Origin of the sequence: Methylobacterium sp. J-048, from assembly GCF_022829515.1 — a bacterium.
Lineage (GTDB): Bacteria > Pseudomonadota > Alphaproteobacteria > Rhizobiales > Beijerinckiaceae > Methylobacterium.
Genome location: NZ_JAKSYL010000093.1, coordinates 1 through 42,561 on the forward strand (window position 1 = coordinate 1; position 42,561 = coordinate 42,561).

Genomic DNA, 42,561 nt, shown 5'->3' on the forward strand with positions numbered 1-42,561 from the left:
GTCGAGGGATCGCCCAGGTCCTTCGGCCAGAACGGCTCCATGCCCTTCATCGGCTTCATCGGTTCCATGGGCTTCATGGGTTCCATCGGCTTCATCGGTTCCACGGCGCGCCTCCTGTCCGGGTGAGTGACAGGAGGACGCGGCAGGGCGGAAACGGTTGCATCACCCCGTCAGAGACGGGCGCCCGGGACCGGCCGCTCGCGGACTTGGCCGTCGAAGCCGACATGCAGCTGGTGCTCGCGCCCGTCGCGGTCCTTGGCGGCGACCTCGAGGTGGCGCGGGCCGCGGCCGATCACACGCACGTCGCCGTAGCCGGCGGCCTGGACGGCGGCGGTCAGCGCCGGCACGTCCGGGGTGGGACCGAGGCCGAGCTTGTCCTTGGCCCAGTCGAGGCTGCCGGTCGGCGGCCCACCGGCCGGGCCGATCACCACCTTGCGGCCGTCGCCGTGGGTCAGGACGCTGGCATGCAGGAACCCGGTCTCGAAGCGGCCCTGCACGGTCACGGCCTCGCCCTTGGCCACCAATGTGCCGCCTTCGCCGGCGGGACCGGTCTCGACCAGCGCCCGGCCGGTCGGGTCCTGGACCACGAACTTGTTGCCGTAGATCTCGGCGACGTCGCCCTTGATGGCGGTGGCGCTCGACGGGGCGAGCGCCTGGATCGCCACCGGGTCGACCGGCGTCGGCTGGAACGCATTGCCCTGCGCCAGAGACAGGCCGGCGGCGCCCAGCGCCAGGGGCGCGGCGATCGCGGCCACGACCCAGGTCCGCTGCGGGACAACCCGGTTTTTCGGCGCGGCGGCCCCGGGCTCGCGAACTTCTTGTGCCGTCCCGTCGATGGTTTTGTCGTCACTCATGATGTCGCGTCCTTATGAAAGGCAACCGGATCCGTTCGATCCGATGTCCCTTCGTAAAGGACCGCCGGCAATCCGGACTGAACCGCCCGGTTCAGCCTCGGTTAAAGCGGCCCCATAAAGGGATCCGACGCGCAGGCGGAGACGAAGCGCATGTGGCATCAGGAGTTTGGCCGCGAAAGCTGCCGTGCGACGTGCACTGGACCGCATCCGAGCCGGCGGACAACTTGAGCCGCCGGCTCTAAATCCTCGCACCACCGATCTCAGCGATAAGAAATTAAATCGACATGGATTTTTTGCGTCCGACGGGTATTCCTTTGTCGTGAGAGCCATGGAAGTAGGACCTGAGATCGACGATAATCTTGTCGTGCGTTCTAGGACGAGATCGTAAGGGCAATCTGTTGCTATCTGATCCCCTAGTATCAATCAGTTGCCCAAGATCTGCATCATCCGGTAGAAGCGCCTAATATATAGGAGATGTTTACCTAGCGCCGTCCCTACGCACGAATATCGCATTATTATGTATCAGTCCATCATACCGATACCCCATCTTCTCAATATCTCTAATTAGTCTCCAAACATCATTATGATCATATTCTATACACAGAACACGCGGCAATATTGGCGAATCTTTCATACCATCGATCACTGCGCTTTCTGCACCCTCGACATCGAGAATGAGGAGATCGACAGATGACAACGGGTGCTGCTTCAACAGAGATCGATAGGTCAGTGTGGCAACATTAAAACTTTCAAAGTGACAACCCTGGGCCAACAGATCGTCGAGATGCTTTTTCGTATGACTTATTGAACCATTATTAAAATTACGACCGTGATATGGGTGAACTGCCTGTCGAAATTCTGACCAACCATCGCGGTCGGACAAAGCCGCATGCACGTTATTTGCTCTCGGACGATTGTTACACAGCGCTTTGAAAGCATCGGGAAACGGCTCAACGTTTATGCCCGTCCAGCCCAGCGTCTGTTCAAAGAACAGGCCAGACGATTCGGTAACACCATCGAAGGCGCCACACTCGATGAAATGCCCGGGGCGCCCCTGCATATCGCTAAAATAACGCCGGAAAAGCAATTCATCCTGAGGTGGATTCCATTGCCCGTAAAATCGGGCGGTCGCGGGCAGATTGGGAGCGGGACGCCGAATATCGGCGAGGCGTCGCTCGAAAAACGTTACGTAGCGGCGAGCCACTTCGCCCCAATTGGTGTCGGTCAGATGATGGCGGTTTGTCTGCGCCCTAGTTTTAAGATTATCGATTTGCCTGATTGCCATTTCAAGCTTTCGTGCGATATCATCGCAATCATGAGGATCAAACAAGACAGCATTCCCGCCGATGCGCGATAACTGTTCACGCAGAACGGGGATGTTTGAACAAGCAACGGGAATGCCCACCGTTAGCGCCTCCGCAACGGGGAACCCTCCTCCTTCGGCCAGCGTTGGGAAGACCATGAGATCGGCCCGCCGAAGCACTGCATTGAAGATGTTGTCCGGCAACATGCCGAGACCCAAAACGTCCTTGCCCCAGACGAGGCCGGCATGAGCAATAGCATTAAAGATATGCCGCCCATGATGTCCGGCAGGGAATTGTGGCAAGTAATTGGTGTAAGGCCCCGTTAATACTAAGGGTAACCGGTCGCGGCATCGGCCGAGCGCGGTGATGAGGGCAATGTGATTTTTATGCGGGAATATTGTCGCCGGGCACAGGATGTATCGGTCTGGAAGTCCGGGCAACGAAATAGTACTATCTGTTTGTAATGTTTTGTGAGCCCCCGGAAGCGGAATTACAGTACTGTGTCCGGCCCGTTCAAAGAGACGTATAAGATCGTTCTGAACCTCGTGGGAAAGCAGCGCCATAGGCACATGCCAGTCCAATAGCCTCGACGTAACTACGGTTTCAGCCTCCACGATCCTGGCAACGTAGTTTCGAGTATTATCATCCAGCTGAGGCATTATGTGAGGCAAGTTTCGGAGCAAAATAAAGTCCAGAATGGTTGCAACCGTTTTCTTTGCCAGCGCCTCTGAAATCAGATGACGATGAGCCCATGGAAGCCAGATTAGATCTGCGCCCGTTGCGACCTCTTCCGGCACTGGAAACGGAGAACCGTCGGCGCCTTTGAGCGCTGTTGCCTCGTCCTGAAATGCTCTGATAGAAATTTCTGCCTTACTAAATTCTTCGACATACCGTGTCAGTGCCTGACCGCCGCTTACTAAATCGAAACTATACCCTGGCATGATCGAAAGTTCGCGCATCAGCTCCGTAACATAGCGCAGTCCCCCCCCTTCATTTGCAACATAGTCAACGATTCGAATGTGTGGCATTGGAAAAACTCATATCCGCGTGATTTTCAGTTAGTCGTCAAAATGACAGGCGATCGATTCTCTGAATTTTTTTGATTTTGATGACACGAACCCATCGATCACAGTGGAATTTGATCGTGGAGCGACGTTAGTACCTGCAGACCATCGATTCTGATAGGTACATCAGGCGAATGTGGACGTGATGTGACAAAAAAGCTGAAATTTTTTATAATACACTTTTGAAGTTTGAAAGAAAAGGATAGATTTATTCGGGATTTTGGCGGAGCTGTTGCATTCTCAAGAGTTCGTTTCAGAATTATACGCTCGGTTTGCGGGCACGAAAATTCACGCGAAGGTCGACGAGGCATCAATGATCGTCCTTGATCTGTCCTGGCGACGATCGAGACGTTTGTTGGCAAGAAGCCAAGCGTTGACGTGTTCGACGATGACGGCGCCGAGGCCGGAACCGTGGGGCGAGCCGATCTTGCAAATGTTGGGTTGAATACCTTGGTGCGGGCAGAGGGCGCGGTTCAGCCGGGCCGCAGAGGACGGATTGGTGAAAATCCTGCTGGTGGAGGATGACGCGGCCCTGGCCACCGAACTGGCCAAGGTCCTGCGCGCGGAAAACTTCGTCCTCGACCGGGCCGCCACCGGCGAGGACGCGCAGCATCTCGGCGAGACCGAGGGCTACGACGCGGTGGTGCTCGATCTCGGCCTGCCCAAGGGCGACGGCGTCTCGGTGCTGCGGGCCTGGCGGGCGGCCGGGCGGACGCTGCCGGTGCTGGTGCTCACTGCCCGCGACGGCTGGAGCGACAAGGTCGCGGCGTTCAAGGCGGGGGCGGACGATTACCTGGTCAAGCCGGTCCGGGTGGAGGAGCTGGTGATCCGCCTGCGCGCCCTGGTGCGCCGGTCGCAGGGCGGCGGGGCGAGCCGGATCGCCTGCGGCCCCCTGAGCTTCGACACCGGCCTGGGCGCCTTCGAGCACGAGGGCCTGCCGCTCAAGCTCACCGGCCTCGAATGGCGGGTCCTGTCCTGCCTGATGCTCAACCGCGACGCGGTGGTGCCGCGCCCGCACCTGATCGAGCGGGTCTACGAGGGTGACGCGGATGTCGATTCGAACTCAGTGGAGGTGATCATCACCCGCCTGCGCCGAAAAATCGCCCCGGCCCGGATCGAGAGCGTGCGCGGCCACGGCTACCGCCTGCACGCGGATCCGGCCTGATGCCGCCGCCGAAGAAGGGCCCCCCACCGCCGCACCGCTCCCTCCGGACCCGCCTGCTGGCGGCCGCCCTGGCGCTGGTGCTGGCCGCGCTGGTGGTGGCCGGGCTCGCCATCGGGGTGATCCTGCACCGGTTCGTCCGGGGGCAGATCGAGGGGCATCTCGACGCCCAGATCGTCGCCCTCCGGGCAGGGCTGGAGGCGAGGCGGCTCTCCCAGAATCGCGACGCGCCGCCCTTCGACCGGGACGGGCCCGGCTGGGCCTGGGAGGTGCGCCGTGGACCTGAGACCTTCGGCTCGGGCTCCCTGCGGGGCGGCCACATCACCGTCACCGAGCCGGGTCCCGACGACGAGCCCGACCGCCCGCACCCGGCGGACGGCACCGGGCCGCGGGGGGAGCGGCTGATCCTGCGCATCCTCGGCGTGCCGGGGACGCCGCCGGCCACGATCGTCGCGGCGGCGCCGCGGGCGGCCCTGTACGGGCCCCTGCGCGAGGCTCTGACCAGCCTAGCCCTGGCGCTTGGGGTGCTCGGCCTCTGCCTGATCGCCGGGCTGGCCCTGCAGGTGCGCCTCGGGCTGGCGCCTTTGCGGCGGCTGCGGGCCGACCTCGCGGCCGTGCGCGCCGGGCGCCGGGAGCGGGTGCCGGAGGAACAGCCCGCCGAGATCAAGCCGCTGGTGGCGGAGCTCAACGCGCTGCTCGACCAGAACGCCCAGAACCTGGAGCGCGCCCGCGGCCACGTCGCCAACCTCGCCCACGCCCTTAAGACCCCGCTGGCGACCCTGTCCATGGCCCTGGCCGACCCGGCCCGCGATCCCGGCGGGGCGCTGCGCCTGCAGGTGGACGACATGGACCGGCGGGTCCGCCACCATCTGCGCCGGGCTCGCACCGCGGCGCTCGCCGGCTCGGCCCGGGGACGCACGCCCCTGGCGCCGCGCGTCTCGGACCTGCGCGACGCGCTGGTGCGCCTCTACGCCGAGAAGGGCGTGGCGATCGCGCTGGCCGTGCCGGACGACCTGTCGGTGCCCTGCGAGGGGCAGGATCTCGACGAGATGCTCGGCAACCTCGTGGACAATGCCTGCCGCTGGTGCCGCGGCCGGGTGCGGGTCGCGGCCTTCAGCCAGGCGGGCGGGGTCGTGGTGCGGGTCGAGGATGACGGGCCGGGCCTCGACGGCGCGGCCGCCGAAGCGGTCATGGCCCGCGGGCGCCGCCTCGACGAGGGGGTGCCGGGCCACGGCTTCGGGCTGCCGATCACCCTCGAACTCGCCGAACTCTACGGCGGCGGGCTCACCCTCGGGCGCTCGGAGCTGGGCGGGCTGGAGGCGGAGCTGACCCTGCCGGCGTAAGAATCACGCCAACGCCGCCTGCAAGATCGGCCGGATGCGCGGGTCGATGCAGTGGGCGACGTTGAAGCGCATATAGCCGTTCCAGTCGTCCGACAGGCTGAAGGCCGTGCCGGGCGCCAGGACCATGCCCTGCGCCAGGGCCCGGCGCGCCACCTCGGCGCCGTCGCGTCCGTCCGGCAGGCGCATCCACAGGAAGAAGCCGCCCCGGGGCTGCGCCCACGGCTCCAGGCCGCAGGCGCGCAACTCGGCCGAGGCCTGGACCATGGCGCCGGCGAGCCGCCGCTTGGTCTCGGCGAGGTGCCGGCGATAGCAGCCCTCGGTGATCAGGCTGTGCACCAGCGCCGCCGTGACGTGGCCGTTGCCGAGGCTGAGCGCGAGCTTGAGATCGACCAGGGGCTCGACCCAGTCGGCCCGGAGCGCGATCCAGCCGCAGCGCGCCGCCGCCGACAGAGTTTTTGAGAAGCTGCCGATCTGGATCACCCGCTCCAGCCCGTCGAACCCGGCGAGCCTCGGCGCCGGCTCCGGTTCGAGGTCGCCAAAGATCTCGTCCTCGACGATCAGGGTATCGTGCGCCTCGCACAGCTTCAGCAGCCTATGGGCGATGGCCGGGGCGAGGCTCGCGCCGGTCGGGTTCTGGAGCGCCGCGTTGGTCAGGTAGAAGCGCGGCCGGTGCCGCTCGAGCAGGGTGCCGAGCGCCCGCAGGTCCGGCCCCTCCGGGGTCAGCGGCACGCCGACCACCGAAACCCGGTGCGCCCGCAGCAGCGCCAGGAAGTTGAAGTAGCAGGGATCGTCCACCAGCACGATGTCGCCCGGCTGGAGCAGGAACCGGCAGACCAGATCCAGCGCCTGCGTGGCCGATTCGACCAGCACGATCTGGTCCGGCTCGGCGCCCACGCCCTTCTCGGCGATCTTGCGGGCGATCTGGATCCGCAGGGGCTCGTAGCCGAGCGGCCGGTCGTAATTGGTCATCTCGGCGAGATCCGCCCGCGCCACCCGGCGCAGGCCCCGCCGGATCGCCTCGTGCGGCATCCAGGAATCCGGCAGCCAGCCGGCCCCGGGCTTGAGCTGGTCCGCACCGGCCTGCTGGGCCTGGCGGGTGATCCAGAGCGGATCGACGATCCGGTCGAGCCGCGGTCCCATCGCCTGGAGCGAGAGCGGCCGGGTCTTGCCGGCGACGTAGAAGCCGGAGCCCGGCCGCGCCACCAGGGTGCCCTCGGCGGCCAGGCGGTCATAGGCCTCCACCACGGTCGATTTCGACACGCCCATGGATTCCGCGAACGCCCGCACCGACGGGATCCGGACCCCGGGCACGAGATGCCGCGCCGCGATCCGCTCGCGGATCTCCCCGGCCACGGTCTCGACGCGCGTCCCGGCGGGCTTGGTCGCGACTTGCATCCGTACTGCCTTTCCGACCGGACAATTCTTCGAAATCGTACCGAACTGTTCCTGTCGCCGCCAGCCCCATGCGGTCAAGATCGCCGGAATCCTGACAGACGGAGGATCGAATCATGGACCAGTGCCTCACCGAGACCGCCCAGGCCGCAGGCCGGCCGTCCTGGCTCGCCCGGGCCGTCCAGGCGATCGCCGAGGCCGCCGCGGAGGTGCGGGCGGAACTGTCGCGCGCGGCGATGAACCGGCGCGTCCTGCACCGGCTCTCGGCCCTGTCCGCGCGGGAATTGCGGGATATCGGGCTGACCCCGCAGGACGTCGCCGACGCGGGCGTGCCGGGACGACACGACGCCATCGCGCTGCTGGTGGGACGGCGGGACGCGCGCCGCCGGACGCGGGGGGCGGGTGCCCGCTGGTCTTCGGTTTGAGGCTTCGGTCGGCCGTGCGGTGACCATCGACTTGCGCACGCTCATCGCAGGCGCCAATCTCAGGACATGTCGGTCGACTTCTCGTACCTGCTGCGAAAGGAGGATCCCGGGGCCACGCTTCGGGATCTCGACGACGTGGTCGTGCTGGCACCGGTCGTGACCGATGACGGCGATCCGATCCCGGCCGGCGCCGAAGGGACCATCGTCGGCGTCTGGAAGGACGGCGAAGCCTTTTTCGTCGAATTCCCGGAGCCGGCGGGTGCCCTCGCGACGGTGCTACCAGCCAATCTGAGACGCACTGGTCGCCACACGCCGTGAGTCGCGCGGGCCTTCCGGCACTCCTGGGGTTGCGCATCCAGGGCGAGAAAATCGTCGATTACTTGCTGAATCCCACGCACCGGAAGGGCGGCGCGAAGGCAAAGTTTCTGCTTCGCTTCGGATTTTCAGCGGATCAACCGAACATTCTGGCAGACGCTTTGGTGGACCATTATGTGTCCGCACCGGACGCGCGAATGATTTTCGACGCGGTTGGGTCCAGGCGCATCGTCTGTGAAGGCCCAATCAAGGGTGTCGATGGCCGGGAGTTCTGGATTCGCTCCGTCTGGCTCATCGAAGAGGACCTTTACGGCCGCCTCCTTACTGTCATCCCGCTGCCTGCACGGCGCACCGCATCATCGTAGTTTCCCGTGTCAGGCCTCACCGCCATAACATCGCGAACTCGATGGAGCGCCCCCGACGTGGCCGGAGGGCAAACCTAAATTCTGATTTTAAGAGACTGATGGAAGTGGCGCGGGCGACGGGACTCGAACCCGCGACCTCCGGCGTGACAGGCCGGCACTCTAACCAACTGAGCTACGCCCGCACGGCGTGGTCGCCTCGAAGGGGCGTTTCGCCCGGCGACGGGGCGGGGTGTATGGTCCGCGTCGGGGCCTGTCAAGCGTGTCCGTGACGGTTTTGCGCCGAGGCCGGCCGGAGGGCCTGCGCGCTTGCGTCGTGTTGCAGCCGCGCCGCGCGGTCCCACATCCCTACACAAGACAGGGCGTGCAGTTTGTGCGACGCGGCAAGCCATTGTCACAGGTCGGCGGCTCGACTAAGCCTCCGGCCGCGCGCATCCTGGCATAAGAACAATTCCACGGGCGAATCCGGTTCGGCGGCGCACCGCGGTTTCCCACGTCGATACGAGACGCTCTCGCGAGGCCCTGGCATGACCGGATTGTTGGCGGACTATCTTCCGCTCATCGTGTTCATCGGCGTTGCTCTGTTCATCGCCACCGCGCTGCTGGTCGTGCCCTTCCTGGTTGCCTTTAAGAGCCCGGATCCGGAGAAGCTCTCGGCCTACGAGTGCGGCTTCAATGCCTTCGACGATGCCCGCATGAAGTTCGACGTGCGGTTCTACCTCGTGGCGATCCTGTTCATCATCTTCGATCTCGAGGTCGCGTTCCTGTTCCCGTGGGCGATCACCTTCGGAGACCTTGGCTGGTTCGGCTTCTGGTCGATGATCGTCTTCCTGGGCGTGCTGACGGTCGGTTTCGTCTACGAGTGGCGCAAGGGCGCCCTCGAGTGGGATTGATTCGCAACAGCAGCCTGCCCGCACCGCATTCCGAGTCGCCGATGGCCCTGATCACCGACACGACCCACAGCCTGTCCCGCGCCCCCGCGGTCGCGCCCCAGCCGAAGGGGATCATCGATCCCAACACCGGCCGGCCGATCGGCGCCGACGATCCGACCTTCCTGTCGATCAGCGACGAGCTGGCCGACCGGGGCTTCCTGCTCACAACCACGGACGAGCTGATCAACTGGGCCCGCACCGGCTCGCTGATGTGGATGACCTTTGGGCTCGCTTGCTGCGCCGTCGAGATGATGCAGATGTCGATGCCGCGCTACGATTGCGAGCGCTTCGGCTTCGCGCCCCGCGGCTCGCCGCGCCAGTCCGACGTGATGATCGTCGCCGGCACCCTGACCAACAAGATGGCCCCGGCCCTGCGCAAGGTCTACGACCAGATGCCGGAGCCGCGCTACGTCATCTCGATGGGCTCCTGCGCCAACGGCGGCGGTTACTACCACTATTCCTACTCGGTGGTGCGCGGCTGCGACCGGGTCGTGCCGGTGGACATCTACGTGCCCGGCTGCCCGCCCACCGCCGAGGCTTTGCTCTACGGCGTGCTGCTTCTCCAGAAGAAGATCCGCCGCACCGGCACGATCGAGCGCTGAGGAGCGGCCATGACCAACGGCATCTCGATCCTGTCGCACACGCAGCCGGAGAGCGGCGCGACCGCCCTCACGGCGATGGCGGAGCGCGTCACCGGCGCGCTCGGCCCGGCGGTGGTGTCGCACGCCATCGCGTTCGGCGAGCTGACCCTGGTGGTCCAGGCCTCCGACATCGTCTACGCGCTGACCTACCTGCGCGACGACCCGGCCTGCGCGTTCCGCAGCTTCATCGACATCTGCGGCGCGGATTATCCGCAGCGCGAGAAGCGCTTCGACGTGGTCTACCACCTGCTCTCGCTGCGCCACAACGCGCGCATCCGGGTGAAGGTGCAGACCGACGAGGTGACGCCTGTCCCCTCGGCGATCGAGGTGTTCCCGGCCGCCAACTGGTACGAGCGCGAGGCCTACGACCTCTACGGCATCCTGTTCTCGGGGCATCCGGACCTGCGCCGGCTGCTCACCGATTACGGGTTCGAGGGGCATCCCCTGCGCAAGGATTTCCCGCTCACCGGCTTCGTCGAGGTCCGCTACGACCAGGACGAGGCGCGGGTGGTCTACGAGCCCGTCCAGCTCACCCAAGAATTCCGCAACTTCGACTTCCTGTCTCCGTGGGAAGGCACCGACTACGTGCTGCCCGGAGACGAGAAGGCGAAGTCGTAAGGGCGAATGGCGAATGGCGAATGGCGAATGGAAGGCGGCAAGCCGATCAGTTCGTATCGCGACCTCGACGTCTGGCAGGAAGTCATGACGATGGCCGAGGCGTGCTACATGCTGACCAAGCCGTTCCCGCGGGAAGAAGCCTTCGGAATGACATCGCAGATCAGGCGCTCGGCCGCCTCGGTCGCGGCCAACATCGCCGAAGGGCACGGACGTGAGAGCACGACATCTTTCATCAACTTCCTTCGGATCGGGCAAGGGTCACTCAAGGAACTCGAAACCCACCTGATCTTGGCAAGCCGCGTCGGGCTCGCCGCTCAGGAAACGGTGGCTCCGATACTTGCGCGCTGCGAGGCCGTGGGCCGCCAGCTTCGCGGCTTGATTCGGTCTCTGCAGCGTCGCGCAGCCTACGAGAAGGACGCACGCTGATGCTGGTCGTCCATTCGCCATTCGCCATTCGCCATTCGCCCAGCGGCGAGGCCGGAGGCCGCCCGTGACAGAACACAACATCCGCAACTTCGCGATCAATTTCGGCCCCCAGCACCCGGCGGCGCACGGCGTGCTGCGCCTCGTGCTGGAGCTGGACGGCGAGGTGGTCGAGCGGGTCGATCCGCATATCGGGCTGCTGCACCGCGGCACCGAGAAGCTGATCGAGCACAAGACCTACCTGCAGGCGACGCCTTATTTCGACCGGCTCGACTACGTGTCGCCGATGAACCAGGAGCACGCCTTCTGCCTGGCGATCGAGAAGCTCGCGGGCATCGAGGTGCCCCGGCGCGCCCAGCTGATCCGTGTGCTGTTCTGCGAGATCGGCCGGCTGCTGTCGCATCTGCTCAACGTCACCACGCAGGCGATGGATGTCGGCGCCCTTACGCCCCCGCTCTGGGGCTTCGAGGAGCGCGAGAAGCTGATGATCTTCTACGAGCGCGCCTCGGGTGCGCGCCTCCACGCCAACTACTTCCGGCCCGGCGGCGTCCATCAGGACCTGCCGCCCAAGCTGATCGACGATATCGAGGCGTTCTGCGACCCGTTCCTGCAGGTCGTCCAGGATCTCGACGACCTCGTGATGGCCAACCGCATCTTCAAGCAGCGCAACGTCGACATCGGCATCGTGTCGGTGGATGAGTGCATGGAGTGGGGCTTCTCCGGCGTCATGCTGCGCGGTTCGGGCATCCCGTGGGATCTGCGCAAGGCGCAGCCCTACGAGTGCTACGAGGAAATGGAATTCGACATCCCGGTCGGCCGAAACGGCGACACCTACGATCGGCAGGTGATCCGCATGGAGGAGATGCGGGAATCGGCCAAGATCATGAAGCAGTGCTGCGCCAAGCTGCGCGAGCCGGCCGGGCAGGGCCCGATCGCCGCCATCGACGGCAAGTTCGCGCCGCCGCCGCGCCGCGAGATGAAGCGCTCGATGGAAGCGCTCATCCACCACTTCAAGCTCTACACCGAGGGCTTCCACGTACCGGAGGGCGAGGTCTACGCCGCCGTGGAGGCGCCCAAGGGCGAGTTCGGCGTCTATCTCGTGTCCGACGGGACCAACAAGCCGTACCGCTGCAAGATCCGCGCGCCGGGCTTCGCGCATCTTCAGGCGATGGATTGGATGTGCCGGGGGCACCTTCTGGCCGACGTGTCGTGCGTGCTGGGCACCCTCGACATCGTGTTCGGCGAAGTGGATCGGTAAGGCGTTAGCAGGATGGCAAACCGCAGACTCGCGCCGGCCTCTGAGCAGCCCGAGAGCTTCGCGTTCTCCCCCGAGAACGCGGCCTGGGCCAAGACCCAGATCGCCAAGTACCCGGAGGGCCGCCAGGCCTCCGCGGTGATCTCGCTGCTCTGGAAGGCGCAGGAGCAGAACGGCGGCTGGCTGCCGCGGGCCGCCATCGAGGCGGTCGCGGCCGAGCTCGGCATGCCCAACATCCGCGTGCTGGAGGTGGCGACCTTCTACACGATGTTCGCGCTGGAGCCGGTCGGGCGGTTCTGGATCCAGGTCTGCGGCACGGTGCCGTGCGATTCCTGCGGCGCCCGGGGCCTGAAGGAGATGCTGGAGGCGCGCCTCGGCCCCTCCGGCCACGTCTCGGCCGACGGCACCTTCTCCTGGCTCGAGGTCGAGTGCCTCGGCGCCTGCTGCAACGCCCCGATGGTGCAGATCAACCAGGACTATTACGAGGACCTGACGCCCGAATCGCTCGGCACGCTGATGGACGACCTCGCTGCGGGACGGCCGGTCAAGGTCGGCTCGCAGACCGGGCGCCAGGCCTCCGAGCCGCAGGGCGGCCCGGATACGCTCACCGATCCGACCCTGTTCGACGGCTCGCGGGTCGGCGCGTGGCGCAAGCGCTTCGAGGACACCGCGAAGCCCGAGGATCAGGCCGCGAAGGCAGACGAGGCCAAGTCGAGCGAGCAGCGCGCCGCCGCCGATCCGAAGCCCGCCAAGCCCGATGCCGGCCGGCAGACGGAACGGCCGTCGTCCGACGCTCCCGCCCAGCGCGCCGCGCGGGGCGAGGAGCCGGTCAAGCCGGAGGATCGGGCCGCCGCGAACGGGCCCGGCACGAGCCCCGCCGCGACCGCCGGTGAGGCGTCGGGGGCCGAAGCCGGAGCGCAATCGAGCCTGACCCGGGATACGCCGCCGCCGCAGCCGGAGGCCTCCGGCGCCAGCGAAGGCGAGGTCGCGGCGGAAGCCGAGGAGGCTCGCGTCGCCGGCAAGCTCGCAAGCCTGCCGAAGGATGCGAGCCCGGAGCAGAAGGCGGACGCGGTCGGCACCCGGCCGCCGGGACTCGATGCCGCCCGCGCCGGTCAGCCGGACGACCTGACCCGGATCAAGGGCATCGGCCCGGGCAACAGCCAGCGCCTGAACGGGCTCGGCATCTATCATTTCGACCAGGTCGCCGCCTGGACCCGCGACGAGATAACCTGGGTCGGGACCTACCTCGCGTTCCCGGGTCGCATCGACCGGGAGAACTGGGTCGGGCAGGCTCAGACGCTGTCGGCCACCGGGAACTGACCGCGATGGCCGAGGTGACGAACGCGCTGATCTATGAAGTGCTGAAGGCGATGCAGGCACGCCTCGGCAATATCGAGGAGGGCGTGCGCGAGGTGCGTGGCGAGGTCGGGGCGCTTCGGACCACCGTTCACGGTGTCCAGGGCGACCTGCACAATCTCTACGAAGCGTACAGCGCGCTCGATATGCGCGTCGGCCGCATCGAGCGCCGCCTCGACATCGTCGACGCTCCGGTCAGCTGAGGAACGAAGCACATGCTGTCGGATCAGGATCGCATCTTCACCAACCTCTACGGCCTGCATTCGCCGGGTCTGGAGGCCGCCAAGCAGCGTGGCGCCTGGGACGGGACCAAGTTCCTCCTGGAGCAGGGCCGCGACTGGATCATCGAGGAGATGAAGGCGTCGGGCCTGCGCGGCCGCGGCGGCGCGGGCTTCCCCACCGGCCTGAAATGGTCGTTCATGCCCAAGAAGTCCGACGGGCGCCCGCACTACCTCGTCGTCAACGCCGACGAGTCGGAGCCTGGCACCTGCAAGGACCGGGAGATCATGCGGCACGACCCGCATCTCCTGATCGAGGGCTGCATGCTGGCCTGCTTCGCCATGGGCGCGCATGCCTGCTACATCTACATCCGCGGCGAGTACGTGGCCGAGAAGCACGCGCTCCAGAAGGCCGTTGACGAGGCCTACGAGGCGCGTCTCGTCGGCCAGTCGAACGTGCACGACTTCCCCTTCGACATCTACGTCCACCACGGCGCCGGCGCCTATATCTGCGGTGAAGAGACGGCGCTGATCGAGAGCCTCGAGGGTAAGAAGGGGATGCCGCGGCTCAAGCCGCCGTTCCCGGCCAATATGGGCCTCTACGGCTGCCCGACGACGGTCAACAACGTCGAGTCGATCGCGGTGGCGGGCACGATCCTGCGCCGGGGCGGTGCCTGGTTCGCGGGCCTGGGCGGCAAGAACAACACCGGCACCAAGCTGTTCTGCGTCTCGGGGCACGTCAACAAGCCGTGCAACGTCGAGGCGGAGCTGGGCATCACCTTCCGCGAGCTGGTCGACCGGCATTGCGGCGGCATGCGCGGCGGCTGGGACAACCTGCTGTGCTCGATCCCGGGCGGGTCCTCGGTGCCGCTGGTGCCGGCCGACCAGATCATCGACGCCAAGATGGATTTCGACACCCTGCGCGGCCTCGGCTCCGGCCTCGGCACGGCGGCGGTGATCGTGCTGGACAAGTCCACCGACATCGTCGCGGCGATCGCCCGCATCTCGTATTTCTACAAGCACGAGTCGTGCGGCCAGTGCACGCCCTGCCGGGAGGGCACCGGCTGGATGTGGCGCGTGATGCTGCGCATGGCCGAGGGCCGGGCGCAGAAGCGCGAGATCGACATGCTGTTCGAGGTCACCAAGCAGATCGAGGGTCATACGATCTGCGCGCTCGGCGACGCGGCGGCCTGGCCGATCCAGGGCCTGATCAAGCACTTCCGCCCCGAGATCGAGAGGCGGATCGACCGCTACACGGCCAACCCGCATTCCGACCCGATCCCGATGGCCGCGGAGTGAGGCCATGACGAGCCAGCCTGACAACCTGATGCTCGTGTACCTGCGTCGCATCGACGAGAAGGTCGATCGGCTCAGCGACGATGTCCGTGAGTTGAAGGGCCGAATGGCAGCGGTCGAAGAAAACCTGGCCGGCGTTCACCGGCGGATCGACCGGGTCGAGCTTCGCATCGAGCGCATCGAGCGGCGCCTCGATCTCGCCGACGCCCCGCACTGAGATGGCACCGATGACAAAAATCCTCGTCGACGGCACCGAGGTCGAGGTTCCGGCCGAATACACGCTGCTCCAGGCCTGCGAGGCTGCGGGGGCCGAGATCCCGCGCTTCTGCTTCCACGAACGCCTGTCGATCGCCGGCAATTGCCGGATGTGCCTGGTGGAGCTGAAGGGCGCGCCCAAGCCGGTGGCGAGCTGCGCGTACGCGGTGAAGGATTGCCGCCCCGGCCCGAACGGCGAGCCGCCGGAGGTGCTCACTCGCTCCGGCCTGACCAAGAAGGCCCGGGAAGGGGTGATGGAGTTCCTCCTCATCAACCACCCGCTCGACTGTCCGATCTGCGACCAGGGCGGCCATTGCGACCTGCAGGACCAAGCGATGGCCTACGGGGTCGATTCGACCCGCTACCAGGAGAACAAGCGCGCGGTCGAGGAGAAGCATATCGGCCCGCTGGTGCGGACCGCGATGAACCGCTGCATCCACTGCACCCGCTGCGTGCGCTTCCTGGCGGAGGTGGCGGGCGTGCCCGACCTCGGCGCCATCGGCCGCGGCGAGGACATGGAGATCACCAGCTACCTCGAACAGTCCATGGCTTCGGAACTCCAGGGCAACGTCGCCGACCTCTGCCCGGTGGGCGCCCTGGTTCACCGGCCGCAGAGCTACAACGTCCGGCCCTGGGAGCTGAACAAGACCGAATCGGTCGACGTGATGGACGCGGTCGGCTCGTCGATCCGCATCGACACCCGCGGCCGCGAGGTGATGCAGATCGAGCCGCGGGTCAGCGAAGAGATCAACGAGGAGTGGATCTCCGACAAGACCCGCTACCATGTCGACGGCTTGCGGATGCAGCGCCTCGACCGGCCGTACCTGCGCGAGAACGGACGGCTGCGGCCCGCCTCCTGGGGCGAGGCGTTCCAGGCCATCGCCGCCGAGGTGAAGGCCGCCGATCCGAAGCGCATCGGCGCGGTCGTCGGCGACCTCGCGGGCGTCGAGGAGATCTTTGCCCTGCGCGAGCTGATGCGTGCGCTCGGCACGCCGAACCTCGATTGCCGGCAGACCGAGACCGGGCTCGATCCGGCGCTCGGCCGCGCCTCCTACCTGTTCAACCCGACGATTCCCGGCATCGAGGCCGCGGACGCGATCCTGATCGTCGGCGCCAACCCGCGCACCGAGGCCTCGCTCCTCAACGTCCGGATCCGCAAGCGCTGGCGCCTGGCGCCGCTCGCGGTCGGGGTGATCGGCGAGCCGGTCGATCTGACCTATCCGAGCCACTACATCGGCGCCGGCCCCGACTCGCTCGCCGGCCTCGCCCGCGGCGAGCACAGTTTTCTTGAGACGCTCAAGGCCGCGAAGACGCCGCTGGTCATCGTCGGCGCCAATGTCGAGCCAGGCATCCTGGCGGCAGCGGCGGCCCTTGCCAAGGAGATCGGCGCGGTGACGCCGGAGTGGAACGGCTTCGGCGTGCTGCACACGGCCGCCGCTCGGGTCGGCGCCCTCGATCTCGGCTTCGTGCCGGGGGAGGGCGGCCTCGGCTTCCCGGCCATGCTGGCGGCGGGCGGCGTCGACGTGCTGTTCAACCTCGGTGCCGACGAGCGCGACGTGGCGCCCGGCGCCTTCGTGATCTACCAGGGCACCCACGGCGACCGCGGCGCCTCCCGGGCGGACGTGATCCTGCCGGGCGCGGCCTATACCGAGAAGTCCGCGACCTGGGTGAACACGGAAGGCCGGGTCCAGATGGGCAACCGCGCTGGCTTCCCGCCGGGGGATGCCCGCGAGGATTGGGCGATCCTGCGCGCCCTGTCGGACGTGCTGGGCCAACGCCTGCCGTTCGATTCGCTCACCGCGCTCCGCCGGGCGCTCTACGCCGCCCACCCGCATTTCGCGGCGGTCGGCACCGTGGAGACCGGCGACGTGGCGGCGGCCGTGGACCGGCTGGCCGGCCTCGGCGGCGCGACGGGCGGCCCCGCTTTCGCCTCGCCGGTGACCGACTTCTACCTCACCAACCCCATCGCCCGCGCCTCGCGTGTGCTCGCCGAGTGCTCGCGCCTCGCCCGCGAGCGCGCCGCCGAGGCGCGGCCGCTCGCAGCGGCAGAGTAGGGACCCCACGATGACGTCGCTCGAAATCCTCGGGACCGTGCTCCTGATCGTGCTGAAGAGCTTCGTGCTGCTCGCAGCGCTGCTGGTCTTCATCGCCTACGCGCTGCTCGCCGACCGCAAGATCTGGGCGGCGGTGCAGCTCCGGCGCGGCCCCAACGTGGTCGGGCCGTTCGGGCTGTTCCAGTCGTTCGCCGACCTGCTCAAGTTCGTGCTGAAGGAGCCGGTGATCCCGGCGGGTGCCAACAAGGCGATCTACCTGCTGGCGCCGTTGGTCTTCGCGATGCTGGCCCTGTCGAGCTGGGCGGTGATTCCCCTGGCCGACGGCTGGGCGATCGCCGACATCAATGTCGGCATCACCTACATCTTCGCGATCTCCAGCTTGGGCGTCTACGGCGTCATCATGGGCGGCTGGGCCTCGAACTCGAAATACGCCTTCCTGGGCGCGCTCCGCTCGGCCGCGCAGATGATCTCCTACGAGGTCTCGCTCGGCTTCGTGATCATCTGCGTGCTGCTCTGCGCCGGCTCGCTGAACCTCTCGCGCATCGTGATGGCGCAGGACACCAGCCTCGGCCTGTTCGGCTGGTACTGGCTGTGGCTGTTCCCGATGTTCGTGGTGTTCTTCATCTCGGCGCTCGCCGAGACCAACCGCCCGCCCTTCGATCTGCCGGAAGCCGAGTCGGAGCTGGTGGCCGGCTACATGGTGGAATACTCCTCGACGCCCTATCTGCTGTTCATGCTCGGCGAGTACGTCGCCATCATGAGCATGTGCGCGCTCGGCACCGTGCTGTTCCTGGGCGGCTGGCTGTCGCCGATCCCGTTCGCGCCGTTCACTTGGGTGCCGGGCGTGATCTGGTTCATCCTGAAGGCCAGCTTCCTGTTCTTCCTGTTCGCGATGGTGAAATCCATCGTGCCGCGCTACCGCTACGATCAGCTCATGCGCCTCGGCTGGAAAGTTTTTCTGCCGATCTCGCTGGTCTCGGTCGTCGTCGTCGCCTTCGTGCTCAAGCTGACCGGCCTCGCGCCGGGCGCCTGAGCCCACCCGCCGAATCGGAGATCCGGGCCATGAAGCTCGATCAGGTCGCAAAGAGCCTGCTACTGAAGGAATTCGTGTCGGGGATGATCCTCGGCATGCGCTACTTCTTCAAGCCGAAGGCGACGATCAACTATCCCTTCGAGATGGGCCATCGCGGCCCGCGCTTCCGCGGAGAGCATGCCCTGCGCCGCTATCCCAACGGCGAGGAGCGCTGCATCGCCTGCAAGCTCTGCGAGGCGATCTGCCCGGCCCAGGCGATCACCATCGAGGCGGGACCGCGCCGCAACGACGGCACCCGCCGCACCACCCGCTACGACATCGACATGGTGAAGTGCATCTATTGCGGCATGTGCCAGGAGGCCTGCCCGGTGGACGCCATCGTGGAGGGGCCGAACTTCGAATTCTCGGTCGAGACCCGCGAGGAGCTGCTCTACGACAAGCAGAAGCTCCTCTTGAACGGCGACCGCTGGGAGCGCGAGATCGCGCGCAACATCGCGATGGATGCGCCGTATCGCTAGGGCATCGTCCCGAAAGGTGGTTGCCGGCTTTCGGAAAAAGACGATGCCAAGCAAGGGGATAGCGCATCATCCCGGTTCCGTTGCCCGGGGTGATGCGCTAGAGGGATGCCGGGGGCGCTGTTGTGCCCCCGCCGACCGGGTTCTATAGACGGGCCGCCCGCTGCGGCCCGTTTCCACGCAAGGCAGAAGGGGCCGCTCCGGCGGCCGATCCCGACGAGCGCATGACCGCAGCAGCCGCCTTCTTCTACCTGTTCGCGAGCGTCACGGTCGCGTCGGGCTTCATGGTGATCGCCTCGCGCAATCCCGTCGCCTCGGTGCTGTTCCTGATTCTCGCCTTCGTGAACGCCGCCGGGCTGTTCGTCCTGATGGGCGCCGAGTTCCTGGCGATGATCCTGGTCGTCGTCTACGTCGGCGCGGTCGCGGTCCTGTTCCTGTTCGTGGTGATGATGCTCGACGTGGACTTCGCCGAGCTGCGCCAGGGCTTCCAGCAATACCTGCCGGTCGGCGGCCTGATCGGGGCGATCTTCCTGGTGGAGCTGCTCCTGGTGGTCGGCTCCTGGACCACCGATCCGAACCTGGTTCAGGCGCCGCTCAGCAACGTCGCGGCGGCGGAGAACCTCACCAACGCCCAGGCGCTCGGCCGGGTGCTCTACACGGATTACGTCTACTTCTTCCAGCTTGCCGGCCTGATCCTGCTGGTCGCGATGATCGGCGCCATCGTGCTGACCCTGCGCGACCGCCCCGGCGTCAAGCGCCAGAACATCTCGGTCCAGAACGCCCGCACCCAGAGCATGGCGGTGGAGACCCGCAAGGTGCCGTCCCGCCAGGGCGTCGAGGTCTGATGCGAGGTCTGATGCCCGCCGGAGGTTTCGAACGATGATCGGCCTGAGCCACTACCTCACCGTCGCGGCGATCCTGTTCACGCTCGGCGTGCTCGGGATCTTCATCAACCGCAAGAACGTCATCGTCATCCTGATGTCGATCGAGCTGATCCTGCTCGCGGTCAACATCAACCTGGTCGCCTTCTCGACGCAGCTGAACGACATCACCGGACAGGTCTTCGCCCTGTTCGTGCTGACCGTCGCGGCCGCCGAATCGGCGATCGGCCTCGCCATCCTCGTGGTCTTCTTCCGCAACCGCGGCACCATCGCGGTCGAGGACGTGAGCATGATGAAGGGCTAGGGCGCCCTTTATCGCCCGCCCCGAGTGACAATCCGGACGCTGCCGCCCCGCGGTCGGCCCGGAGGACGGACTGCAAGAGAGCGATGTATCACGCGATCGTCTTCTTCCCGCTGATCGGCTTCCTGATCGCCGGCCTGTTCGGCCGGTACATCGGGGCCCGGGCCTGCGAGTACATCACCACGGCGTTCCTGGCCTTCACGGCCCTGATCGCCTGGGGCGTGTTCCTCGACGGCGGTCACGCCGAGCGGGTGCAGGTCGCGTCCTGGTTCTCGGCCGGCGACCTCCAGGTCGACTGGGCCTTCAAGGTCGACGCGCTGACCCGGGTGATGCTCGTGGTCGTCACCACGGTCTCGACCCTCGTCCACCTCTACTCGGTCGGCTACATGCACGAGGATCCGCACCGGCCGCGGTTCTTCGCCTACCTGTCGCTGTTCACCTTCGCCATGCTGATGCTGGTGACGGCCGACAACCTCGTGCAGATGTTCTTCGGCTGGGAGGGCGTCGGCCTCGCCTCCTACCTGCTGATCGGCTTCTGGTACGAGAAGCCCTCGGCCAACGCCGCCGCCATGAAGGCGTTCATCGTCAACCGGGTCGGCGATTTCGGCTTCTCGCTGGGCATCTTCCTGGTCTTCGTGCTGACCGGCTCGGTGGCGTTCGACGCGATCTTCGCCAAGGTCGACACGATCAAGACCCTGAGCTTCCACCTGCTCGGCTACGACTGGAACGCCCTGACCCTGGCCTGCCTGCTGCTGTTCATGGGCGCCATGGGCAAGTCGGCGCAGTTCCTGCTGCACACCTGGCTTCCGGACGCGATGGAGGGCCCGACCCCGGTCTCGGCGCTGATCCACGCCGCCACCATGGTCACCGCCGGCGTGTTCATGGTCGCCCGGCTGTCGCCGCTGTTCGAGGAGGCGCCGAACGCGCTGATCGTCGTCACGGTGATCGGCGGCATCACAGCGTTCTTCGCCGCCACGATCGGGCTGGTGCAGAACGACATCAAGCGGGTGATCGCCTATTCGACCTGCTCGCAGCTCGGCTACATGTTCGTGGCGCTCGGCGTCGGCGCCTACTCGGCCGGCGTGTTCCACCTGTTCACCCACGCCTTCTTCAAGGCGCTGCTGTTCCTCGGGGCCGGCTCGGTCATCCACGCGATGCACCACGAGCAGGACATGCGGAACATGGGCGGCCTGCGCTCCCACATCCCGTTCACCTGCGCCATGATGGCGATCGGCTCCCTCGCGCTGATCGGCTTCCCGTACACGGCGGGCTACTACTCCAAGGACGCGATCATCGAGGCCGCCTACGCTTCGACCCGGCCCGGGCACACGCTAGCCTTCCTGTGCACCGTCGTGGCCGCGTTCTTCACCTCGTTCTACTCGTGGCGCCTGTTCTTCATGACCTTCGAGGGTCCGGCCCGCTGGGGTGTCCACGCGGCCCATGACCACCACGCCGCCCCGGCGGTGGCCCATGCCGGAACCGCCCACGCCGCCCTAGCCCACGAGGCCGACGGCGCACCCGGCCATACCGAGGGCGCGGCCCACGACGATCACGGCCACGACGCCGAGCCGGCCCACAAGAGCGACCTCGTCGCCGACGATCATCACGGGGACGATCACGGCCACCACGGCGACCACACGCCCCACGAGAGCCCGCTGGTGATGACGATCCCGCTGGCGATCCTCGCCTTCGGGGCGCTGTTCGCCGGGATCATCTTCCACGATCGCTTCATCGGGTCCGGCATGGACGCATTCTGGGGCCATGCCCTGGCGCACGGCCCCGAGAACCACATCATGCACGAGATCCACGAGGTCCCGGCGCTGGTGTCCTATTCGCCGCTGATCATGCTGATCCTCGGCTTCATCCTGGCGTTCTGGATGTATATCCGCCGGCCCGAACTGCCGGGGGCGCTCGCCGCGCAGCAGCCGTCGCTGTACCGGTTCCTGCTCAACAAGTGGTACTTCGACGAGCTCTACGACCGGATCTTCGTGCGTCCGGCCAAGGATTTCGGCCTGTTCCTCTGGAAGCAGGGCGACGGCAAGATCATCGACGGGCTCGGCCCCAACGGCATCGCGGCGCGCGTCGTCGACGTGACCCGCGGCGTGGTCCGCCTGCAGACCGGCTACGTCTACCACTACGCCTTCGTCATGCTCATCGGCGTGGCCGGCCTGATCAGCTGGTACCTGATGGCCGGCCTGCCCAAGGGTGCTCACTGACATGCTCGGCCTCGGCATCCTCTCCGGCCTGCTGATCGTCCCGCTCTGCGGCGCGGCCTTCATCCTCACCCTCAAGGGCGACGACGAGTCGGTCGCGCGCAACAGCCGCTGGGCCGCGCTCGCCACCACCATCGTCACCTTCGCGCTGTCCCTGGTGGCCTGGGGCCGCTACGACGCCGCGTCGGCGAGCTTCCAGCTGGTCGAGAGCCATCCGTGGCTCGCCGAGACGATCCGGTTCAAGCTCGGTGTCGACGGCTTCTCGATGCCGCTGATCCTGCTCACCACGTTCCTGATGCCGTTCTGCATCGGCGCGTCGTGGACCTCGATCCATGTCCGCGTGAAGGAATATTTCGTCGCGTTCCTGGTCCTCGAGACGACGATGATCGGGGTGTTCGAGTCGCTGGACCTGCTGCTGTTCTACCTGTTCTTCGAGGCCGGCCTGATCCCGATGTTCCTGATCATCGGGATCTGGGGCGGTGCGCGTCGGATCTACGCCAGCTTCAAGTTCTTCCTCTACACCCTGCTCGGCTCGGTGCTGATGCTGCTCGCCGTGATGGCGATGTACTGGCAGGCCGGCACCACCGACATCCCGACCCTGCTGCAGTACCGCTTCCCGGTGCACATGCAGACCTGGCTGTGGCTGGCCTTCTTCGCCTCCTTCGCGGTGAAGATGCCGATGTGGCCGGTCCATACCTGGCTGCCCGACGCCCACGTCGAGGCCCCCACCGCAGGCTCGGTGGTCCTGGCCGGCATCCTGCTGAAGATGGGCGGCTACGGCTTCATCCGGATCTCCCTGCCGATGCTGCCGGTGGCGAGCCAGGATTTCGCCCCCCTGGTCTTCGCCCTCTCGGTGATCGCGATCATCTTCACCTCGCTCACCGCGATGATGCAGACCGACATCAAGAAGCTGATCGCCTATTCGTCGGTGGCCCATATGGGCTTCGTGACGCTCGGCCTGTTCACCCTGAACGAGCAGGGCATCCAGGGCGCGCTGTTCCTGATGATCTCGCACGGCATCGTGGCCGGTGCGCTGTTCCTCTGCGTCGGCGTGGTCTACGACCGGATGCACACCCGCGAGATCGCCGCCTATGGCGGGCTGGTGAAGCGGATGCCGCTCTACGCGGTGGCCATGATGGTGTTCACCATGGCCAATGTCGGCCTGCCCGGCACCTCCGGCTTCGTCGGCGAGTTCCTGTCGATGCTCGGCGCCTTCAAGGCGAACCCGAACGTCGCGTTCTTCTCGACTTTCGGCATCATCCTGTCGGCGGCCTACGCCCTGTGGCTCTACGCAAGGGTGATCTACGGCAAGCTCGAGAAGCCCAACCTCCAGGGCATCCTCGACCTCGACACCCGCGAGAAGATCATCCTGGCGCCGCTGGTGGTGCTGACGATCTATTACGGCGTGCACCCGGCCCCGGTGCTCGACGTCTTCGCGCCCTCCACCGAGGCGCTGATGGCCGGCATGAAGGCCGCGCTGGCCAACACCCAGACCGCAGCCGCCGCGCTGCCGCTCCCACGCTGAGACGGAACAGATGCCCACCGTCCACTCCGTCCTGCCCTCGCTGGCCCCGCTCCTGCCCGAGCTGATCCTCGGCGTCGGGGTGATGCTGATGATCCTCTACGGCGCCTGGCGCGGCGACCGCTCCGCCGAGTCTGTCAGCATCGGCGCCCTGGTTCTGCTGCTGCTGGCCCTGTTCGTCGTCCTGTCGCAGCCGACCGCCGGCCGGGTGACCACCCTGTCGGGTGCCTTCGTGTCGGATGCTTTCTCCAAGGTGATGAAATCGCTGGTGCTGCTCGGCTCGGCCTCGACGATCCTGCTGGCGCACGACTTCTTCAAGCGCGAGCGGATCGACCGGTTCGAGTTCCCGGTGCTGATCGTGCTCTGCACCATCGGCATGATGGTGATGGTCTCGGCCAACGACCTGATCGCCCTCTATCTCGGCCTGGAGCTGCAATCGCTGGCCGCCTACGTGATCGCGGCGTTCCACCGGGACGACGCCAAGTCCACCGAGGCCGGCCTCAAGTACTTCGTGCTCGGTGCGCTGTCCTCCGGGATGCTGCTCTACGGCGCCTCGCTGGTCTACGGCTTCACCGGCACGGTCTCGTTCCCGGGCATCGTCTCGGCGCTCAACGAGAATGCCGGGCTGGGCATCGTCCTGGGGATCGTGTTCCTGTCCGCCGGCGTCTGCTTCAAGATGGCGGCGGTGCCGTTCCACATGTGGACGCCCGACGTCTACGAGGGCTCGCCGACCCCGGTGACCGCGTTCTTCGCCACCGCGCCCAAGATGGCCGCCGTCGCCATGACGGTGCGGGTGTTCATCGGCGCCATGCCGGACGTGACCGCGATCTGGCAGCAGATCTTCATCTTCGTCGCCGTGGCCTCGATGGCGCTCGGCTCGTTCGCGGCCATCGGCCAGCGCTCGATCAAGCGCCTGATGGCCTACTCGTCGATCGCCAATATCGGCTACGCGCTGATCGGCCTCGCCTGCGGCTCCGAGGAGGGGATCAGCGGGCTCGTCACCTACATGATCATCTACCTGGCGATGACGCTCGGCACCTTCGCGATCATCCTGTCGCTCCGGCGCCGGGAGGTGATGTTCGAGTCGATCGAGGACCTGTCGGGCCTGTCGCGCACCCATCCCTGGCTGGCCTTCTGCCTCGCCGCGATGATGTTCTCGCTGGCCGGCATCCCGCCGCTCGCCGGGTTCTTCGCCAAATTCTACGTGTTCGCCGCCGCCATCAAGGCGGGCCTCGTGACGCTCGCGGTGATCGGCGTGGTGACCAGCGTGGTCGGCGCCTACTACTACCTGCGCCTGGTCAAGATCATGTATTTCGACGAGCCGAAGGAGCCCTACGAGGCCATGGCCCCGGGCCTGCGCGTGGTGCTTGCCCTGTCGAGCGTCGTGGTGGTGCTGTTCTTCCTGCTCCCCGGACCGCTGGTCGGCGTCGCCGGCCGGGCGGCCCGGTCGCTGTTCTAGATCCGGCGCGGCGGTCTCCGGCACCCGTGACAGGCATGCGGCCCAACCAGAAACCAGCGTCTTGAGCTACCGTCTCGGGTCCGAGGCGCGCGCCCAGGGCCACCGCCTGCACGTTCACGACACGCTGGGCTCGACCAACACCGAGGCCATGGTCCAGGCACGGGCGGGGGAGACCGGCCCGCTCTGGGTGGTCACGCACCGGCAGGAGGCGGGCCGGGGCCGGCGGGGCAACACCTGGGCGTCGCTGCCGGGCAATCTGGCCGCGAGCGTCCTCTGGCCGGTGGCCGGCGTGGCACCGGATCACCTCGCCGAACTCGGCTTCGTCGCCGGGCTCGCCCTGATCGAGGCGCTGGAGGCGGCCTGCGGCACCCTGCCGGATACCCGAACCGGGGGTTGCGCCCGATCTCTGAAGCTGAAATGGCCCAACGACGTGCTGCTCGGCGACGGCAAGCTGGCCGGTCTGCTCCTCGAGGCTGAGACGCTGCCGGGCGGCCGCAGGGCCGCGGTGATCGGCTTCGGCGTCAACGTCGCGGCGGCCCCGGACGGCCTTGGCGCGACGAGCTTGGCCGCGACGGGTTACGTCGGCGGCGCCGAAGCGCTACTGGAACATCTCTCGGACCGGATGGCCGTGCGGGCACGCGCCTGGGACCGGGGACGGAATTTCGCTGACCTGCGCGAGGATTGGCTCGCGCGGGCCGCGGGTCTTGGGTCGGAGATCGCGGTGCGCAGCGGCGGACACATCCTGCGGGGCGTGTTCGAGACCATCGACGAGGGGGGGCGGCTCGTGATCCTCGCCCCCGACGGAAAACGGCATACCGTGACGGCGGGCGAGGTGCATTTCGGAACGGCCGCGACGGCGGCATGATGTTGGACGACGACAGATGGTGATGGGACAGGAGGAGCTGGTCTTCCTGCCGCTCGGCGGCGTGGGCGAGATCGGGATGAATGCGGCCCTCTACGGGTTCGGTCCGGAGAAGGGCCGCAAGTGGATCATGGTCGATTGCGGCATGGGCTTCGCCGGTGAGGAGCAGATGCCGGGGATCGACCTGATGTTCCCCGATCTCTCCTTCATCGAGGAGAAGCGGAAGGACCTGCTGGGGATCTTCATCACCCACGCGCACGAGGACCATATCGGGGCGATCTCGGAGCTGTGGCCGCGCCTCAAGGTGCCGGTCTACGCGACCCGCTTCGCCAAGAACCTGCTGGAGACCCGCCGCCTCTCCGAGCCCGGCGCCCCGAAGGTCGACCTGCGCGAGGTCAAGCCCGGCCGCCGGGTGACCGTCGGCCCGTTCGAGCTCGAATACGTGCCGGTCTCGCACTCGATCCCCGAGTCGAACGCCATCGCGATCCGCACCGCCGCGGGCCTCGTGGTCCATACCGGCGACTGGAAGATCGACCCGACCCCGGTGGCCGGCGAGGTGACCTCGCCCGAGGCGTTCACGGCGCTCGGCGACGAGGGCATCCTGGCGCTCGTCTGCGACTCGACCAACGTGGTGCGCGAGGGCTTCTCTCCGAGCGAGCGGGAGGTCGCCGCCACCCTCAAGACGCTGATCGCGGATTCGCCCCACCGGGTCGCGGTCACCACCTTCGCGTCGAACGTCGCCCGCATCCGCGCGGTGGCCGAGGCGGCCGTGGCCTGCGGCCGTGAGGTCGTTGCGGTCGGCCGGGCCATGGACCGGGTGATCGATGTCGCCCGCGAATGCGGCTACCTCGACGGCCTGCCCGAGTTCCGCCGCTCGGATTCCTGGAAGAACCTGCCGCGCGAGCGGGTCGTGGCCCTGCTCACCGGCTCGCAGGGCGAGCCGCGGGCGGCGCTGGCCCGGGTCTCCCGCCGGGACCATCCGGACATCAGCCTGGCCGCCGGCGACCGGGTGATCTTCTCCTCGCGGGCGATTCCCGGCAACGAGCGCGATGTCGGCTCGATCATCAACGACCTGATCGAGCAGGGCGTCGAGGTGATCACCGACCGGACCGAGCTGGTCCACGTCTCCGGCCACCCCCGTCGGGACGAGATGGTCGAGATGTACAGGTGGACCCGGCCGGGCACCTCCATCCCGGTCCACGGCGAGGCGCTGCACCTCGACGAGCATGCCCGTTTCGCCCGGGCCCAGGGCGTCCAGAACGTGGTCAAGGCCCGCAACGGCAGCCTCGTCCGCCTCAGCCCCGGCAAGCCCGAGGTGATCGACCACGTGAAGGCCGGCCGCCTGTTCAAGGACGGCAACGTCCTGATCGACGAGAAGGACCGGGCGATCCCCGAGCGCCGCAAGCTCATGCAGGCCGGCCTGGTCTCGGTGGCCATCGCCATCGACGAGGACGGCGTCGTGCTGGGTGATCCGGCCGTCGACATCATCGGCCTGCCCAACCGCGGCCGCTCCGGCGAGCCGCTGATCGAGACGGTGGTCGATGCGGTCTCGCGCACCCTGGCGGGGTTGTCGCGGGGCAAGCTCAAGGACTCGGAGGGCGTCGAGAAGGCGGTCGACCGGGCCGTGCGCACCGCCGCCAACGAGGTCTGGGGCAAGAAGCCCGCCTGCCATGTGCAGGTGGTGGAAGTCTGAAGTCTCATCCCGAAAGGCGGTTTTCGGCTTTCGGGAAACGATGACGCGCAACCAAAGACCGAGCGCATCGTCCGGGCTCTGATATCCAGACCGACGCGCTAGGATAGAACAACGAGACGACGGAGCACGGCAGGTCCCACCCAATTCCCTCATCCTGAGGTCGGCATGAGGGAGACGCGGGGCCTGCCGATCGGAGCGTCAACGGGAGGGACAGAAAATGATCGGGCGGCTCAATCACGTGGCCATCGCCGTGCAGGATCTCGACGCCGCCTGCGCGGTGTATCGCGACACGCTGGGCGCGACGATCTCCCCGCCGCTGCCGCAGCCCGAGCACGGCGTGACGGTGGTGTTCGTCGAATTGCCCAACAGCAAGATCGAGCTGATGGCGCCGCTCGGCGAGGGCTCGCCGATCGAGGCCTTCGTGGCCCGCAACCCCGGCGGGGGCGTCCACCACGTCTGCTACGAGGTCGACGACATCCTGGCCGCGCGCGACCGGCTGAAGGCGCAGGGCGCCCGGGTGCTCGGCACCGGCGAGCCGCGCATCGGCGCCCACGGCAAGCCGGTGCTGTTCCTGCACCCCAAGGACTTTCTCGGCACCCTGGTCGAGTTGGAGCAGGTGTGAGCCGGCTCCTGACCGCGCTGGCCCGTTCGACCCCGGCGACCCTGCTCGTTGTGGCGGTGCTGGTGGCGGCCTTCGTGACGGTGGCCGTCAGCCAGTTCAAGCTGACGATCGGCGGGGCGATCGCGCTCTACTTCGTCGTGTGGTGGACGCTGCTCTTCGCCGTCCTGCCCCTGCGCAACCAGCCCGAGACCCGGCCGAGCCACGTGGTGCCGGGCCAGGATCCCGGCGCCCCGGCCTCGCCGCGGCTGCGCGAGAAGGCGATCTGGACGACGCTGGTCGCCGGCGCCGCGTTTTTGATTGCGCTGGCCGTGTTCCCGCTGACCGGTCTGTAGGGCAGGGCCCCCTCCCGGAGACGGCCAGACGCTACAGCAGCGTCCCGGACGACGACCGCACCGTCAGCGACTTGCCGGCCCGGGATACCAGATGGGCGAAGGCGAGGGCGGCGGCAGAAGCCTGGGCGGCCGAGGGAAACGTCCGGTGCGACTCGGCGACCGTCTCGTCGGCCTCGTTGAGCAGGACCCAGGACCAGAGGTGCTCGGCCTGGCGGATCTGAAAGTGCATGGCGGGCTCACCCGGTAAGGTCCATGCCCCACCATGCGCCGCGAAAAGACGTTGCGGGTTAATCGCTTGCGCCGGCAAAGTCGAATAGTCGACAAAGCATCGACTTGTCCGCGCTTTCACCGCTCTCCACAGCATGCGGATTGCCGCAGGCAGGCAACCGGCTCTGATTGGGAAGGCCAGCGGCGCTGCCGATGGGCCTGAGGAGACCGTATTCAGCGCCCGGGGGGTCGGGCGAAGGATCGGGATCGCCGCGGCGAAGGATGCCGAACAACAAAAAAAGCAAGGCCTGAGGCCTTGCTTTTCAAGCTGCAGTGGCTCGACCTTTGATTGTCCTACGCATTGCCTGCGTGGCGGTCGGTTTTCCTCCCGAGACTCGGACCCTGCGTCACCTCTTGCGGGCGTCGCAAACATCACGACCCGCTTATAGGAACAACAATTCGTGTTGTCACCGGGTCTGCGAGAAAAATCTGCGCTTTCTTGCCGGCAAATGGGCAGATCGACTCCGATTGAGGCATGTCGCCTGGGCACCGGCCCCGCGCGCGGTCGGCGCCAGCGGCCCGGCGCGATTACGCCGCCCCGTGATCCGACAGTGCTTGTAATTTGCGCCCCCGGCGTGTTGTGTGCCCGCGCGCCATGGTTCCTCCCGGTCGGATCCAGGCCGAAACCCTAAAGACAAGCCTCCAAAACATGCGTCTCTCCCGCTACTTCATGCCGACCTTGCGCGAGACGCCCAAGGAAGCCGAGATCGTCTCGCACCGCCTGATGCTGCGCGCCGGCCTGGTGCGCCAGGAATCGGCCGGGATCTACGCCTGGCTGCCGCTGGGCCTGCGGGTGCTGGAGCGCGTCTGCGCGGTGATCCGGCGGGAGCAGGATCGCTCCGGCGCCATCGAGATCCTGATGCCGACCGTGCAATCGGCCGAGCTGTGGCGGGAATCCGGGCGCTACGACGCCTACGGCAAGGAGATGCTGCGCCTGAAGGACCGGCACGACCGCGAGATGCTCTACGGCCCGACCGCCGAGGAGATGGTCACCGAGATTTTTCGCGCGAGCGTGCGCTCCTACAAGGACCTGCCGAAGAACCTCTACCAGATCTCCTGGAAGTTCCGCGACGAGGTGCGGCCGCGCTTCGGCACGATGCGATCCCGCGAGTTCCTGATGAAGGACGCCTACTCGTTCGACTTCGACCAGGCCGGGGCGCGCCACGCCTATAACCGCATGTTCGTGGCGTACCTGCGCACCTTCGCGGGACTCGGCCTGCGGGCGATCCCGATGCGCGCCGATACCGGCCCGATCGGCGGCGACCTGTCCCACGAGTTCATCATCCTGGCCAAGACCGGCGAGAGCGAGGTGTTCTGCGACCGCGCTTATCTCGATTTCGAGACCCCGCCCGAGACCGTGGATTTCGACGACGTGGCGAGCCTTCAAGGCATCGTCGATTCCTGGACCTCGCACTACGCCGCTACCGACGAGATCCACGAGCCGGAGGCCTTCGCGGAGGTGCCGGAGGCGGACCGCCTGGCCGCCCGCGGCATCGAGGTCGGGCACATCTTCTATTTCGGCACCAAGTATTCCGAGCCGATGGGCGCCAAGGTCACCGGACCGGACGGGATCGAGCGTCCGGTCCATATGGGCTCCTACGGCATCGGCCCGAGCCGGCTGGTGGCGGCGATCATCGAGGCCAGCCACGACGAGGCCGGCATCATCTGGCCGGATTCGGTCGCGCCGTTCGACGTGGCTTTGATCAACCTCAAGGTCGGTGACGCCGGCACCGACGCCGCCTGCGCGCAGATCCAGTCCGATCTGGAGACCGCCGGCCTGTCGGTGCTCTACGACGACCGCGACGAGCGCCCGGGCGCGAAATTCGCTACCGCCGACCTGATCGGCCTGCCCTGGCAGGTGGTGGTCGGACCCAAGAGCCTGGCCGAGGGCAAGGTCGAGCTGAAGCGCCGCGCCGGAGGTGAGCGCGAGAGCCTCGCCATCGTCGATCTGCTGGCGCGCATCCGTCGCGTCTAGGCAGCGTCCGCCTTGGCAGGCCACGCGTCGCGGGCTCGGGGCGTCGAGGGAGCGCGGGTCTCGACGCACAACCGCGGGGCACGTCTGCGGAACCCGCCGAGGCTGCGCACCGCCGACGCGGATCGGCTCGACGCAGGATTGCACGAGGCAATTCTGCTTCAATCCTTGTTCATGCATCATTTTCGTCGCTGGAACGGCGACAACGCGGTGAATGGTGCTTAGGGCTAGTCCGATGACGGGAGCAGCGGCGATCGACCGGGTGAGGCGCTTCGCGGCCACCTTCCGCGAAGGAACGGCCCCGTTCGCGCCGTTCGAATGGATCATCGCCGGCCGCTACCTGCGGGCGCGCCGCCGGGGCGGCGGCGTATCGGTGGTCGCGTTCTTCTCGGTGCTCGGCATCGCGCTGGGCGTCGCCACCCTGATCATCGTGCTGTCGGTGATGAACGGGTTCCGGGCGGAGCTGCTGTCGAAGATCGTCGGCATCAACGGCCACCTGTTCGCCACGCCGATCGACCGGCCGTTCACCGATTGGGTCGATCTCTCGGAGCGCCTGTCGAAGGTGGCCGGCGTGCGCGCCGCGGTGCCGCTGGTGGAAGGCCAGGCCTTCGCCTCGTCGCAGTTCGGCGGCTCGGGCGTGATCGTGCGCGGCGTGCGCGCCGCCGATCTCGACGCGCTGGCCGCGGTCTCCAGCTCGATCCGGGGCGGCACCCTGGAAGGGTTCGACGACGGCACCGGCGTGCTGATCGGCCGGCGGCTCGCCGATACCCTCGGGTTGCAGGCCGGGGACAACATCACGCTGGTGACGCCCAAGGGCGCGTCCACGCCCTTCGGCACGGCGCCCCGGACCAAGAGCTACGCGGTCAAGGCGGTGTTCGAGGTCGGCATGACCGAGTTCGACCAGACCTTCGTGTTCATGCCGCTCACCGAGGCGCAGGCGTTCTTCAACCGGGAGAGCGACGTCAGCATGATCGAGATCTACGTCGACACGCCCGATCAGGTCGGCGAGATGCGCGAGCCCCTGGAGATGGCGGCCGAGCGCCCGGTGCTGCTCACCGACTGGCGCCAGCGCAACCGCACCTTCTTCGGGGCGCTCGAAGTCGAGCGCAACGTGATGTTCCTGATCCTCAGCCTGATCGTCGTGGTGGCGACGCTCAACATCGTCTCGGGCCTGATCCTGCTGGTCCGCGACAAGTCGAGCGACATCGCGATCCTGCGCACCATGGGGGCGACCCCCGGCACGATCATGCGGGTGTTCCTGATCAACGGCGCGCTGATCGGCCTGGTCGGGACCCTGAGCGGCCTCGGGCTCGGAATCCTGATCACCCTGAACATCAAGCCGATCCAGCACGTGCTGTTTCCCGGCGCCTGGGATCCGACCGTGCGCTTCCTGGCCGAGATCCCGGCCCAGATGAACCCGAAGGAGATCACCGCCGTCGTGATCACCGCGCTGCTGCTGTCGCTTGCGGCGACGCTCTATCCCTCCTGGCGCGCCGCCCGGCTCGATCCGGTGCAGGCCCTGCGCTACGGCTGATGGTCCGCACCTCATGAGCGATGCAAGCCGCGCCTCGAGCCGCGATTCAAGCCGCCCCGACGGCACCCCGCCGGTGCCGGCCCTGTTCTTCGCCCGCGTCGAGCGGCGTTATCGGCAGGCCGAAGGCGCCCTGGACATCCTGCGCGGGGCCGACCTCGCGATCTGGCCCGGAGAGCTGGTGGCGCTGGTCGCGCCGTCGGGCGCCGGCAAATCGACGCTGCTGCATCTCGCCGGCCTGCTGGAGCGGCCGGATGGCGGCGAGGTCTATATCGGCGGCCGGCCGACCGCCGCGATGGCGGATGCCGAGCGCACCCGCCTGCGCCGGGAGGAGATGGGCTTCATCTACCAGTTCCACCATCTGCTGCCGGAATTCTCCGCCCTGGAGAACGTGGTGATGCCGCAGCTCATCCGCGGCCTCGGCAGGGCCGAGGCGAAGGCCCGCGCCACCGAGCTGCTGAGCTTCCTCGGCCTCAAGGAGCGCCTGCCGCATCGCCCGGCCGAGCTGTCGGGCGGCGAGCAGCAGCGCGTCGCCATAGCCCGGGCGGTCGCCAACGGCCCGCGGCTGCTGCTGGCCGACGAGCCCACCGGCAATCTCGATCCGGGCACCGCCGGCCACGTCTTCTCGGTGCTGATGTCGCTGGTGCGGGCCTCGGGCCTCGCCGCCCTGGTCGCCACCCACAACCTGGAGCTCGCCGCCCGCATGGACCGCCGGGTGACGATCCGCGACGGGCTGATCACACCGCTCGATTGAGCGGAACGGCCTCGGGCCGCGCTCAATAGGGCGAGGAGAGCGGCAGGTTCACGGTGACGCGCAGGCCATCGGGATCATAGTCGATGTGAACCTCCGCATGGACCTGGGTGGACAGGACCCGCTTCAGCAGCCGGGATCCGAACCCTTCGCGGGTCGGAAGCGCGACCGGCGGCCCATCGTGCTCGTTCCAGATCCAGATCAGCCGCGGACCGGCCTCCGTCTCGGCCAAGGACCACGTGACCTCGACACGCCCGCCGAATTCCGCCAGCGCGCCGTGCTTGGCCGCGTTGGTGGTGAGCTCATGGACCGCCATGCCGACCGGGACGGCGAATTCCGAGGTCAGGACCACGTCCGGTCCCGCCAGGCGAATGCGGATCTGGCTCCCGTCGTCGTAGGGTTCGAGTTCGGCCCAGAGCAGGTCCCGGAACGGCACCGACTGGAACCGGTCTTCGGTCAGCAGCGTGTGCGTCTTGGCCAGGGATGCGATCCGTCCGCCGAACGCGCGCTGAAATTCCGGCATGGTCAGGCTCCCGCGCGCGGTCGAGCTCATGATGGCCTGGACCGTGGCGAGCGTGTTCTTCACGCGGTGATGCAGCTCGCGCACGAGGAGCTTCTGGTGTTCGAGCGCCTGCCTGCGCTCGGTCACCTCGCGCTGGGCCGAGACCCAATGTGCGATCGCCCCGTTCCCATCGAGAACGGGTGTGATCAGCCATTCGACCGCGTAGGTCGTCCCGTCCTTGCGGTAGTTCACGGCCTCGCCCTGGAACGGTTCCCCCGCCATGAGCGCCCGCTTCATGGCGGCGAGACTGGCCGGATCGGTCAGCGGCCCCTGCAGGAAGCGCGGCGAGCGCCCGATCACTTCGGCCTGCGAATACCCGGTCATGCGTGCGAAGGCCGGGTTGGCGTACTCGATGATCGGCCCAGGTTCGGACAGGTCGCTCGAGGTGACGAGGATGGCTTCGCCGGTGGCCTCGACCGCCGCCCTCAGGAAGGCCGCGTTGATGTCGGGGGCCGTGCCGATGTCGTCACCGGAATCTGGAGAGCCGTGCATGACAGTCTCCCGACGCTCGCCCGTCGGATCGGAGATGGCACACGAACTCGCGGCAAGCGTGTCAGACCGGAGCATGGGGCCGGGGGCAAGTCCACTGAGGGGGATAGCCGCGGGCCTCACCCCATCGTCCAAGGGGATACGCCGGGGCGCCGTCTCCCGATCGATCCCCGGCCCCTCAACGGCGGCCGGCTTCCGCGGCCCTCGGTCCGGATCCGCCCGCAGCGTCCGGGCGAGCCAGCGCCTCGATCCAGTCACACGCCTCCAGGAGCGCGTCGCCGCGTTCGGCGATACGCGCCTTGGCCTGCGCGCAGGCGCGCGAAACCGCCGGATCGGCCAGCAGCCGGGTGAGTATCCGGGCGGCCCGGGTCGGGCGGAAGGCGCGGCGGCTCACGGTGGTGCCCAGCGTCCGGTCCTTGAGGCGCTGCCCCTCGTCGAAATGGTCGAACGCCACCGGGACGACGAGCTGCGGGATGCCCGCCGCCAGGGCCTGTGCCACCGTGCCGACGCCGCCATGGTGGATCAGGGCGGCGCTGCGCGGCAGCAGCGCGCTCAAGGGGGCGTAGGGCAGATGGATGATCCCGGGCGGCAGCGGATTCGGAACCTGGCCGCCTTGCGGCGCGAGCAGGACGCCGCGCCGGCCCATCCGGCGGCAGACCGCCAAGGCCGTCTCGAAGAAGGCGGCGCCCTGCCGCATCGCCGAGCCGTAGGTGAAGACGAGCGGCGCCTCGCCGGCGGCCAGAAAAGCCTCCAGCTCCGGCGGCATCGCCGACACGTCGCCGAACCGGTCGACCAGCGGGAAGCCGAGCTGCACCGCCTGAGCCGGCCAGTCCGCCTGCGGCGCGGCGTACCAGTCCGGGAACATCAGCAGCATCCGGGTTGGGCTGTTCCACCAATGCCGCAGCCGGGCCACCGGATCGAGGCCCAGGCGCGCCCGCAGCGCGTTCAGGGGCGGCAGCGTGAACGTATCGACCGCCAGCTTGTCGGCCCCCCGGTTGACGGTGGCCCGTAGCGCTGCCGGCAGGAACCGCGGCATCGGCAGCCCGGGCAGCCGGGGCGGATCGGAGCGGCTCTCGATCAGGAACGGCATCACGTGCAGCGTGGCGGCCGGGATGTCGTAGAGTTCCTGCGCGAGGCGCACGCCCCAGGCCAGCGGCGAGGCGACCACGATCTGCGCGACCCCGCGCGCCCGGGTCGCCCCGAGCCACAGGCAGGTCGTCTCGGCGACCCGCAGGGCGAAATCGAACATCGGGCGGAAGCCCCAGCGCGGATGCCAGAGTTCGGGCTGGCCGATCACGGCCTCGTAATCGCCCACCGTGCCGAGGGGCTGGAAGGCGAGGCCGGCGCGGCGTGCCATCGGCTCGAACGGGGCCGGGGCAGCCAGCGTAACACCGTGACCGCGGGCCAGAAGCGCGTGGCCCAGGGCGATGAACGGCAACACGTCGCCGTGGGTCCCAATGGCTACGAGAGCGACCTCGATCCGCCCCCCAATGTCCTGCGCGGGAATAGCCTGCTCCTTTGACCCCAACGGTCAAATAATGAACGCCCCCCCGTAACGGGCGGGACATGCCAGCCCGCCTGATCTGTATCAAGCCACACTTTGTTTACCATGATTTGAAGCCGCAGGTCGCGTCGGGCTCAGGCCTCTTTCATCGGAACAAAACATGAACATAATAGGAGACGAACACGGGAGGCACGACGATGCTGAAGCGGTTGGTCCTGACCGGGATGGTCGAGTTCATGGCGTTCGGAATGCTGTTCGCGGCTGTCGGCGCCTGGGCGATAGCGTTGGCACCGGTTCGTTAGCCGGGCTTTGCGTTTCGGCGCCGGGTTCCCGCCTGAAACGGCTTATGCACAGGCGATCGGCGTCGCGGAGCCGATTGTCCACAACGGGCGGCCGAACTGGTGCGCCCGGAGCACGACCGGTGGATATCGTCGGGTTCGGCGCCGTCATACGTCGACTTGGCAAGGCCGAGCGGGGATGTTGGGCGACCCCGGATCAAGGTCGGCCATGCCACGCCAGCTCAAGGAGGTCGGATTCGTCCACCTCCACGTTCATTCGTCCTATTCCCTCCTGGAAGGCGCGCTGAAGGTCGGCTCCCTGGTCAAGGCCGCGGTCGCCGACCGGCAGCCGGCCCTGGCGCTCACCGACACCAACAACCTGTTCGGCGCGCTGGAGTTTTCCGAGAAGGCGGCCGGGGAGGGCGTCCAGCCGATCGCCGGCGTGCAGCTCTCGGTGGCGTTCGAGGCCGCCGACCCGCACCAGCGCAATGCCCCGACCAGCCATGGCGTCGTGCTGCTCGCCCAGGACGAGACCGGCTACGCCAACCTGCTGCGGCTGGCGAGCCGCGCCTATTTCGATACCGCGCTGGGCGAGGCGCCCCGGGTCGAGGCCGCCGCCCTGTCCGAGTGCGGAGCCGGACTGATCGGGCTCACCGGCGGCCTGTCCGGGCCCCTCGATGCCGCGTTCCGGGCCGGTCGGCCCGAGCTGGCCCTGAGCCGCCTGAAGCAGCTCAAGGCAGCCTTCGGCGAGGATCGGCTCTATATCGAGATCCAGCGCCACGGCTCGCCCGAGGAGGGGCGGGTCGAGACGGCGCTCCTCGACCTCGCCGGACGCCACGGCCTCGGCATCGCGGCGACCAACGAGCCGTTCTTCGCCAAGCCCGACGATTACGACGCCCATGACGCGCTACTCGCCATCGCGGACGGGCGGCTGGTCTCGGACGAGCGCCGGCGCCGGGTCACCCCGCGCCACGCATTCAAGACCCGGGCCGAGATGGCCGAGCTGTTCCACGACCTGCCAGACGCGCTCCAGGCCACGGTCGAGATCGCCATGCGCTGCGCCGTGCGGGCGCGGACCCGCAAGCCGATCCTGCCCAACTTCGGCTCGGTGGCGGCGGGCGAGACCCCGCCCATGGCGGAAGCGCTGGCGGAGGCGACCGACGCCCCCGTGCAGGCGGTGGCTGCCGACGAGCCGACCGAGCTGCGCCGGCAGGCCGAGGCCGGGCTGGAGCTGCGGCTGAAGCAGCACAGCACGGCGCCGGGTTTTTCGGAGGACGATTACCGCAAGCGCCTCGCCTTCGAGCTCGACGTGATCGTCTCGATGAAGTTCCCGGGCTACTTCCTGATCGTCTCGGACTTCATCAAGTGGGCCAAGGACCACGACATCCCGGTCGGCCCGGGCCGCGGCTCCGGCGCCGGCTCGCTGGTGGCGTGGTCGCTGCTGATTACCGATCTCGACCCGCTGCGCTTCGGCCTGCTGTTCGAGCGCTTCCTCAACCCCGAGCGCGTCTCGATGCCGGATTTCGACATCGACTTCTGCGTCGAGGGCCGTGAGCGGGTGATCCGCTACGTGCAGCAGCGCTACGGCGAGCGGCAAGTCGGGCAGATCATCACCTTCGGTACGCTGCTGGCCCGCGGCGTGCTGCGTGACGTCGGCCGCGTGCTGGAGATGCCCTACGGGCAGGTCGACAAGCTCACCAAGCTCGTGCCGCAGAACCCGGCCAACCCGGTGACGCTGGCTCAGGCGATCGAGGGCGAGCCCAAGCTCCAGCAGGCCATGGAGGAAGAGCCGATCGTCGCCCGGCTCATCGACATCGCCAAGAAGCTCGAAGGCCTGCACCGCCACGCCTCGACCCACGCCGCCGGCGTCGTGATCGGCGACCGGCCCCTCGAAGAGCTGGTGCCGCTCTACCGAGACCCGAAGACCGGGATGCGGGTCACCCAGTTCAACATGAAGTGGGTCGAGCAGGCCGGCCTGGTGAAGTTCGATTTCTTGGGACTCAAGACCCTGACGATGCTGCGGTGCTGCACCGACCTGCTGAAGCAGCGCGGCATCACGATCGACCTCGCATCTCTGCCTCTGGACGACCCGGAGACCTACAGGCCGATGGGCCGGGGCGAGACGGTCGGGGTGTTCCAGGTGGAATCCGCCGGCATGCGCAAGGCGCTCTGCGAGATGCAGGCCGACCGGTTCGAGGACATCATCGCGCTGGTCGCCCTCTACCGGCCGGGCCCGATGGCCAACATCCCGGTCTATTGCGAGCGCAAGCTCGGGCGCGACGCCGGCAACGAGGCGTCCTGGTACCCGGATCCGAAACTTGAGCCGATGCTGAAGGAGACCTTCGGGATCATCGTCTACCAGGAACAGGTGATGGAGATCGCCAAGGTCCTGGCCGGCTACTCGCTCGGCGAGGCCGACATGCTCCGGCGCGCGATGGGTAAAAAAATCCGCGCCGAGATGGACGCGCAGCGCGACAGGTTCCTCAAGGGCTGCGTCGAGCGCGGGCTGGCCAAGGCCAAGGCCAACGAGATCTTCGATCTGCTGGCCAAGTTCGCCGATTACGGCTTCAACAAGAGCCACGCAGCGGCCTACGCCCTGCTGACCTACCAGACCGGCTACCTGAAGGCGAACCACCCGGTCGAGTTCCTGGCGGCCGCCATGACGCTGGACATCGACAACACCGACAAGCTCGCCGAATTCCGCCAGGACGCGCAGCGCCTCAAGATCACGGTCGAGCCGCCCTCGATCAACACCTCCGGCGAGGTGTTCGAGGTGCGCGACGGCAAGATCTTCTACGCGCTGGCCGCCATCAAGGGCGTCGGCCGGGAGGCGGTGCGGGCGCTGGTCGAGGCAAGGGGCGACCGCCCGTTCAAGGACCTCGATTGCCTCGCCCGCCGGCTCAACCCGCGGATGATCAACAAGCGCACCCTGGAAAGCCTGGTCCAGGCCGGAGCGCTGGACTGCATCGAGCCCGACCGGGCCCGGGCCTTCGCGGCGGTCGAGCCGATGATGAAGCTCGCCGCCAGCGCCGCCGAGGCCGAATCCGCCGGCGTCACCGACATGTTCGGCGGCGTGGTCGCGGACGACGTGTCCCTGCGCATCCCGCCGCACGAGGTCTGGCCGATGGCCGACACCCTCAAGCGCGAATACGCGGCGATCGGGTTCTTCGTCTCGGGCCATCCGCTCGACGAGTACGGCGACCTCCTGGACAAGCTGCGGGTGCAGAGCTGGACCGATTTCTGCCGCTCGGTCCGGGCCGGGACCAGCAGCGTCGGCCGCGTCGCCGCCTCGGTGCTCGACCGGGCGGAGCGGCGCACCAAGACCGGCAACAAGATGGGCATCGTCACCCTCTCGGACCGGACCGCCCATTTCGAGGCGATCATCTTCTCCGAAGGGCTCGGCCAGTACCGCGACATCCTCGAACCGGGCCGGCCCCTCGTGCTCCAGCTCCAGGCAAACCTGGAGGGCGAGGACGTGCGCGCCCGGATCCTGACCGCGGAACCCCTCGACCACGCGGTCGCCCGCCACCAGAAGGGCATCCGCATCCATCTGAGCGACTCGCGCGGGGTCGCGCCGGTGCAGCAGCGGCTGTCGATGCGGGGGGAGAGCGAGGTTTCGCTGATCCTCAAGCTCGACGGCGGCGGCCGCGAGGTCGAGATCCGGCTGCCGGGCAAGTTCCAGGCCTCACCCCAGCTCGCCGGCCTGCTCCGGACCGTGCCGGGGGTGGTGCAGGTGGAGGTGAGCTGAAGACGGGGCAGGAGCCTGCTTGGCCGCCTGACCTCAATCGAACGCCCTTCGAAATCGACGGATATCCAATCGCTCCCCTCATCCTGAGGTGCGAGCGAAGTGAGCCTCGAAGGAGCCCTCCAGATCGCGCAGCTGGTCCTGGAGGGCTCCTTCGAGGCGTCCGCTGCGCGAACGCACCTCAGGATGAGGTCGAGAATGGGATAGCCAAGCTTAGCTCGCCGCCGACCCACCTGCCGCCAGCACCACCGCCCGAGTCCCCACCGGCACGCGGCCGTAGAGGTCGATGATGTCCTGGTTCAGGAAGCGCACGCAGCCCGAGGACACCATGGTGCCGATGGTCTGCGGCTCCGTGGTGCCGTGCAGCCGGTAGAGCGTGTCCCGGCCGTCCCGGTAGAGGTAGAGCGCCCGCGGCCCGAGCGGATTGCCGGCGCCGCCCGGTAGGCCGCCGGCGACCGGTCCGTAGCGCGCGGGCTCGCGCTTGATCATCGCGGGCGTCGGCGTCCAGCGCGGCCATTCGGCCTTGCGGGCGATGGTGGCGGGGCCCTGAAAGTTGAACGCCTCCTCCCGGCCGACGCCCACGCCGTAGCGGATCGCCCGCCCGTTCTCGCGCACGAGGTAGGCGAAGCGCGCACCCGGATCGACCACGATCGTGCCGGGCGGTTCGGCCGTGACGTAATCGACCTCCTGGCGCAGGAGCCGCGGATTGATTCCGGTGAGGTCCACCGCGGGCACGGGGAACGGCTCGCTGGGGAGGGCGGCGTACATCGCGACATAAGAGGGATCGACCGGCGGCCGCAGATCCGCCACCGGCGCCGTCTCGCGGGTGACGCAGCCGGCGAGCAGAAGGGGCGTGCCTGCGAGCAGGGTCCGGCGGGTCAGAGTCATGGGTGGGTGATCTCGCGAAAGGGTGCGGACCGAGAAAACCGCCACGCTGTCGCCCCGTCCAGCGGCTATGGGGTGATCGGCCCCATAACCGGATGGCATCCATGGACCTCGCCCTCGCCCTGCGCGCCTTCCTCCGCACCGTCGAGCGCAGCTCGTTGAGCGCGGCGGCACGGGATCTCGGCGTCTCGCAGCCGGCGGTGAGCAAGCACCTGCGCAACCTCGAGGCGCATGTCGGCGCCCGCCTGCTGGAGCGCTCCGCCCGGCTGGTGCGGCCGACGCCGCAGGGCCAGCGGCTCTACGCGGCGAGCCAGCCGGCACTCGCCGCCATCGACGCGGCGCTCGAAGATGCCCGGACCGAGGCCGGCTCCGTCGAGGGTCGCCTGCGCCTGCACGCGCCTTCCTGCATCGGCGTGAAGCACCTCCATCCGATCGTGACGGCGTTCCAGGCGGAGCACCCGCGGGTGACGGTCGATCTGGTGCTGGAAGACCGGGTGATCGACCTCGTGCACGAGGATTACGACCTCGCGCTCCGCTACGGCCGCCCGGAGGGGCAGGACCTCGTGGTCCGCCGGCTCGGATGGGTGCGGCGCATCCTGGTGGCCGCGCCCGCCTACCTGGCGCGGGCCGGTGGAATCGAGACCCCCGAGCAACTCGCCACCCGCGAACTCGTGGCGACCCGGGCGGCGGTCGATGCCCGCAGCGCCCTGGTCCTGCATCGGGGCCGCGAGACCGTGACCGTCCCGGTCCGGCCGGTGCTGCGCACCAACAACGCCGAGATCCTGGTCGCGACCCTGCTGGGGGGACGGGTGATGGGGCCGGTGCAGCACCTGCTGGTCGCCGACGACCTGACAGCGGGCCGGCTCGTGCGCGTGCTTCCGGATTACGAGGTGCGCTCGACGGAGGCCTATCTGGTCTACCCGTCGGTGCGCCACATGCGCCCGGCGGTCCGCGCCTTCACCGATTTCGCCGTGCCGCGGATCCGCGCCGTGGAGGGAATCCACGCGAACGCGTGACGTGAGCGCCGGTCGGGCTGGACCGGCCTGGGGATGCTTTGCCACGGAAGGGCTCGGCGCCCGCGAGATTTTTCTGTCTGACCCCGCTTCAGAACCAAAAAGTTCCCCGCCGGACCTCGGAAGAAGCACGGTCGCAGGCAGGAACATGTGGGTGCCTCACCCGTAGGTCCCATGCGCACCTCGCGCAAACGGAGCTACCCGCATGTTCATGAAGATCGACCGACTGCTGACGGAGCTGCCGGAGCCGAAAAAGCCCGAGCCCAACGCAGCCGCCGCCCTGCAGGAACTGCTCGGTGGCAAGTACGGTGAAATGTCGACCCTCGGGAACTACATGTTCCAGAGCTTCAATTTCCGCAACAAGACCAAGCTTCGGCCGTTCTACAGCCTCGTCTCGAGCATCTTCGCCGAAGAGATCGGCCACGTCGAGCTGGTCTCGACCGGCATCTCAATGCTGAACAACGGCCCGGGCAACCCGGCCAAGGACGTCGACATCTCCAAGGCGCCCTTCGCCGAGATGCAGGACGTGCGCCTCGCCGGCAGCTTCCTGTCGAATGGCGGCGGCGCGATGCCGATGAACTCCAACGCCGCGTCCTGGAACATGGACATGGTCACGACGACCGGCAATCTGATCATCGACCTGCTGCACAATTTCCACTTGGAGTGCGGCGCGCGCATCCACAAGCTGCGGGTCTACGAGACCATGATCGAGCCGACCGGGCGCGAAGTCTGCGCCTACCTGCTGGTGCGCGGCTCGCTGCACGCCCATGCCTACGCGCTGGCGCTCAAGAAGCTGACCGGCGTCGAGATCGAGAAGATGCTGCCGACCCCGAACATCGACCTGTCGCGGGTGCCGGAGTGT

At 67.6% G+C, this 42,561-nt stretch carries 39 protein-coding genes and 1 tRNA gene; 32 read left to right on the plus strand and 8 right to left on the minus strand.

Translation table 11 applies throughout. The features are described from left to right. Positions 1-170 precede the first annotated feature (170 nt). Positions 171-854 carry a DNA-binding protein gene (locus MKL09_RS06840; RefSeq protein ID WP_244019102.1) on the minus strand — a complete coding sequence of 228 codons (684 nt, stop codon included), beginning with the start codon at positions 852-854 and terminating at the stop codon, positions 171-173. Between the two features lie 478 nt (positions 855-1,332). Then, a complete protein-coding gene (locus MKL09_RS06845) occupies positions 1,333-3,117 on the minus strand; it encodes an FkbM family methyltransferase (RefSeq protein ID WP_244019103.1) in 1,785 nt (594 codons plus the stop codon). A 604-nt stretch (positions 3,118-3,721) separates the two neighbouring features. Here MKL09_RS06845 and MKL09_RS06850 point away from each other — a divergent pair. Together MKL09_RS06850 and MKL09_RS06855 are read left to right on the plus strand one after the other, a co-directional pair. Next, the gene (locus MKL09_RS06850) at positions 3,722-4,387 is read left to right on the plus strand and encodes a response regulator transcription factor (protein ID WP_007560763.1); all 666 of its coding nucleotides are present in this window, start codon (positions 3,722-3,724) and stop codon (positions 4,385-4,387) included. Beyond that, the gene (locus MKL09_RS06855) at positions 4,387-5,727 is read left to right on the plus strand and encodes a sensor histidine kinase (protein WP_244019104.1); all 1,341 of its coding nucleotides are present in this window, start codon (positions 4,387-4,389) and stop codon (positions 5,725-5,727) included. Before MKL09_RS06850 ends, MKL09_RS06855 begins: the two co-directional genes overlap by 1 nt. A gap of 3 nt (positions 5,728-5,730) precedes the next feature. On the opposite strand, the gene MKL09_RS06860 is transcribed toward MKL09_RS06855, so the two are convergent. Beyond that, on the minus strand, positions 5,731-7,122 hold the full coding sequence (locus tag MKL09_RS06860) for a PLP-dependent aminotransferase family protein (RefSeq protein ID WP_244019106.1): 1,392 nt from the start codon (positions 7,120-7,122) through the stop codon (positions 5,731-5,733). Positions 7,123-7,235: 113 nt separating this feature from the next. Between MKL09_RS06860 and MKL09_RS06865 the strand changes: the two genes are divergently transcribed. The 3 genes from MKL09_RS06865 to MKL09_RS06875 all read left to right on the plus strand — a co-directional run bounded on the left by MKL09_RS06865 (position 7,236) and on the right by MKL09_RS06875 (position 8,224). Beyond that, positions 7,236-7,544, plus strand: a complete 309-nt coding sequence (locus MKL09_RS06865) for a DUF1127 domain-containing protein (RefSeq protein WP_244019108.1) — start codon at positions 7,236-7,238, stop codon at positions 7,542-7,544. A gap of 66 nt (positions 7,545-7,610) precedes the next feature. Beyond that, entirely contained in the window at positions 7,611-7,862 is a 252-nt protein-coding gene (locus MKL09_RS06870) for a DUF4926 domain-containing protein (RefSeq protein WP_244019109.1), read from the plus strand. Between the two features lie 29 nt (positions 7,863-7,891). After that, on the plus strand, positions 7,892-8,224 hold the full coding sequence (locus MKL09_RS06875; protein WP_244019110.1) for a DUF6883 domain-containing protein: 333 nt from the start codon (positions 7,892-7,894) through the stop codon (positions 8,222-8,224). A gap of 105 nt (positions 8,225-8,329) precedes the next feature. On the opposite strand, the gene MKL09_RS06880 is transcribed toward MKL09_RS06875, so the two are convergent. Continuing rightward, positions 8,330-8,406, minus strand: a tRNA-Asp gene (locus MKL09_RS06880). A gap of 342 nt (positions 8,407-8,748) precedes the next feature. Here MKL09_RS06880 and MKL09_RS06885 point away from each other — a divergent pair. The 21 genes from MKL09_RS06885 (at position 8,749) to MKL09_RS06985 (ending at position 28,702) form a co-directional block, all read left to right on the plus strand. Further along, positions 8,749-9,114 (plus strand): NADH-quinone oxidoreductase subunit A, encoded by a 366-nt coding sequence (locus MKL09_RS06885; RefSeq protein WP_007560754.1) that lies wholly within the window; start codon positions 8,749-8,751, stop codon positions 9,112-9,114. Positions 9,115-9,155: 41 nt separating this feature from the next. Continuing rightward, positions 9,156-9,755 (plus strand): NuoB/complex I 20 kDa subunit family protein, encoded by a 600-nt coding sequence (locus MKL09_RS06890; RefSeq protein ID WP_007560753.1) that lies wholly within the window; start codon positions 9,156-9,158, stop codon positions 9,753-9,755. Between the two features lie 9 nt (positions 9,756-9,764). Then, positions 9,765-10,412 carry an NADH-quinone oxidoreductase subunit C gene (locus MKL09_RS06895; protein WP_244019111.1) on the plus strand — a complete coding sequence of 216 codons (648 nt, stop codon included), beginning with the start codon at positions 9,765-9,767 and terminating at the stop codon, positions 10,410-10,412. A gap of 27 nt (positions 10,413-10,439) precedes the next feature. Further along, positions 10,440-10,838 (plus strand): four helix bundle protein, encoded by a 399-nt coding sequence (locus MKL09_RS06900; RefSeq protein WP_244019112.1) that lies wholly within the window; start codon positions 10,440-10,442, stop codon positions 10,836-10,838. A gap of 64 nt (positions 10,839-10,902) precedes the next feature. Further along, positions 10,903-12,093 carry an NADH-quinone oxidoreductase subunit D gene (locus tag MKL09_RS06905; RefSeq protein WP_244019113.1) on the plus strand — a complete coding sequence of 397 codons (1,191 nt, stop codon included), beginning with the start codon at positions 10,903-10,905 and terminating at the stop codon, positions 12,091-12,093. A gap of 12 nt (positions 12,094-12,105) precedes the next feature. Continuing rightward, positions 12,106-13,410, plus strand: coding sequence for an NADH-quinone oxidoreductase subunit NuoE (gene nuoE, locus MKL09_RS06910; RefSeq protein WP_244019114.1), 1,305 nt, complete (start codon positions 12,106-12,108; stop codon positions 13,408-13,410). A 5-nt stretch (positions 13,411-13,415) separates the two neighbouring features. Continuing rightward, positions 13,416-13,649 carry a hypothetical protein gene (locus MKL09_RS06915; RefSeq protein ID WP_244019115.1) on the plus strand — a complete coding sequence of 78 codons (234 nt, stop codon included), beginning with the start codon at positions 13,416-13,418 and terminating at the stop codon, positions 13,647-13,649. A gap of 12 nt (positions 13,650-13,661) precedes the next feature. Continuing rightward, positions 13,662-14,963: an NADH-quinone oxidoreductase subunit NuoF gene (gene nuoF / locus MKL09_RS06920; RefSeq protein ID WP_244019116.1), complete on the plus strand. Its 1,302-nt coding sequence runs from the start codon at positions 13,662-13,664 to the stop codon at positions 14,961-14,963. 4 nt (positions 14,964-14,967) lie between these two features. Beyond that, positions 14,968-15,177 (plus strand): hypothetical protein, encoded by a 210-nt coding sequence (locus MKL09_RS06925; RefSeq protein WP_012319031.1) that lies wholly within the window; start codon positions 14,968-14,970, stop codon positions 15,175-15,177. A 10-nt stretch (positions 15,178-15,187) separates the two neighbouring features. Next, entirely contained in the window at positions 15,188-17,269 is a 2,082-nt protein-coding gene (nuoG, locus tag MKL09_RS06930; RefSeq protein WP_244019117.1) for an NADH-quinone oxidoreductase subunit NuoG, read from the plus strand. A 10-nt stretch (positions 17,270-17,279) separates the two neighbouring features. Next, positions 17,280-18,302 carry an NADH-quinone oxidoreductase subunit NuoH gene (gene nuoH, locus MKL09_RS06935; RefSeq protein ID WP_244019119.1) on the plus strand — a complete coding sequence of 341 codons (1,023 nt, stop codon included), beginning with the start codon at positions 17,280-17,282 and terminating at the stop codon, positions 18,300-18,302. Positions 18,303-18,331: 29 nt separating this feature from the next. Further along, the gene (gene nuoI / locus MKL09_RS06940) at positions 18,332-18,820 is read left to right on the plus strand and encodes an NADH-quinone oxidoreductase subunit NuoI (RefSeq protein WP_007560744.1); all 489 of its coding nucleotides are present in this window, start codon (positions 18,332-18,334) and stop codon (positions 18,818-18,820) included. A 221-nt stretch (positions 18,821-19,041) separates the two neighbouring features. Further along, positions 19,042-19,662: an NADH-quinone oxidoreductase subunit J gene (locus MKL09_RS06945; protein WP_244019121.1), complete on the plus strand. Its 621-nt coding sequence runs from the start codon at positions 19,042-19,044 to the stop codon at positions 19,660-19,662. 34 nt (positions 19,663-19,696) lie between these two features. After that, positions 19,697-20,002, plus strand: coding sequence for an NADH-quinone oxidoreductase subunit NuoK (nuoK, locus tag MKL09_RS06950; RefSeq protein WP_058192287.1), 306 nt, complete (start codon positions 19,697-19,699; stop codon positions 20,000-20,002). An 83-nt stretch (positions 20,003-20,085) separates the two neighbouring features. Next, on the plus strand, positions 20,086-22,215 hold the full coding sequence (gene nuoL / locus MKL09_RS06955; RefSeq protein ID WP_244019123.1) for an NADH-quinone oxidoreductase subunit L: 2,130 nt from the start codon (positions 20,086-20,088) through the stop codon (positions 22,213-22,215). A 1-nt stretch (position 22,216) separates the two neighbouring features. Beyond that, complete coding sequence (locus tag MKL09_RS06960; protein WP_244019125.1) at positions 22,217-23,737, plus strand: NADH-quinone oxidoreductase subunit M; 1,521 nt, start codon at positions 22,217-22,219, stop codon at positions 23,735-23,737. A gap of 10 nt (positions 23,738-23,747) precedes the next feature. After that, entirely contained in the window at positions 23,748-25,193 is a 1,446-nt protein-coding gene (gene nuoN / locus MKL09_RS06965) for an NADH-quinone oxidoreductase subunit NuoN (protein ID WP_244019127.1), read from the plus strand. A gap of 61 nt (positions 25,194-25,254) precedes the next feature. After that, positions 25,255-26,058: a biotin--[acetyl-CoA-carboxylase] ligase gene (locus MKL09_RS06970; protein ID WP_244019128.1), complete on the plus strand. Its 804-nt coding sequence runs from the start codon at positions 25,255-25,257 to the stop codon at positions 26,056-26,058. A 16-nt stretch (positions 26,059-26,074) separates the two neighbouring features. Continuing rightward, the gene (locus MKL09_RS06975) at positions 26,075-27,748 is read left to right on the plus strand and encodes a ribonuclease J (RefSeq protein ID WP_244019129.1); all 1,674 of its coding nucleotides are present in this window, start codon (positions 26,075-26,077) and stop codon (positions 27,746-27,748) included. Between the two features lie 217 nt (positions 27,749-27,965). Next, the gene (gene mce, locus MKL09_RS06980) at positions 27,966-28,370 is read left to right on the plus strand and encodes a methylmalonyl-CoA epimerase (protein WP_244019130.1); all 405 of its coding nucleotides are present in this window, start codon (positions 27,966-27,968) and stop codon (positions 28,368-28,370) included. Next, positions 28,367-28,702 carry a DUF1467 family protein gene (locus tag MKL09_RS06985; protein WP_244019131.1) on the plus strand — a complete coding sequence of 112 codons (336 nt, stop codon included), beginning with the start codon at positions 28,367-28,369 and terminating at the stop codon, positions 28,700-28,702. Before mce ends, MKL09_RS06985 begins: the two co-directional genes overlap by 4 nt. Before the next feature lie 31 nt (positions 28,703-28,733). Here MKL09_RS06985 and MKL09_RS06990 read toward each other — a convergent pair whose 3' ends face one another. Continuing rightward, positions 28,734-28,931 (minus strand): hypothetical protein, encoded by a 198-nt coding sequence (locus MKL09_RS06990; protein WP_007560724.1) that lies wholly within the window; start codon positions 28,929-28,931, stop codon positions 28,734-28,736. A gap of 687 nt (positions 28,932-29,618) precedes the next feature. On the opposite strand from MKL09_RS06990, the gene proS reads away from it, so the two are divergent. The 3 genes from proS to MKL09_RS07005 all read left to right on the plus strand — a co-directional run bounded on the left by proS (position 29,619) and on the right by MKL09_RS07005 (position 33,226). Then, the gene (proS, locus tag MKL09_RS06995; protein WP_244019132.1) at positions 29,619-30,944 is read left to right on the plus strand and encodes a proline--tRNA ligase; all 1,326 of its coding nucleotides are present in this window, start codon (positions 29,619-29,621) and stop codon (positions 30,942-30,944) included. Positions 30,945-31,176: 232 nt separating this feature from the next. Then, entirely contained in the window at positions 31,177-32,475 is a 1,299-nt protein-coding gene (locus tag MKL09_RS07000) for a lipoprotein-releasing ABC transporter permease subunit (RefSeq protein WP_244019133.1), read from the plus strand. A 13-nt stretch (positions 32,476-32,488) separates the two neighbouring features. Next, positions 32,489-33,226 carry an ABC transporter ATP-binding protein gene (locus MKL09_RS07005; RefSeq protein WP_244019134.1) on the plus strand — a complete coding sequence of 246 codons (738 nt, stop codon included), beginning with the start codon at positions 32,489-32,491 and terminating at the stop codon, positions 33,224-33,226. Positions 33,227-33,248: 22 nt separating this feature from the next. On the opposite strand, the gene MKL09_RS07010 is transcribed toward MKL09_RS07005, so the two are convergent. Together MKL09_RS07010 and MKL09_RS07015 are read right to left on the minus strand one after the other, a co-directional pair. Continuing rightward, complete coding sequence (locus MKL09_RS07010) at positions 33,249-34,277, minus strand: HWE histidine kinase domain-containing protein (RefSeq protein ID WP_244019135.1); 1,029 nt, start codon at positions 34,275-34,277, stop codon at positions 33,249-33,251. A 175-nt stretch (positions 34,278-34,452) separates the two neighbouring features. Beyond that, a complete protein-coding gene (locus MKL09_RS07015) occupies positions 34,453-35,754 on the minus strand; it encodes a glycosyltransferase (protein ID WP_244019144.1) in 1,302 nt (433 codons plus the stop codon). A 531-nt stretch (positions 35,755-36,285) separates the two neighbouring features. Between MKL09_RS07015 and dnaE the strand changes: the two genes are divergently transcribed. Continuing rightward, entirely contained in the window at positions 36,286-39,804 is a 3,519-nt protein-coding gene (gene dnaE, locus MKL09_RS07020) for a DNA polymerase III subunit alpha (protein WP_244019137.1), read from the plus strand. Positions 39,805-40,014: 210 nt separating this feature from the next. Here the strand turns inward: dnaE and MKL09_RS07025 are convergent, their stop codons facing one another. Then, a complete protein-coding gene (locus tag MKL09_RS07025; RefSeq protein ID WP_244019139.1) occupies positions 40,015-40,689 on the minus strand; it encodes a L,D-transpeptidase in 675 nt (224 codons plus the stop codon). Positions 40,690-40,790: 101 nt separating this feature from the next. Here MKL09_RS07025 and MKL09_RS07030 point away from each other — a divergent pair, with 101 nt between their 5' ends. Both MKL09_RS07030 and MKL09_RS07035 read left to right on the plus strand, forming a co-directional pair. Beyond that, on the plus strand, positions 40,791-41,702 hold the full coding sequence (locus MKL09_RS07030) for a LysR family transcriptional regulator (protein WP_244019140.1): 912 nt from the start codon (positions 40,791-40,793) through the stop codon (positions 41,700-41,702). A 202-nt stretch (positions 41,703-41,904) separates the two neighbouring features. Then, positions 41,905-42,561, plus strand: a 657-nt coding sequence (locus tag MKL09_RS07035; RefSeq protein WP_244019142.1) for a manganese catalase family protein, incomplete at its 3' end; no start/stop codon positions are given.

Bases quoted from the DNA above. Each gene is read 5' to 3' on its own strand.
- MKL09_RS06840 (WP_244019102.1), bottom strand. From the start codon at position 854: ATGAGTGACGACAAAACCATCGACGGGACGGCACAAGAAGTTCGCGAG.
- MKL09_RS06845 (WP_244019103.1), bottom strand. From the start codon at position 3,117: ATGCGCGAACTTTCGATCATGCCAGGGTATAGTTTCGATTTAGTAAGC.
- MKL09_RS06855 (WP_244019104.1), top strand. From the start codon at position 4,387: ATGCCGCCGCCGAAGAAGGGCCCCCCACCGCCGCACCGCTCCCTCCGG.
- MKL09_RS06860 (WP_244019106.1), bottom strand. From the start codon at position 7,122: ATGCAAGTCGCGACCAAGCCCGCCGGGACGCGCGTCGAGACCGTGGCC.
- MKL09_RS06865 (WP_244019108.1), top strand. From the start codon at position 7,236: ATGGACCAGTGCCTCACCGAGACCGCCCAGGCCGCAGGCCGGCCGTCC.
- MKL09_RS06870 (WP_244019109.1), top strand. From the start codon at position 7,611: ATGTCGGTCGACTTCTCGTACCTGCTGCGAAAGGAGGATCCCGGGGCC.
- MKL09_RS06885 (WP_007560754.1), top strand. From the start codon at position 8,749: ATGACCGGATTGTTGGCGGACTATCTTCCGCTCATCGTGTTCATCGGC.
- MKL09_RS06890 (WP_007560753.1), top strand. From the start codon at position 9,156: ATGGCCCTGATCACCGACACGACCCACAGCCTGTCCCGCGCCCCCGCG.
- MKL09_RS06895 (WP_244019111.1), top strand. From the start codon at position 9,765: ATGACCAACGGCATCTCGATCCTGTCGCACACGCAGCCGGAGAGCGGC.
- MKL09_RS06900 (WP_244019112.1), top strand. From the start codon at position 10,440: ATGGAAGGCGGCAAGCCGATCAGTTCGTATCGCGACCTCGACGTCTGG.
- nuoE (WP_244019114.1), top strand. From the start codon at position 12,106: ATGGCAAACCGCAGACTCGCGCCGGCCTCTGAGCAGCCCGAGAGCTTC.
- MKL09_RS06915 (WP_244019115.1), top strand. From the start codon at position 13,416: ATGGCCGAGGTGACGAACGCGCTGATCTATGAAGTGCTGAAGGCGATG.
- nuoF (WP_244019116.1), top strand. From the start codon at position 13,662: ATGCTGTCGGATCAGGATCGCATCTTCACCAACCTCTACGGCCTGCAT.
- MKL09_RS06925 (WP_012319031.1), top strand. From the start codon at position 14,968: ATGACGAGCCAGCCTGACAACCTGATGCTCGTGTACCTGCGTCGCATC.
- nuoG (WP_244019117.1), top strand. From the start codon at position 15,188: ATGACAAAAATCCTCGTCGACGGCACCGAGGTCGAGGTTCCGGCCGAA.
- nuoH (WP_244019119.1), top strand. From the start codon at position 17,280: ATGACGTCGCTCGAAATCCTCGGGACCGTGCTCCTGATCGTGCTGAAG.
- nuoI (WP_007560744.1), top strand. From the start codon at position 18,332: ATGAAGCTCGATCAGGTCGCAAAGAGCCTGCTACTGAAGGAATTCGTG.
- MKL09_RS06945 (WP_244019121.1), top strand. From the start codon at position 19,042: ATGACCGCAGCAGCCGCCTTCTTCTACCTGTTCGCGAGCGTCACGGTC.
- nuoK (WP_058192287.1), top strand. From the start codon at position 19,697: ATGATCGGCCTGAGCCACTACCTCACCGTCGCGGCGATCCTGTTCACG.
- nuoL (WP_244019123.1), top strand. From the start codon at position 20,086: ATGTATCACGCGATCGTCTTCTTCCCGCTGATCGGCTTCCTGATCGCC.
- MKL09_RS06960 (WP_244019125.1), top strand. From the start codon at position 22,217: ATGCTCGGCCTCGGCATCCTCTCCGGCCTGCTGATCGTCCCGCTCTGC.
- nuoN (WP_244019127.1), top strand. From the start codon at position 23,748: ATGCCCACCGTCCACTCCGTCCTGCCCTCGCTGGCCCCGCTCCTGCCC.
- MKL09_RS06975 (WP_244019129.1), top strand. From the start codon at position 26,075: ATGGTGATGGGACAGGAGGAGCTGGTCTTCCTGCCGCTCGGCGGCGTG.
- mce (WP_244019130.1), top strand. From the start codon at position 27,966: ATGATCGGGCGGCTCAATCACGTGGCCATCGCCGTGCAGGATCTCGAC.
- MKL09_RS06990 (WP_007560724.1), bottom strand. From the start codon at position 28,931: ATGCACTTTCAGATCCGCCAGGCCGAGCACCTCTGGTCCTGGGTCCTG.
- proS (WP_244019132.1), top strand. From the start codon at position 29,619: ATGCGTCTCTCCCGCTACTTCATGCCGACCTTGCGCGAGACGCCCAAG.
- MKL09_RS07000 (WP_244019133.1), top strand. From the start codon at position 31,177: ATGACGGGAGCAGCGGCGATCGACCGGGTGAGGCGCTTCGCGGCCACC.
- MKL09_RS07005 (WP_244019134.1), top strand. From the start codon at position 32,489: ATGAGCGATGCAAGCCGCGCCTCGAGCCGCGATTCAAGCCGCCCCGAC.
- MKL09_RS07010 (WP_244019135.1), bottom strand. From the start codon at position 34,277: ATGCACGGCTCTCCAGATTCCGGTGACGACATCGGCACGGCCCCCGAC.
- dnaE (WP_244019137.1), top strand. From the start codon at position 36,286: ATGCCACGCCAGCTCAAGGAGGTCGGATTCGTCCACCTCCACGTTCAT.
- MKL09_RS07025 (WP_244019139.1), bottom strand. From the start codon at position 40,689: ATGACTCTGACCCGCCGGACCCTGCTCGCAGGCACGCCCCTTCTGCTC.
- MKL09_RS07030 (WP_244019140.1), top strand. From the start codon at position 40,791: ATGGACCTCGCCCTCGCCCTGCGCGCCTTCCTCCGCACCGTCGAGCGC.